General features: G+C 56.7%; 51 protein-coding genes and 2 pseudogenes (2 of these 53 only partly in view). 34 read left to right on the plus strand and 19 right to left on the minus strand.

The genetic code is table 11. The annotated features are described in order from the left end of the window. The 4 genes from AC07UI_RS05630 to AC07UI_RS05645 all read right to left on the minus strand — a co-directional run. On the minus strand, positions 1-489 hold the 5' portion of the coding sequence (locus tag AC07UI_RS05630) for a DedA family protein (protein WP_494991557.1). It extends 66 nt beyond the left edge of the window; 489 of the gene's 555 nt are visible here — the first part of the coding sequence; the start codon lies at positions 487-489; its stop codon lies off the left edge, out of view. 137 nt (positions 490-626) lie between these two features. Further along, positions 627-1226, minus strand: coding sequence for a phosphatase PAP2 family protein (locus tag AC07UI_RS05635; RefSeq protein WP_494991558.1), 600 nt, complete (start codon positions 1224-1226; stop codon positions 627-629). A gap of 247 nt (positions 1227-1473) precedes the next feature. Further along, positions 1474-2046, minus strand: a complete 573-nt coding sequence (locus AC07UI_RS05640; RefSeq protein WP_494991559.1) for a YceI family protein — start codon at positions 2044-2046, stop codon at positions 1474-1476. 48 nt (positions 2047-2094) lie between these two features. Beyond that, entirely contained in the window at positions 2095-2634 is a 540-nt protein-coding gene (locus AC07UI_RS05645; protein ID WP_494991560.1) for a cytochrome b, read from the minus strand. A gap of 318 nt (positions 2635-2952) precedes the next feature. Between AC07UI_RS05645 and AC07UI_RS05650 the strand changes: the two genes are divergently transcribed. The 4 genes from AC07UI_RS05650 (at position 2953) to AC07UI_RS05665 (ending at position 6807) form a co-directional block, all read left to right on the plus strand. Continuing rightward, positions 2953-4242, plus strand: a complete 1290-nt coding sequence (locus AC07UI_RS05650) for an NAD(P)/FAD-dependent oxidoreductase (protein ID WP_494991561.1) — start codon at positions 2953-2955, stop codon at positions 4240-4242. Between the two features lie 24 nt (positions 4243-4266). Further along, positions 4267-4824: a helix-turn-helix domain-containing protein gene (locus tag AC07UI_RS05655; RefSeq protein ID WP_494991562.1), complete on the plus strand. Its 558-nt coding sequence runs from the start codon at positions 4267-4269 to the stop codon at positions 4822-4824. A 23-nt stretch (positions 4825-4847) separates the two neighbouring features. Next, complete coding sequence (locus AC07UI_RS05660) at positions 4848-6194, plus strand: glutamine synthetase family protein (RefSeq protein WP_494991728.1); 1347 nt, start codon at positions 4848-4850, stop codon at positions 6192-6194. An 88-nt stretch (positions 6195-6282) separates the two neighbouring features. Beyond that, on the plus strand, positions 6283-6807 hold the full coding sequence (locus tag AC07UI_RS05665) for a cupin domain-containing protein (RefSeq protein ID WP_494991563.1): 525 nt from the start codon (positions 6283-6285) through the stop codon (positions 6805-6807). Between the two features lie 50 nt (positions 6808-6857). Here AC07UI_RS05665 and AC07UI_RS05670 read toward each other — a convergent pair whose 3' ends face one another. From AC07UI_RS05670 to AC07UI_RS05685, 4 genes are all read right to left on the minus strand, one after another. Further along, positions 6858-8621 (minus strand): L-lactate permease, encoded by a 1764-nt coding sequence (locus AC07UI_RS05670; protein ID WP_494991564.1) that lies wholly within the window; start codon positions 8619-8621, stop codon positions 6858-6860. Between the two features lie 347 nt (positions 8622-8968). After that, positions 8969-9769, minus strand: a complete 801-nt coding sequence (gene scpB / locus AC07UI_RS05675; RefSeq protein WP_494991565.1) for a methylmalonyl-CoA decarboxylase — start codon at positions 9767-9769, stop codon at positions 8969-8971. Then, a complete protein-coding gene (locus tag AC07UI_RS05680) occupies positions 9766-11022 on the minus strand; it encodes a CaiB/BaiF CoA transferase family protein (RefSeq protein ID WP_494991566.1) in 1257 nt (418 codons plus the stop codon). The genes scpB and AC07UI_RS05680 overlap by 4 nt, the downstream gene beginning before the upstream one ends. A 34-nt stretch (positions 11023-11056) precedes the next feature. Further along, positions 11057-12352, minus strand: coding sequence for an MFS transporter (locus AC07UI_RS05685; RefSeq protein WP_494991567.1), 1296 nt, complete (start codon positions 12350-12352; stop codon positions 11057-11059). 210 nt (positions 12353-12562) lie between these two features. On the opposite strand from AC07UI_RS05685, the gene AC07UI_RS05690 reads away from it, so the two are divergent. Further along, positions 12563-13480, plus strand: coding sequence for a LysR substrate-binding domain-containing protein (locus AC07UI_RS05690; protein ID WP_494991568.1), 918 nt, complete (start codon positions 12563-12565; stop codon positions 13478-13480). Positions 13481-13648: 168 nt separating this feature from the next. Here the strand turns inward: AC07UI_RS05690 and AC07UI_RS05695 are convergent, their stop codons facing one another. Beyond that, positions 13649-14413: a DUF899 domain-containing protein gene (locus tag AC07UI_RS05695; protein ID WP_494991729.1), complete on the minus strand. Its 765-nt coding sequence runs from the start codon at positions 14411-14413 to the stop codon at positions 13649-13651. A 119-nt stretch (positions 14414-14532) separates the two neighbouring features. Between AC07UI_RS05695 and AC07UI_RS05700 the strand changes: the two genes are divergently transcribed. Both AC07UI_RS05700 and AC07UI_RS05705 read left to right on the plus strand, forming a co-directional pair. Next, on the plus strand, positions 14533-15753 hold the full coding sequence (locus tag AC07UI_RS05700; RefSeq protein ID WP_494991569.1) for a helix-turn-helix domain-containing protein: 1221 nt from the start codon (positions 14533-14535) through the stop codon (positions 15751-15753). A gap of 35 nt (positions 15754-15788) precedes the next feature. Further along, positions 15789-16418, plus strand: coding sequence for a Vgb family protein (locus AC07UI_RS05705; protein ID WP_494991570.1), 630 nt, complete (start codon positions 15789-15791; stop codon positions 16416-16418). A 64-nt stretch (positions 16419-16482) separates the two neighbouring features. Here AC07UI_RS05705 and AC07UI_RS05710 read toward each other — a convergent pair whose 3' ends face one another. Together AC07UI_RS05710 and AC07UI_RS05715 are read right to left on the minus strand one after the other, a co-directional pair. After that, positions 16483-17115 carry a response regulator gene (locus tag AC07UI_RS05710; RefSeq protein WP_494991571.1) on the minus strand — a complete coding sequence of 211 codons (633 nt, stop codon included), beginning with the start codon at positions 17113-17115 and terminating at the stop codon, positions 16483-16485. Positions 17116-17148: 33 nt separating this feature from the next. Further along, on the minus strand, positions 17149-18516 hold the full coding sequence (locus AC07UI_RS05715) for a cache domain-containing protein (protein ID WP_494991572.1): 1368 nt from the start codon (positions 18514-18516) through the stop codon (positions 17149-17151). A gap of 300 nt (positions 18517-18816) precedes the next feature. On the opposite strand from AC07UI_RS05715, the gene AC07UI_RS05720 reads away from it, so the two are divergent. Together AC07UI_RS05720 and AC07UI_RS05725 are read left to right on the plus strand one after the other, a co-directional pair. After that, entirely contained in the window at positions 18817-20874 is a 2058-nt protein-coding gene (locus tag AC07UI_RS05720; protein ID WP_494991573.1) for a carbon starvation CstA family protein, read from the plus strand. Positions 20875-20888: 14 nt separating this feature from the next. After that, positions 20889-21089 carry a YbdD/YjiX family protein gene (locus tag AC07UI_RS05725; RefSeq protein WP_427632182.1) on the plus strand — a complete coding sequence of 67 codons (201 nt, stop codon included), beginning with the start codon at positions 20889-20891 and terminating at the stop codon, positions 21087-21089. 178 nt (positions 21090-21267) lie between these two features. On the opposite strand, the gene AC07UI_RS05730 is transcribed toward AC07UI_RS05725, so the two are convergent. Beyond that, positions 21268-21960: an RES family NAD+ phosphorylase gene (locus AC07UI_RS05730; protein WP_494991574.1), complete on the minus strand. Its 693-nt coding sequence runs from the start codon at positions 21958-21960 to the stop codon at positions 21268-21270. Further along, the gene (locus AC07UI_RS05735) at positions 21954-22358 is read right to left on the minus strand and encodes an antitoxin Xre-like helix-turn-helix domain-containing protein (RefSeq protein WP_494991575.1); all 405 of its coding nucleotides are present in this window, start codon (positions 22356-22358) and stop codon (positions 21954-21956) included. Before AC07UI_RS05735 ends, AC07UI_RS05730 begins: the two co-directional genes overlap by 7 nt. A gap of 479 nt (positions 22359-22837) precedes the next feature. Here AC07UI_RS05735 and AC07UI_RS05740 point away from each other — a divergent pair, with 479 nt between their 5' ends. From AC07UI_RS05740 to AC07UI_RS05765, 6 genes are all read left to right on the plus strand, one after another. Then, positions 22838-23260, plus strand: a complete 423-nt coding sequence (locus AC07UI_RS05740; protein ID WP_494991576.1) for a PA0061/PA0062 family lipoprotein — start codon at positions 22838-22840, stop codon at positions 23258-23260. Positions 23261-23484: 224 nt separating this feature from the next. Then, complete coding sequence (locus AC07UI_RS05745) at positions 23485-25008, plus strand: CoA-acylating methylmalonate-semialdehyde dehydrogenase (protein ID WP_494991577.1); 1524 nt, start codon at positions 23485-23487, stop codon at positions 25006-25008. Between the two features lie 78 nt (positions 25009-25086). After that, positions 25087-25722 (plus strand): acrylate utilization transcriptional regulator AcuR, encoded by a 636-nt coding sequence (acuR, locus tag AC07UI_RS05750; RefSeq protein WP_494991578.1) that lies wholly within the window; start codon positions 25087-25089, stop codon positions 25720-25722. 83 nt (positions 25723-25805) lie between these two features. Beyond that, positions 25806-27473, plus strand: a complete 1668-nt coding sequence (locus tag AC07UI_RS05755; protein ID WP_494991579.1) for a GMC family oxidoreductase — start codon at positions 25806-25808, stop codon at positions 27471-27473. 24 nt (positions 27474-27497) lie between these two features. Further along, positions 27498-28739 carry a CaiB/BaiF CoA transferase family protein gene (locus tag AC07UI_RS05760; protein ID WP_494991580.1) on the plus strand — a complete coding sequence of 414 codons (1242 nt, stop codon included), beginning with the start codon at positions 27498-27500 and terminating at the stop codon, positions 28737-28739. 49 nt (positions 28740-28788) lie between these two features. After that, the gene (locus AC07UI_RS05765) at positions 28789-29658 is read left to right on the plus strand and encodes an enoyl-CoA hydratase (protein WP_494991581.1); all 870 of its coding nucleotides are present in this window, start codon (positions 28789-28791) and stop codon (positions 29656-29658) included. Positions 29659-29724: 66 nt separating this feature from the next. Here the strand turns inward: AC07UI_RS05765 and AC07UI_RS05770 are convergent, their stop codons facing one another. Then, complete coding sequence (locus tag AC07UI_RS05770; RefSeq protein WP_494991582.1) at positions 29725-29832, minus strand: tautomerase family protein; 108 nt, start codon at positions 29830-29832, stop codon at positions 29725-29727. A gap of 127 nt (positions 29833-29959) precedes the next feature. Between AC07UI_RS05770 and AC07UI_RS05775 the strand changes: the two genes are divergently transcribed. The 7 genes from AC07UI_RS05775 (at position 29960) to AC07UI_RS05805 (ending at position 38596) form a co-directional block, all read left to right on the plus strand. Further along, the gene (locus AC07UI_RS05775; RefSeq protein ID WP_494991730.1) at positions 29960-30886 is read left to right on the plus strand and encodes a LysR family transcriptional regulator; all 927 of its coding nucleotides are present in this window, start codon (positions 29960-29962) and stop codon (positions 30884-30886) included. 415 nt (positions 30887-31301) lie between these two features. After that, entirely contained in the window at positions 31302-31655 is a 354-nt protein-coding gene (locus AC07UI_RS05780) for a helix-turn-helix domain-containing protein (protein WP_494991583.1), read from the plus strand. Positions 31656-31987: 332 nt separating this feature from the next. Beyond that, positions 31988-33103: a tyrosine-type recombinase/integrase gene (locus AC07UI_RS05785; RefSeq protein ID WP_494991584.1), complete on the plus strand. Its 1116-nt coding sequence runs from the start codon at positions 31988-31990 to the stop codon at positions 33101-33103. Positions 33104-33524: 421 nt separating this feature from the next. Continuing rightward, on the plus strand, positions 33525-34175 hold the full coding sequence (locus AC07UI_RS05790) for a hypothetical protein (protein ID WP_494991585.1): 651 nt from the start codon (positions 33525-33527) through the stop codon (positions 34173-34175). Further along, a complete protein-coding gene (locus AC07UI_RS05795; RefSeq protein ID WP_494991586.1) occupies positions 34165-36168 on the plus strand; it encodes a hypothetical protein in 2004 nt (667 codons plus the stop codon). Before AC07UI_RS05790 ends, AC07UI_RS05795 begins: the two co-directional genes overlap by 11 nt. A 9-nt stretch (positions 36169-36177) precedes the next feature. After that, a complete protein-coding gene (locus AC07UI_RS05800) occupies positions 36178-37128 on the plus strand; it encodes an AAA family ATPase (RefSeq protein WP_494991587.1) in 951 nt (316 codons plus the stop codon). Position 37129: 1 nt separating this feature from the next. Next, complete coding sequence (locus AC07UI_RS05805) at positions 37130-38596, plus strand: hypothetical protein (protein ID WP_494991588.1); 1467 nt, start codon at positions 37130-37132, stop codon at positions 38594-38596. 346 nt (positions 38597-38942) lie between these two features. On the opposite strand, the gene AC07UI_RS05810 is transcribed toward AC07UI_RS05805, so the two are convergent. Next, positions 38943-39377, minus strand: a complete 435-nt coding sequence (locus AC07UI_RS05810) for a hypothetical protein (protein WP_494991589.1) — start codon at positions 39375-39377, stop codon at positions 38943-38945. A 92-nt stretch (positions 39378-39469) separates the two neighbouring features. On the opposite strand from AC07UI_RS05810, the gene AC07UI_RS05815 reads away from it, so the two are divergent. Further along, positions 39470-39739, plus strand: a complete 270-nt coding sequence (locus AC07UI_RS05815; protein WP_494991731.1) for a helix-turn-helix domain-containing protein — start codon at positions 39470-39472, stop codon at positions 39737-39739. 127 nt (positions 39740-39866) lie between these two features. Here the strand turns inward: AC07UI_RS05815 and AC07UI_RS05820 are convergent, their stop codons facing one another. Continuing rightward, complete coding sequence (locus tag AC07UI_RS05820) at positions 39867-41009, minus strand: site-specific integrase (protein WP_494991590.1); 1143 nt, start codon at positions 41007-41009, stop codon at positions 39867-39869. 78 nt (positions 41010-41087) lie between these two features. On the opposite strand from AC07UI_RS05820, the gene AC07UI_RS05825 reads away from it, so the two are divergent. After that, positions 41088-41954: a DNA-binding protein gene (locus AC07UI_RS05825; RefSeq protein WP_008001955.1), complete on the plus strand. Its 867-nt coding sequence runs from the start codon at positions 41088-41090 to the stop codon at positions 41952-41954. A 760-nt stretch (positions 41955-42714) separates the two neighbouring features. Here the strand turns inward: AC07UI_RS05825 and AC07UI_RS05830 are convergent. Together AC07UI_RS05830 and AC07UI_RS05835 are read right to left on the minus strand one after the other, a co-directional pair. After that, positions 42715-42903: pseudogene (locus AC07UI_RS05830) on the minus strand (transposase); the annotation flags it as partial. A 337-nt stretch (positions 42904-43240) separates the two neighbouring features. Continuing rightward, on the minus strand, positions 43241-47464 hold the full coding sequence (locus AC07UI_RS05835; protein WP_494991591.1) for an NACHT domain-containing protein: 4224 nt from the start codon (positions 47462-47464) through the stop codon (positions 43241-43243). A 605-nt stretch (positions 47465-48069) separates the two neighbouring features. Between AC07UI_RS05835 and AC07UI_RS05840 the strand changes: the two genes are divergently transcribed. After that, a complete protein-coding gene (locus tag AC07UI_RS05840; protein ID WP_494991592.1) occupies positions 48070-49041 on the plus strand; it encodes a hypothetical protein in 972 nt (323 codons plus the stop codon). 227 nt (positions 49042-49268) lie between these two features. Here the strand turns inward: AC07UI_RS05840 and AC07UI_RS05845 are convergent. Continuing rightward, positions 49269-49595 (minus strand): annotated as a pseudogene (locus AC07UI_RS05845) (alanine racemase C-terminal domain-containing protein); the annotation flags it as partial. 208 nt (positions 49596-49803) lie between these two features. Between AC07UI_RS05845 and AC07UI_RS05850 the strand changes: the two are divergent. From AC07UI_RS05850 to AC07UI_RS05890, 9 genes are all read left to right on the plus strand, one after another. Beyond that, positions 49804-50721 carry an NAD(P)-dependent oxidoreductase gene (locus AC07UI_RS05850; protein ID WP_494991593.1) on the plus strand — a complete coding sequence of 306 codons (918 nt, stop codon included), beginning with the start codon at positions 49804-49806 and terminating at the stop codon, positions 50719-50721. Continuing rightward, complete coding sequence (locus tag AC07UI_RS05855; RefSeq protein ID WP_494991594.1) at positions 50715-51029, plus strand: NIPSNAP family protein; 315 nt, start codon at positions 50715-50717, stop codon at positions 51027-51029. The genes AC07UI_RS05850 and AC07UI_RS05855 overlap by 7 nt, the downstream gene beginning before the upstream one ends. A 15-nt stretch (positions 51030-51044) precedes the next feature. Then, positions 51045-51977, plus strand: coding sequence for a VOC family protein (locus AC07UI_RS05860; protein WP_494991595.1), 933 nt, complete (start codon positions 51045-51047; stop codon positions 51975-51977). Continuing rightward, entirely contained in the window at positions 51970-52347 is a 378-nt protein-coding gene (locus AC07UI_RS05865) for a YciI family protein (RefSeq protein WP_008001969.1), read from the plus strand. Before AC07UI_RS05860 ends, AC07UI_RS05865 begins: the two co-directional genes overlap by 8 nt. A 10-nt stretch (positions 52348-52357) precedes the next feature. Continuing rightward, complete coding sequence (locus tag AC07UI_RS05870) at positions 52358-53311, plus strand: fumarylacetoacetate hydrolase family protein (protein WP_007987871.1); 954 nt, start codon at positions 52358-52360, stop codon at positions 53309-53311. Positions 53312-53497: 186 nt separating this feature from the next. After that, entirely contained in the window at positions 53498-54445 is a 948-nt protein-coding gene (locus tag AC07UI_RS05875) for a SphA family protein (RefSeq protein WP_007987872.1), read from the plus strand. A gap of 87 nt (positions 54446-54532) precedes the next feature. Next, positions 54533-55768: an MFS transporter gene (locus AC07UI_RS05880; protein WP_494991596.1), complete on the plus strand. Its 1236-nt coding sequence runs from the start codon at positions 54533-54535 to the stop codon at positions 55766-55768. Between the two features lie 190 nt (positions 55769-55958). Beyond that, positions 55959-56822 (plus strand): VOC family protein, encoded by an 864-nt coding sequence (locus AC07UI_RS05885; protein WP_008018101.1) that lies wholly within the window; start codon positions 55959-55961, stop codon positions 56820-56822. Further along, positions 56819-57229 carry the 5' portion of a class II aldolase/adducin family protein gene (locus AC07UI_RS05890; RefSeq protein WP_494991597.1) on the plus strand. Its footprint extends 294 nt past the window's final position, so 411 of the gene's 705 nt are visible here — the first part of the coding sequence; it begins with the start codon at positions 56819-56821; its stop codon lies beyond the right edge, outside the window. The genes AC07UI_RS05885 and AC07UI_RS05890 overlap by 4 nt, the downstream gene beginning before the upstream one ends.

Raw genomic sequence — 57229 nt, forward strand, 5'->3', positions numbered from 1 at the left:
TGTGGCTTCCTCATAACGCTTGATATCGGCGAACAGCCATTCCAGAGACTGGCCAAACAGGTAGCCGGCTCCGGCAATCAGTGGTGCCCAAATCGCAGCCCCTATCCAGTTCAACAGCATGAAACGCCAGGCGGGTACTCCACTCATGCCAATGGCCAAGGGGCCTGCAATGCGCAATCCATACATGAAACGCACGCCGATGATCAGTCCGGTTTGATAGCGCAGCAGCAAGCGATAGACCCGCTGTGCGTTTGGATCAAATTGCGGGAAGCGTTGCAACAATAAGCCGCCATACCGGCGACCAACAAAAAACAGAGCCTGATCGGTCATTGCCCCACCGCACATGGCGATAACAGCCACCAAAAGGAAAGATAAATACCCTTGGTGTGCGGCGAAACCCGCCAGAATCAGAATGGTTTCACCTTCCATGACTGCACCGATAAATACCGCCAGGTAACCATATTCGGCGACTGCTTGTGTCAGCGTCATGCGGCATCTCCCGGCAGGATCATCAGGTGTTCGTCAACCAGCACTCACACAACGACAGGCTGGACACAGCTCCATTCCCTGGCCCACAGAGACTTCTGGCCCTATGAGGTCGAAAGCCCGGGAGGCACAGATGAATGTCACGCATGAACCCATCCCTTGGAGATCGGCAATGCGAACAGGCGCCGGTACAGATTTTCCAGCCCATCGAGCAGACGCGCGCGCAAGGTTTCGAAGCTCAGTGCCAGCGCTACGATCCAGTTGCTGAGGAATGCCACCGCGAGGGCTCCGACGATGTCGAACGGGAAATGCACACCCAGGTAAACACGAGCCCATCCAACCGCTATGCCGAACAGCACGAGCAGAGCCCCGGCCTTGCGCAAGGAGCCCCGCATGAAGGCCAGACCCAAGGCGAAGAACACTACGGCATGATCGCTGGGAAAGGAGGTTTCCGCTTGATGTGCCAGGAATGTGTGGCCCAACTCAATCATGAAGGGCCTTGGGTGTGTCCAGAAGACGCCGATCGACACGTTGCAACCCAGTGCGAACACGGTACTCAGTACGCCAGCCAATGCGACGGTTCTGCTCTCTCGCCCGCCCCAAAGCCAGAGCCCGGCCAGTAACAGGGGAACACCATAGATCAGCCATTGTGCCAGGACATTCGCCATGATCAGTGCGCCTGGCGAGGGGTGTGCACTGGCATTGATGATCAGAAACAGTGAACGATTCAGTTCTTCCATTAGGCGATTTCACTTATAGACAAAATATTGATGGCGGCGAAAGCCTTGTCACCTCGATCGCCCCCTGCCTTTGGCTCTGAGCGGGTAAGGTGCTTTGCACTCTGGTGGTTTTTCAAGGCGCATAAAGCTTGCCCGAGGGGCCGTGAAGAAACCGTTATTTTGGACGTGGCAAATCAATAAGTCGGTGTTAACGCTGGCTCGACGGTGCTTCAGTGGACTGACCCATCGAATGCTGGACCTTTTGCAGTTACTGCGCGGGAGCGACCACGCGGAATTTGATATGGATATCATTGGAAATGATTCCGAAATTGGCCCATTCGCCTTCACCGATATTGAAATCGGCGCGCTTGAGGATGAATTCGCCATCGAATACGCCGATGGCGTTCTGCGGCTTCAAAATGATCAGCGCGCTGACGTCGCGAGTGCGGCCCTTGATCGCGAGCTTGCCGGTGACCTCGTAGCGGTTGTTGTCGAGCGCCTTCACTGCGTTCGATTCAAACCTGGCCACGGGAAACGCGGCGGTGTTGAACCAGGCGGGTTTTTGCAGTTCGGTGTTGGCGTCGCGGGTGCCGGCGTCGATGCTGGCGAGCTGGATGGTGAGCTCGGCGTGGGCCGCTGCGGGGTTCGCCGAGTCAAAATCGATCTTGGCGTCGAACTTGCCGAAACTGCCGTACACCCTTGCGCCCATCTGGATGTAGGTGAAGGCAATCTGGCTGGCAGCCGCGTTCACCTGCTTGTATTGAACCGCGTGGGCGCAGGTCAAGGCGCTGAGCGAGATTGCGACGGTCAGCGCGGCAGAACGCAGGAATCGATAACTCATGGGACTCTCCGGCCGGGGCGTGAGCGTAATGGATTGAAGTGCCGTGGGTCAGCCTTTGTTCCTGAGCGGCAGTATGCGCGTGAGCACATCGTCGCGATCAATGAAGTGGTGCTTCAGCGCGGCGACCGTATGGGCAATCACCAGGCCAAGCAAAATGAAGTTCAGCGCCTCATGCACATCCTTCAGGCGGTCACCCAGCGCGGCATCCCTGGGCAGCAGATCGGGCAGTGGCAGAAGGCCAAACCACACGGTCTGGAAGCCTTTCGCCGAGTCCATCAACCAGCCGCTGAGCGGAATCGCGAGCATCAGTGCATACAGCAGCCAATGCATGGCATGGGAGGCAAGACGCGACACGGCCGGTATCGTCGTCGGTAGGGGCGGTGCCGGATGGGTCAGGCGCCAGGCGAGCCGTATCCATACCAGGAGGAACAGGGTTATACCAGCCCATTTGTGCCATGAGTACAGTTTCAGCTTGATCGGTGAAATCGGCAGTTCCGGCATGTAGAAACCGAGCGCGAAGGTGCCGATCAGCCCCAGAGCCATCAGCCAGTGGAGAGCAATCGCCGTGCGGGTGTAACGATGATTCATGAATGCTGCGCCTCGGCTGGCTGGCTGGCTGGCTGGAGTGGCAGGGCGGAGCAGACGTCTGAACGTCTGCAAAGGCCTTGACCGGGATTTGCCTTCCCACGGGTTTTTAAGTGTAGATGAGTTCAATAGTGGTTCTGCATCAAATGATCACCGGACTTTGCCACTGGCCACGGGGCTCGAGGTGAAAATCTTGCCCTGGATATTTGGTGTTTCGGGTGCAGAGTCAATGCTTGAACCGATGGGTGGTGTATTGCGCTGGTGAAATTTATGATGTAATTTTTCATGAAATTATAAAGACATAATTTCATTGGCGTCCCTATGTTTCAGCAATCCACACAGCACGTTGCCAGCTATTACGCCCACAGTTGCGCGGATCGCCTATTGACTCGAGCCGCTCTGGAAGGCGAACAAAACACCGAGGTGCTGATCATCGGTGCCGGCTTCAGTGGTCTGCATACAGCCTTGCGCCTGGCCTTGGCGGGCAAGCGTGTGACGTTGTTGGAAGCCAGCCGGGTTGCCTGGGCGGCTTCGGGGCGCAATGGAGGTCAAGCGATACTCGGGTGGTCGTGTGATATGCCGCCGTTGGAGGCTGCGCTTGGCTACGAACGAGCACGGCGGTTGTGGGACAGCATGCGCTGGGCTGCGCAGGAGTTGCGTGAGTTACCCGCGCGCCATGACTTCGATTGCGATTACCGGGCCGGCCATCTGTGGACGTCGGTCATGCCGCGGCGGGTAAGCATCCTGAGCGAGTGGCAGCGCGAGGCCAGCCACAAGTGGGGGCACGATGGCTTGCGATTCATTCCCCGTGCGCAGCTGTCGCAATGGGTGGCCAGCGAGCGTTATCAGGCAGGCCTGTTCGACCCTGAAGGCGGGCATCTGAATCCGCTCAAACTGGCTCTCGGTCTGGCCGCGGCCATAGAGCGTGCGGGCGGCTGCATCCACGAGCAGAGCAAAGCGTTGAGCTACCGCGAAGAAGGCAATCAGTATGTGGTGACCACCGAACGCGGACGCATTCGGGCGAGTGTGCTGGTGCTGGCGTGCAATGCCTATCTTGATCGACTTGATCCGAAGCTGGCCAGTTGCGTGTTGCCGGTAGGTACCTACCAGGTAGCCACCGCGCCGCTGAGCGCGGAGCAGGCCACGGCGCTGCTACCGAGTAATGTCTGCGTCACCGATAACCAGTTCGTCCTCGACTATTTCCGTCGCACGCCGGATAACCGCCTGCTGTTCGGTGGTGGCTGCACTTATCTGGGAGGGATGCCAAAGGACATCGCCGCAGCGACCCGGCCTTATCTGCAGCGGGTATTCCCGCAGCTTAAGGACGTCAAGCTGGAGTTTGCCTGGGGAGGGCACATCGACCTTACCCTCAAGCGCACCCCCCACATCGGCCGGCGTGGTGACCTCTACTGGCTACAGGGCTACTCCGGGCATGGTGTACTGCCGACGCTGGCCGGTGCTCGTGCGGTGTCCGAGGCGATTCTCGGTCAGCCGGATGACCTGGCCTTGTACCAAGGTCTGAGCAATGGCCGCTTTCCCGGCGGTAAATACCTGGCAGCACCATTGGAGGCCATCGGCAAGGCCTGGTATCGACTGCGCGACAGTATTTGATGAGCAATCTTTTGGAGCTCTGGCATGAACAAGCAAGAAGAAATCGCCGCCTTAGCGATCCTTATTCACGATCTACGCAAGCACAAGAAATACACCCTCAAGGAGCTGGCAGACAAAATCGGCCGCTCCGTCGGTTTTCTCTCGCAAGTCGAGCGTGGATTGTCACGGCCCACCGTGGCGGACTTGACAGCGATCAGCGAAACCCTTGGGGTACCGACCACCTATTTTTACAGTTTGCCAAAACCCAAGGAGTTGCCTTGGGTTACCCGGCCGGATGAGCGACGCACGCTGTATTACGCCAACGGGATTACCGATATTTTGGTCTCGCCGAAGATGAGGGCCTCCTTCTCCATGCTCGAAAGCCAACTGGAGGCCGGTGCCAGCAGTGGCGAGCGGCACTTGAGCGACAGCTCGGAGCAGGGTGGCTATGTCCTGGAGGGGGAGTTGACGCTGTGGCTGGACGATGACGACGCGCCGGTGACCTTGTATGCCGGAGACAGTTTTCAACTGGCCAGCCACACCCGGTGTCGCTACGGCAACCTCACAGACCAGCTCACGCGAGTGCTTTGGGTTTACACCTGATAAAAATAAAAGGAACAACAATGATGGATGCTACCTGCTCTGATCTGCTGGCTGAGGTTCGTGCTTTTCGCCATTGCTATCCCAAGGTGCGTTATGTCGACCTGATTTCCCTGGATATTCCCGGGCATTTTTACGGCAAGCGCTATCCGGTAGAGATGCTCGAGAAGGTTGCGGCTGGTAGCGCGCTGAAACTGCCGCAGAACTGTGTGTTACTGGGCGTTCAGGGCGGACTGTTCAAAATCGGCGACTACTGCTTTAACGATGGCGACCCGGACGCACTGCGTCGCCTGGTGCCCGGTACGCTCAAACCGGTGAGCTGGGAAACGCAGCCGCTGGGGCAGATGCTGATTACCTCGGATGGTACTCAAAAGCCGATCGTCTTCGAGCCACGCGAAGTCCTGGCGCGGGTGTTGGAGCGGTTAGGGAATAAAGGTATTCATCCGGTGGTGGCGTTCGAGCTGGAGTTCTATCTGTTCGATAAACAGCTGCGCGATGGCCAGCCACAGTTCCCCCGCGATCTGCTGACGGACGATGCCGATGACCAGCCGAATATGCACATCGAGCGGCTGTCGCGCTTTTCCCCGGTGCTCGATGAAATGGTCGAGGCGGCGCGGGCTCAAGGCATCGATACCACGGTGATCACTGCCGAACTCGGGCCGGGACAGTTCGAGATCAATTTTGCTCATCTCGATGACGGCCTGCGTGCCGCCGACTGGGCAGCGCTGTTTTGCCGCAGCACTCGTGGCGTCGCTCTCAAGCACGGTTACCGCGCCAGCTTCATGGCCAAGCCTTACTTGCAGCACCCGGGCAGCGGCATGCACGTCCATGTCAGCCTCTACGACGCGGCAGGTAAAAACCTGCTGGCGGCTAACCAACAGCAGGCGCTGCGTCATGCGGTCGCCGGTTGTCTGGAGCTGCTACCGCATTGCATGCCGATCTTCGCGCCGAACCAGAATGCCTTTCGCCGTCTGGGCGGCACGGTGAACGCGGCGACAACGGCGAGCTGGGGTTTTGAGGATCGCGATGCCTGTGTGCGGATTCCTGACTCGGATTCGAAAAACCTGCGGATCGAGCATCGCCTGGCCGGTGCTGATGCCAACCCTTATCTCGTTCTGGCGGCGATTCTGGTTGGTCTGGAGCAGGGCCTGGAAGCCGGTCGGGAGCCGATCACATCACTCAATGAAGACCGCAGCAGTGGTATCGTATTCCCCCTGGAAATGCTCGAAGCAGTGCGCGCCATGCAGCACCAGGCACAGCTGCGCGAGGGTTTGGGGGCAGAGTTTATTGATGTCTACTGCGAGAACAAGCGCCAGGACCATCTGGCCTTTATGCAGGAGATCAGTGCGCGCGAATACCGCTGGTATCTGTAAACGGGCATGCATTGTTCTTGTGCGTTGGCGCCGCACAGAATGCTGGATGCTATTGTGGACAGCACTCCAATGACTGATGGCCAGCAGCATGACTGATAGCGTACTTGATAGACACACTCCCAGCGCTGAAGAAGTGGTCGCGGCACTCGACCTGGAACCACACGTGGAAGGTGGTTACTACCGCAGAACCTTTCAGGCTGATCGGCACGCCATGATCGAGACCGATGGTGGCCGGCGTTACTTGATGACCTCCATCTACTACCTGCTGACCAAGGGCTCCCCCGTTGGTCATTTTCACCTGAACCAATCCGACATCGTGCACTACTACCATCTGGGAGACGCGATTCAGTACATCCTCATCTTCCCGGACGGCACATTGAAAACCGTGGTGATGGGCAGCGACGTGACAGCCGGGCAGTGCTTGCAACTGCACGTGCCTGGCGGCGTCTGGAAAGCTTCGCAGCTTATGGCCGGGGCGGCTGCCTACGGCCTGATCAGTGAAGCGGTTTTACCAGGGTTTGATTTTGCGGATATGGAGTTGGGCACTCAGCAAAAGCTCAGCGAGCTGTTCCCCGAACATTCGCTGTGGTTTGAAAAGCTGACGCGAGAGTAGGCTCCATTTGGCGGTCAAGGTGCCGCCAACGCAAACCCGGGCCGCGTCGATCAATGGCCGCCCACGACCATATGGCTGAAGGGCGCCACATACGCCTGCAAGGTGACCAGGCCGCCGACCAGCATGGCCAGAACGATGGAGTGGAAAAAGACGTAACGCAGGATTTCCCCTTCATGGCCGTACCAGCGGGTCGCGGTGGACGCCACCACGATCGACTGGGCGTCGACCATCTTGCCCATGACCCCACCGGAACTGTTGGCGGCGGCCATCAACACCGGGTTGAACCCCAATTGCTCGGAGGTCACCCGTTGCAAGCCGCCGAACAGCACATTGGATGCAGTGTCTGAGCCGGTCAAGGCAACGCCCAGCCAGCCCAGGAGGGTGCCGAACATGGGGTAGAAGGTGCCGGTTGCGGCAAAGGCCAGGCCCATGGTGGCATCCAGGCCTGAGTAGCGGGTGAGGAAACCCAGGGCGAGCATGGCCACTATCGTAGTGAGCGAATAGCGCACCACCCACAGGGTTCGCAGGTAATGGCGCATCAGTTGGGGGATGGAGTAACCCATCAGCAGCCCGCCGAGGACTGCCGCCAGCAAGATGCCGCTGCCGGTGCTGGTGAACCAGGTGAATTTGTAGATCGCTTCCTCGGTTTTAGGCTGGGGCACCACGGGCGGAACCTTCTCGATCTGCAGATGCAGGGTGGTGAAGGTCAGGGCTGGCGCGAAGATCGGGTTCGCCTCGCGCATCGGCTTGCCCTGGGGATCGAGCCTGGCCGCGTTGGTTTGCGGGTCTATGGCCGGACGGGTATCGAACATGTTTTTGAAGCCCTGGGTGCCCCAGGCGAAGACGAAGATCGTGAGGATGATCCAGGGCATCCACGCACGCATGACGGCGGGCCGGGCATCGCTGGCAAAGGTCGCGCTGGCCACGGGTTTTTCGTCCTCGGCGGCATCGATTCGGGAGTTGTCGGTTCGCCCCGACAGGGCCGCGGAGGTGTGCACATGGGCTGGCTTCCAGACCTTGAGGAAAGCCGTCAGGCAGGCCATGGAAATCAGTGCGGCGACCACGTCCACCAGCATGGGGCCGTGGTAGTTGGAAACGATGAACTGCGGCACAGCGAAGCTCACCCCGGCGACCAGGATCGCCGGCCAGATTTCCAGCATCTTGCGCCAGCCGGCGAAGGCCCAGATCAACCAGAACGGCACGATCACCGAGAAAAACGGCAATTGCCTGCCGACCATCATCGACAGCTCCATTTCATCCAGCCCGGTCACCTTGGCCAAGGTGATGATGGGCGTGCCCAGGGCGCCGAAAGCCACGGGCGCGGTATTGGCGATCAACGCCAGACCAGACGCGGCCAGGGGAGAGAAGCCCAGCCCGATCAGAATGGCCCCGGTTACCGCCACTGGCGTGCCGAAACCGGCAGCCCCTTCGAAAAAAGCACCGAAGCAGAAGGCAATCAGCAGCAATTGCAGGCGGCGATCGTCGGTGATGCGCGCCAGGGAGTCTTGCAGCACCTTGAACGAGCCGTTCTCGGTGGTAAGCCGATGCAGGAAGATGATGTTGAGCACGATCCAGCCAATCGGCAGCAGGCCGTTGGCGGCACCGAAGAGCGCGGCCGAGCCGGCCATGCCTGCTGGCATGCCGAAGGCGAAGATCGCGATCAGCAAGGCCGAGCCAAGGGCAAGCAATGCCGCAAGATGTGCCTTGATATGGAAAAACGCCAGGGATGTCAGCATCACCACCACCGGCACTGCCGCCATGATGGTCGACAGCGCCGGGTTACCGAAGGGATCGTAGATTTGCTGCCAGACCATTTTCCACCTCTGCTTGTTCTTGTCGGTAGTGCAGGCCCCAAGGGTCGGTCGCTTGTAGTGCTTCTAGTATAGGTGGCATTACGCCGCTGTCTGGGCAGGGCTCGTTTTTTAGCAAGATCACAACAGGTTGGGCAAAAGCGTGGCGGAGCACATCACGCGATTACGGCCTGTGATCTCGGTGACCGCGAGCTTTACAGGAGCCCGATCCATTGGAGTTGCCTATTAAAAATCCCGCTGAGCCGGTAATGGTCAGCGGGATTTTGTGGCTGTGGGTTTTGCGGTTTTTATCAGGAATCAACCGTGGGAGGTGCGCCTTTCACCAGACTGATCGTCTACTCCATCGCGTCCTACCTACCGCTAAATACTGCTGGTCGGCGCGCCGCAAATGCTGCCAGGCCCTCATCAAAGTCGCCGCTTTGGCACGCCTGTCGGCGCAGTTCGGCGATCTGCTCCATTGCCTGGACGGGCATCGGTTGCAGGTCTTCGAGGATGCGCAACTGCTCCTTGACCGCCGCAATCGCCAGCGGCGCTTTGCCAGCAATCGTGCGTGCCAGTTCAAGCGCAGTCGCCTCCAGCGCGTCGCTGTCGACCAGCCTGTTCACCACACCGAAGCGTTCGGCGCGCTCTGCATCGAGCTTCTGCGCGCAGAAAAACATTTCCTTCAACACGTGAATCGGCAGGTTGTTGAAGAAGCGCAGCAGCCCGCTGGTGGTGTAAGGCAAGCCGATGTTTGCCGGGGTCATCGCAAAGCTCGCGCTGCGATCGGCGACGACCAGGTCGCAACTCATCACCAGGTCGACCGCGCCTCCCCACACCGAGCCGGATACCATGGCAATCACCACGCCGGGGTAGGCGCGTATGCGGCGCAACAGGTGTTCGAGTGGCTTGCCGTAGGCAATCGGGTCGCGGTCATGTTCCAGTTCGCGAATGTCGTGGCCGGCGCTCCAGACTGCCTGCCCCACAGCGCTGCCCAGAACAACGACCGGTATGCGTTGTGAGGCCAGTGCGGCAAGACCTTCGGCGAAGGCCGCCAGTAGTTGCGCGCTGAGTGCGTTGCGGTGTGTGGGGTTACTGAAGACCAACCGCCCGATTTGTTCATCGACAATGTTGACAGTCACGGTGGCGGAAGAGGTTTGCGTCGGGGTCATTGTGCTGTTCCTGTTGATTGTCCGGAAGCCATTACTGGCGAATCGTTTGAGTCCTGGTACACAACCTTCGCGCTCAGAAGCGCATTGATCGACGCTGTATCGAAACCCGCCTCGCGCAACACCTCGACGGTGTGCTCGCCAAGGAGGGGCGGTGGGCGCTGGCTGACGCCAGGCGCAGGTTCTGCTGCGTCATTGGCGCTGAATACGGGTGTCACCACCTGACGCAATGCGCCAAGTTCTGGATGCATGAGTGTTTTGGTCAGTTGGCTATGCAGCACCTGCGGATCGTCGAACACTTCGTCGAGTGTGTTGATCGGGCCTGCGGGTAAGCCTGCCTCGATGAACAGTTCGGTCCACGCTCGTTTACTGCGGGTTTTTAAACGGCTTTCCAGGATCGCTTTCAACTCGTCACGCCGCGCTACCCGGGCTTCATTGGTCGCGAAGCGCGGGTCGTCCGGCAGCGTGGGTAAATCGAGCAGCACACATAAACGTCCCCACATGGCCGAGGTAATCGGCGCCAGATTGAGCGGTCCGTCCTGCGTCTGGAACACGCCGTAAGGCGCAATGACTGAATGGGCGTTGCCCGTGCGGCGGGGGACATCGCCCAGGCTGAGGTAGCGTTGACCGTGCACACTTAACAAGCCGACCAGGCTGGCCAGCAACGAGGTGCTGACGTGCTGGCCGTGCCCGGTGCGTTCGCGCTCCAGCAGGGCGGCCAATACCGCCGTCACCAGCCACATGCCCGAGGTCAGGTCACCGATGGCCGTGCCGGTGCGGGTCGGGTCGCCATCGACGAAACCGGTCAGGCTCATCAGCCCCGAGTAGCCCTGAGCGATCTGGTCGAAACCCGGCCAGCTGCTCATCGGCCCATCGGTGCCGAAGGCGTTGATGCTGCCCATGACCAGCCGCGGATTGCCTGCGCTGAGCACGTCATAGCTGAGCCCCATGCTCTCGAGGGTACCGGGTTTGAAGTTCTCGATCACCACGTCGGCATCATCGATCAGCCGCTGGATCGTGGCCAGCCCCCGGGGATTGCGGAAGTCGATGCACAGACCGCGCTTATTGCGATTGCACGATAGATAGTAGGTGCTCACGCCCCGGTCGAACGGGCCCCAGGTCCGGCTCATGTCGCCGGTCGGGCCGGGCTCGATCTTGATCACATCGGCACCCAGGTCCGCCAGCACCATGGTGCAGAACGGCCCCGACAGCGCACGGCTCAGGTCGATGATCTTCACGCCTTGCAAAGCTTGCATACGGTTCTCCAGTCAATGTTTGAGCGGCGCTGTTTTATTGCGGCAACGTCTGATCCCGGGTTTCAACGGCAAACGGCAGGATCAGCACACCCAGCACGAAGGCGGCGGCCGTCCAGGCGATCGGGGCGCCTATCGAGCCATACCAGTGGATTGCAGCGGCCAGCAGGAAATTGACGCCGGCGCCGATGAAGCGGCCGACCGATGCGTTGAAGGCGAATGCCGTAGCGCGTATCCGGGTCGGATACTGCTCGGGCAGCCAGAGCGAGAAAATCGCGAAGTTGCCGCCGAAGAAACCGAGGAACACCAACGACACCATGAACAGATGCAGGCCATCGTCCATGTAGAACACCCAGCCGAACGCGAAGACGATCGACGCAGCCATACCGGCAAAGTAAGTGCCCAGCGCAACCCGTCGCCCCAGTCGTTCGGCCAGCCATGGCGCCACCAGGCACCCCAGGATCGTGCTGAGCGACAGCACCGCCGCGCCAATCGACGCCAGATGCACCGCCCCGACGTGGTCGATACCGGCGCGCGTCGCCAGTGTCACGACGGCCGTCGCTTCGTAAACCGAGCCAGCCCACAAACCGACAATGGCGACCCCGACCAGGGCAGAGCTGGTCAGCGTGCGGCGCCGAAACGCCGGTGCGAAGATTTCCCACCAGGGCGCACGCGCCGAAGCAGTGGGCGAGTGGGGACGTGCGACGTTATGCGCAGCGTTGCGTATCTGGTCGGGTTCTTTGACCTTCAACGCGGTATAGATCGCAACGACCGCCGGGGCGAGGCCGCACAGGAACATTACGCGCCAGCCATAGGTTGCGCCAACGGTGTAGTTCAGCAACGCGGCAATGAAAAAGCCCAGGTAGTAGCCGGTTTGCAGATAGCCCGCACCCATCTTGCGCCGGTCTTCCGGCCAGCTCTCCGCCACATAGGTGCCGGCCAGTGCCCACTCGCCACCGACACCGATCCCGGCAATCAGCCGAAAAATGGCCAACTGCCAAATGTTGCCCGAGAAAGCCGCCGCTCCGGTAAAGAGCGAGTAGACCAGAATGCTTGCGGCCAGCGTCTTGACCCGGCCGAAGCGGTCGGCGAGGGGGCCCCAGATGAACGACAGGCCCCAACCGATCAGAAATAGCCCGAACATCACCGAGCCGTACATGGCGATGTTGGCGGGGGTTGGGGTAATGCCCGAGTTGGGCAGCAGCTCGGTCAGGGCGGGAATCAAAACCAGGGCGAAGATCACCGAATCGACGCCATCCAGAACCCATCCCAGGTAGACCGCCCAGAAACCGCGAATCTGCTCGCGGGTCAGAGGCGTTTTGATGGGCTTCACGCTAGTTGCCGATGCTGTTAATGCTCTAAACATTAAGATCTCCCATTGACCTTGATCAGGCCTATAGAAGCGTTGCGAGGCCGTTGCGACCGTCAGCGCTTCGTTTATTGTGAAGTCAGTCTAGGCAGCGCATATCATAAGCATCAAATATGAAATTTCTTTGGTCCCATCGGATTTTTATATAGAGTCAGATTCTTTGGACGCTCTCCCATGGACCTTCGCCAGTTGCGGTATTTCGTCAAGGTGGTTGAGTGCGGCAATATCACCCGCGCCAGTGAAGCGCTGCATATCGCGCAGCCCGCGATCAGCCAGCAGATGCGCAATCTGGAACGGGATATGGACATGCAATTGCTCGAGCGCAGCGTGCAGGGCGTGGTGCCCACTGCGGCTGGCCAGACGTTGTACCGGCACGCCATCGAGCTGCTGCGCCAGGCCGACGGCACCCGTGAACTGCTCCGTCAGGACGCCGAATTTCCGCAAGGAAAGGTGTCGGTCGGCATGCCGTCGAGTACGGCCCGGATGTTGGCGATTCCGCTGGCTCGCACGATCCGCAGTCGCTATCCGGGTATCAAGCTGGAATTGATCGATGCACCGAGCGCTGACCTGGGAGGCCTGATCACGGTTGGGCGGGTTGCTCTCGCGGTGATTGTCGATGCGGTCCAGACCCGTGGTGTGGCCTCGCGGCGGCTGCTGACCGAAACGCTGTATCTGGTTGCGTGGCCGGAGTTTTCGATACCGGACGAGCCTGTGACGATCGATGCCTTGGCGAAGATGCCGCTGGTTCTGCCCTGTGCACCGAACACGATTCGCAGTCGAGTCGAGTCGGCACTGCAGCAGGCTGGTCTGCACTGTGAGGTTGAGTTCGAAGCCAACTCCACGGACTTGTTGTTCGCAGCCGTTCTGGCAAAGCTGGGTGTCACGATCCTGCCTTGGGCGGCCGCCCATGTTGAACTTGATCAGCATAAGCTCAAGCTGGCCAGGATCGATCACAGGCTGTTCACTCGTGATCTATCTCTGTGCTGGCCTGACACGGCCGTGCAGAGCAATGCAGTGCAAAAGGTCAAGGCGACCATTTTTGAACTGTTCGAGGCGTTTGGACGGCATCCGGGGTGGGCTGACGGACAATGACACGGCCAGTGGCGTGGGTGAAATACAGATAATTTCGCGGGCAAGTCGGATCGCCGCACCGCTCGCTCCTACGGAATTTGAGGTGTTCATAAAGTGCTGATCCGACACAATTTTGTAGGAGCGAGGCTTGCCCGCGATGGCGGCAGTACAAACGCCGAAAACTTCAGATCAGCCATTGTCGTACTCATCATGCCTGAGCCACCAAGGCCCCGTCTCATTGCGCCCCTTGGGTGCACGGTCGAGCCACTGGTACATGCCCCACAGGCCATCCAGTCCACGCGCATAGGTTGAATAGGTGTGGTAAACCACGCCGTCCTCGAGCACAAACGCGCTCATGCCCGGTCTGTCGCGCGAGTAGGTGGAGGCATCGGTTCCGCAGGTGGCGGCGAACCGGGCGACGGGTTCCGGGACTTGTGTGGCGTCCATGGCGTGGCCGCCGCGCTGGTAGTTGTATTCGATAAGCCCTTCGCGCTGTTGCGCCTCGCTGAACGAGACGTTGAAGTCAAAGGTGAAGTCGCTGTCGGGCGCGGACGCCCAGGGAAAGGTCCAGCCCATCCGCCGCTTGTACGCCTGCAACTTTGCGAGCGGCGCCCGCGATACCGCCGCCAGTGTGACGTCGTGGTTCGCCAGGTGGACGACGAAGCCGTCGAACCCGTCCGCGATCGCCGAGCAGGACGGGCAGCCGGCCTTGTAGTCGGGCCCGAACATGAAGTGGTAGATGAGAAGCTGCGAGCGCCCTCTGAAGAGGTCGGCCAGCGAGGCACTGCCTTCATCGGTGTCGAATCGGTACGCCTTGTCGACCCGAACCCACGGCAGCGCTTGACGTTGCCGCGCCAGTTCGTCGCTGCGACGCGTCAGCGCCTTCTCCGCTTGGAGCAGCTCGAGTCGCGCTGCCAGCCATTGTTCACGTGTCCCGGTCATGTGTCTGGTCATCATTCTTCGCTCCCTTTGTCGTTCGTTCAATTCTCGATACGACGTGCTGGTGGGTGGTCGTGAGATAGACTAAACAGCGGGCATCGGACGGTGGGAGTGACAAGTGTGGCGCGATTGATATGGACTCGCTGATCACGGCCGCGGCGCGTGCGCTGGCGGCGGGTGATCCCCTTGGTGCACTGAACCGGGTCGCCTTGCGCGACGATGCGCCGGCGCTCGCGTTGCGAGGCATCGCGATGGCGCAGCTCGGCGATCTGGTTCGAGCCAAGGCGCTGGTGCGAAGTGCGGCGCGTGCCTTCGGCCCGAAAGAGGCGCTGGCGCGGGCGCGGTGTGTCGTCGCCGAGGCCGAGATCGCGCTGGCCTCGCGCGACCTGGGCTGGCCAGTGAAGGCGCTCGACGCCGCGCGGGCGACGCTTGAGGCCCACGGCGACCGGGTGAACGCCGCCCATGCACGCTATCTCGAGATCCGCCGCTTGCTGCTGATCGGGCGCCTCGACGAGGCCGAGGCTCGGCTCGCCGAGCTCGATCCCACGCCATTACCGCCCGCCTTGAGGGCCGCCCATGAGCTGGTCGTGGCGGGGATTGCGATGCGACGCCTGCGCACGCAGACGGCCCGCACTGCGCTTGATCGGGCCGGGCACGCCGCGCGCCACGCCGGCATCCCGGCGCTGACCGCCGAGGTCGAAAGCGCTGCGCTCATCCTCAATACCCCCGCAGCGCGCCTGATTGCCGGTGGCGAAGAACGGCTCCTGGTGCTCGACGAAGTTGAAGCGTTGCTGGCGTCAAAGGTGTTCGTCGTGGACGCGTGTCGGCATGTGGTGCGTGACGCCGGCACCTCGGTCTCGCTCGCCAAGCGTCCGGTGTTGTTCGCGCTCGCGCGGGCGCTCGGCGAAGCGTGGCCCGCAGACGTGCCGAGGGAAACGCTCATCGCGCGAGCCTTTCGATTGAAGCTCACCGATGAGTCCCATCGCGCGCGGTTGCGAGTCGAAGTCGGGCGGCTTCGCACGGCGCTTCGGGCATTGGCCGGCGTGACCGCGACCAGGCGCGGGTTTGCGCTGGTGCCCCGCGGCGCGGCAGAGGTTGTCGTGCTGGCGCGGCCCGTCGAAGAGAAGCAGGCGGCGGTGCTCGCCTTCCTCACTGACGGTGAGTCGTGGTCGAGCTCGGCCCTGGCGCTTGCCCTTGGCGCCAGCCAGCGCACCGTGCAGCGAGCACTCGACTCGCTGGCGGTAGCCGGCAAGGTGCAGTCGTTCGGTCGCGGGCGAGCACGTCGCTGGATGACCCCGCCGGTGCCGGGATTCGCGACGACCTTGTTACTCCCCGTTCCATTGCCCAGTGACTAGGATTCACTTCACCAGCCCGTGAAGAGGAAACAAACATGAAACACTCAGCCGCTGAAATCCTCCGTGAGTATGGCCCCTTTGCGGGTGTCGACGCCGTGCATGGCGTCACCTATGACGGCCAGCACGTCTGGTTTGCTACCGGAGACAAACTGAACGCCCTCGACCCGGCGAGCGGCAAGACGCTGCGCTCGATCGAGGTCGCCGCCCATGCAGGAACGGCCTTCGACGGCCAGCACCTGTTTCAGATCGCCGAGGATCGCATCCAGAAGATCGATCCGCAGACCGGCCGTGTACTCGCCACGATCCCGGCGCCCGGTGGCAGTGACTCGGGGCTCACGTGGGCCGAAGGGACGCTCTGGGTGGGCCAGTATCGGGACCGCAAGATCCATCAAATCGATCCCCAGACCGGGGCGATTCTTCGCACCATAGAGTCCAACCGCTTCGTCACCGGCGTCACCTGGGTCGACGGAGAACTCTGGCACGGTACGTGGGAAGGCGAGGAGAGTGAACTGCGGCGAGTCGATCCGGGAACGGGAGAGGTCCTGGAAAGCCTCAAGATGCCGGCTGGGGTAGGGGTGTCGGGGCTTGAGTCCGATGGGCGCGATCAGTTTTTCTGCGGCGGCGGTGGGAGCGCAAAGGTGAGGGTTGTTCGCCGGCCTGAATGAGGCTTCGCCGCTGGCTGCGCTTGCGACAGGCGATTTTGCGACGTTTGAGTCGTGATTGACTGGCCTAATGCGAAATTATCCCGTGTTCAATCGCGTACTTTACCAGGGCCGCGGGCTTGTCGATGTTCAGTTTGCGCCGGATGCTCAGACGATGGGTCTCTACAGTCCGGACACTGATATCCAGCTCGCGGGCCATTTCCTTGTTGTTCAGGCCCTGAGCCATCTTGTACAACACCTGGCTCTCGCGCGGTGTCAGCTCATTGTCGGTACTCTTATCGGCAATCAGCCTCTGCGCGATTTCGGCACTGTAGAACGTCCCGCCACTGGCAATGGCTTCGATCGCAGCAATGATCTCCCGTGAAGGCGCGTTCTTCAGCACGTAGCCGCTGGCACCCGAGCGAACGGATTCACTCACATATTCATAGTTGTCGTACATGCTGAGCACGAGCACCTTGAGCGACGGGTACTGGCCGCGTAACACTCGGGTCAGCTCAAGCCCGTTCATGTCCTTGAGGCTGATGTCGACCAGCAACAGGTCCGGCTGGCAGCGCCCGACCATCTCAAGCGCATCCGCACCATTTTCGGCTTCTCCCACCACTTCCAGGGGGGCCATTACCGCCAGCAGCGCTTTGATCCCATCGCGGACCAGGGAGTGATCGTCGACCAAGGCGACGCGGATCGGGTAGGGCAGGTTCATCGCGGGCATTCACTCTTGTTGTTATGGGGGGAGTCAGCATTTCGTACCGGGCATTTTCACCGGCAGCAGAACGTCCAGCTCACTCCTTCCAGGCGTCGATATCAGGGCGAATTGACCACCAAAATGCTCGACACGTTCACGGATATTGCGCAGGCCAATGCCGGCGTGACGACGTTCGACCTGGGCGACGTTGAAACCGATACCGTCATCGACCACGCTCAGACGTACAGCGTCCTCAGACCCGTGCAGGGTAATGGAGACGTTTTTAGCCTGTGCATGTCGTTCGATGTTGGTCAGGCCTTCTTGCACAATGCGAAACAACGAGACCGGTGCACCATCGGCCAAATGGCAGTCGCACTCGTTGTTGTTGTAGGTCACCACGAGCCCGCTGCGTTGCTCGAATTCTGTTGCCAATTGACCGATCGCCGCAGGCAGGCCCAGGGTGTCGAGCAGCGACGAGCGCAGGTCGTGGGAGAGGCTGCGAACTTCGCCAATTGCTTCCCCCAGGCGTTCCGTGGCTTCTCTTAAAATGCTCAAACCCTTGTCTTGTCCTTGTCCATTCTCCAGCACATGGCTGGCCAGTTCGAACTGAAACTTGATGGAGACGAGTACCTGGCTGATACCGTCGTGCAGCTCACGGGAAACCCGTGATCGCTCTTCCTCCTGCAAGCTGACGATACGCTGGGTCAGGCGTTGAAGTTTTTTGTCGGCCAGACGGTGTTCGCTGACGTTCAGCGTCATGCCGCTGGCGAAGACAAACAGCACCGCTACCAGGGCCACCACGGCAATCGCAAGCATCGTTTTGCGGATGCCCTGAGCTACCTCGTCACGCGCCTGCTGTGTGGCGCGTTCAACGTCCTCAAGGTAGATGCCGGTACCGAGCATCCACCCCCAACGATCCAGCATCACCACATAGGCGAGCTTGTCGGTCACTTGACCGGAAGAGGGTTTATTCCAGGCGTAGCGCTGAAAGCCTTCTCCTGATTCCGCACTTTTGAGCAACGCCTGGATCACCGGCAGGCCGTGAGGGTCTTTCATGTCCCACAGATCTTTGCCCACCAGTTCCGACTGCCGCGAGTGCATCAGACTACGGCCCTGGTGGTCGTAGACGAAGAAGTAGCCATTGATGCCGAAGCTGAGCTTGCGCAGTTCTTCCAGCACTTGTTGCTGTGCGTGCTCGTCACCCTGGCCGTTGTCGTACAGCGGCGCAATCAGGCTTTGCGCCATTTCGACGTAGTTTTTAAGTTCTGCGCGCTTGCTGGCCAGAATGCTGTCTTCGATCAGTTGCGCCTGTTGATCACCCAGTTGGCGGTTCAGAGAAATCACCAGCGCGCAGATGACGGCGATCGCCAACACCAGCGGCAGAATCCCGAGCGCGACGATTTTGTGTTTGAGCTGCATCTTTGCTCCTGTCCAGACCGAACGGATGACCAGGGGTCATAGACTCATGCCGACCGAGGTGCGGCGAAGGCTCGGCATCATATGCCAAAGATACGCTCGTTCAGTAGTCGGTTGGACGTAATGACCGGTGGATTTCAGGTATTGCACGAGCGAACTCAGTAGAACTACGTAGACGCTGCGTACGTAGTTCTGCGGATTTATTTGTAGACGGCATGCGCGGATATTGGGCCAGCTCCGCACAGCGGACACAATTATAAAAATTACCGCCGCAGTCCACTGACTGTCGGCAGGAGACTCGCAATGACCCGACTGGCTAAACACCTCGCCTGGTTTGCCGTGGCTGTCCTGGGAGCTTTTGCGCTGAGTGTCGTGGCCCTGCGCCGCGGCGAAGCCATCAACGCCCTCTGGATCGTAGTCGCAGCAGTCGCTATCTATCTCGTCGCTTACCGCTATTACAGCCTGTTCATCGCCAATAAGGTGATGCAACTGGACCCCGGTCGAGCCACCCCCGCGGTAGTCAATAACGATGGTCTGGACTACGTGCCGACCAACAAACACGTGCTCTTCGGTCACCACTTCGCGGCTATCGCTGGCGCGGGGCCGCTGGTCGGTCCGGTATTGGCGGCGCAGATGGGCTATCTGCCCGGTACGCTGTGGCTGATCGCCGGCGTGGTGCTGGCCGGTGCCGTTCAGGACTTCATGGTTCTGTTCATGTCCACCCGCCGCAACGGCCGCTCCCTGGGCGACATGGTCCGTGAAGAAATGGGCCGCATTCCCGGCATCATCGCGCTGTTTGGCTGCTTCCTGATCATGATCATCATCCTCGCGGTGCTGGCGCTGATCGTGGTCAAGGCCCTGGCCGAGAGCCCGTGGGGCATTTTCACGGTGATGGCGACCATCCCGATTGCGATGCTCATGGGCATCTACATGCGCTACATCCGCCCGGGTCGCATCGGTGAAATCTCCATCGTCGGCGTGTTGCTGTTGCTGGGTTCGATCTGGCTGGGCGGGCAGATTGCCGCCGATCCCGTGTGGGCCAAAGCGTTCAGCTTCACCGGCATCCAGATCACCTGGATGCTGATTGGCTACGGTTTCGTCGCGGCGGTACTGCCGGTCTGGCTGATTCTGGCGCCGCGCGACTACCTCTCAACCTTCCTCAAGATCGGCACCATCATGGCCCTGGCGATCGGTATCCTGATCACCATGCCCGAGCTGAAAATGCCGGCACTGACCCAGTTCACCGACGGTACCGGGCCGGTATGGAAGGGCGGGCTGTTCCCGTTCCTGTTTATCACCATTGCTTGCGGTGCGGTGTCTGGTTTCCACGCGCTGATCGCTTCCGGGACTACGCCCAAGCTGCTGGCCAGCGAAGGCCATGCCCGTTACATCGGTTACGGCGGCATGCTGATGGAGTCCTTCGTGGCCATCATGGCCATGGTGGCTGCTTCGGTGATTGAGCCGGGCGTCTACTTCGCCATGAACAGCCCGGCGGCGCTTGTCGGCGGTGACGTGATGCAAGTGGCGCAGACCGTCAGCAGCTGGGGTTTTGCGATTACCCCCGAAGCCCTGCAAACAGTGGCCAGGGACATCGGTGAAACCACGGTTCTGGCCCGTGCTGGCGGCGCTCCAACCCTGGCGGTCGGTATCGCACAGATCCTGCACCATGTACTGCCGGGTGAAAACACCATGGCGTTCTGGTATCACTTCGCGATCCTGTTCGAGGCACTGTTCATCCTGACCGCCGTCGACGCCGGTACCCGTGCCGGTCGTTTCATGCTGCAGGACTTGCTCGGCTCTTTCGTTCCGGCTCTTCGGCGCACTGAATCCTGGACCGCCAACCTGATCGCGACCGCCGGGTGCGTGGCGATGTGGGGTTACCTGCTGTACCAAGGCGTGATCGATCCACTGGGCGGCATCAACACCTTGTGGCCGCTGTTCGGCATCTCCAACCAGATGCTGGCCGGTATCGCGCTGATGCTGGCGACTGTCGTACTGATCAAGATGAAACGCCAGCGCTACATCTGGGTGACCTTGCTGCCGGCCGTCTGGCTGCTGATCTGCACCACCACCGCAGGCTTCATCAAGCTGTTCGACGCCAACCCGGCGATCGGTTTCCTGGCGCTGGCCAGGAAGTACAGCGATGCGCTGGCCAACGGTCAGATCCTCGCCCCGGCCAAGGACATCACCCAGATGCAGCATGTGATCTACAACGCCTACACCAATGCGACACTGACGGCGCTGTTCCTTCTCGTGGTATTCAGCATCCTGTTCTTTGCGCTCAAGGTCGGTGTCGCCGCCTGGGGCAGCAAAGAACGGACGGATAAAGAAGCGCCATTTCAGGCTTTGCCGGACGCTTGATCAAGGAGTGCACCATGTTCAATGACCTGAGTCGCCTCGGTAAGTACCTCGGTCAGGCCGCGCGCCTGATGGTCGGCATGCCCGACTACGACACCTACGTCGAGCATATGCAAACCAAACACCCGGACAAGCCGGTGATGAGCTACGAGGCGTTCTTCCGCGAACGCCAGGAAGCCCGTTACGGAGGCGGCAATGGACAGACTCGCTGCTGTTGATTGTCGACACCGGGTTCAATCCTGAAGTCGCTGCAACAATCAAATCGCGCTCATAAAAAACCCGGCTGATAAGGCCGGGTTTTTTCATTGAATACCGCTATGAGGAATCGACAAGTTTTTCTCGGCCTGAGCTGGCGCTAGCCCATCGTTGAATTGATATCGCCCCCAAAAAACGCGGTCAGGCTTCGCTGATTTTATTGACGCTGGTGATCTGACCGCTCCAGATCATCTCGTAATGGGCTGTTTGAATAATTGATGAGACTGGTCTCGGGGTCATCAGCGCCCAGCAGTAGTTGCCAGGCGTACGCACGGAGTTGTAACGAAGACCGGGACACCCTGCATCCTTGACAGCCTTGCCCAAGCGATGGGAATGCGTGTAATCGTCAGGAGCGTAGATAGGATCAGTCATCGGGATGGATGCGGCATCCTTCATCGCTATGTCCACGAAGGAGCAGGATAACCCCCGGAAAACAAACCGCTCATAGTTGAGGCTCTGGACTTTCGACCAATACAGACTCTGGTGATGCTGCACCTCTGCCAGCGCCGTTTCCATTGAGCCAGCCAGGTACAACACACCAAAGCCACCATCGCTGAATCGCGAACCAGCCGGGTTGACGTGGGTAAAAGGCGCTGTCGCGTAAGAGCATCCAGGAATACCGAACGGGATCTCCCCTCGCGGAATCAACTCAAGGTGTCCAACCTCATTTTGCAGCCTCGGATTAGTGAGAGCCTGTATTTGATACAGAACCTCAAACTCGTCCGCGTCCGCTACGTCATCAAACAATAAAATAGGCGGAAACTTTGAATTGACCAGACGGTAGGCCTGCAACGGCTCACCGGCCAGCTCTGCCAGCTGGCTCACCATCACCATTGCGCGCCTCGTAGCACGTCGATCCGCCGAAACGTCTCGTACAGAGAAATCATATCCCCCTGAGACATAATATCGAGCGGGGTACGCCCGTTGAAAAACTCGTTTTCGTTCGCCATCGTCGGGAAACCATAGACGTTTTCCGGGTTATCAAAGACGAGGCGCAGAGCGGCGTGGATATTGAGAACAAAACTGATGCGCTGCATCTGGTCTGAATCCAGGCCCACGGACCAGCCGGGATCGCGCTGCTTGGCGCGTGTGTACGTGCTGCGAGAAATGCGCAGGATACGGCAGGCCTGATCGCTGGACGCACCCCATTTTTCGAGTATGCCTACAGCTGCTCGCAGACCAGTAACACACTGGCTCTTGGTAAATCCTTGTGCTTGGGGGACTACTGTCATGTCCAATACCTCATCGCCAATCCATAGACTCAAATATAGACAAATAGCGTCTACAGATCAATGCTGCCTCGACCAGTGGAGATCGTGCAGATCGAACCTATCCAGGTTGACTAGCCAAAGTGAACAACTGGAGACGGTCGATTCTGTTGAAAAAGTCGCCTATGTTCCGGCGAGCGAAAAATGCCCCTCTGAGATTGAAATCCGGACGTGGAGCAGACGTTAACCGGATCAGATTTTGCGTAGCAACTTACTGGGCGTTTGGGGGTATTTGCTTCGCCTGCAGTATCTGCATCGGCGCTGCGCTGAGCAGTTGAGCAGTTGACTTCGTTACAGCATCGCCAAAGCGGGGAACATCGGTTTTCGGCCCTGGGCGAAACTCTACGATCAACAGCGAAAAGTCATTGGCCAAGGCACACTAGCTGGCTGCCAACGTACCTGGTCGGGGCTATGCTGAATGCATAATCCTTGGGACATTCATCATGCGCACGTTGATGCTGTTACTCGCCGCCAGTGTTGTTGCTGGTTGTCAGACCCCGATGCCGGCGGCGAATCCTCAGATGGCCTGGGTCGACTTCTCTACGCCATTCCCCAACGACAGACTGCTGATGGCCGAGCGCCTGGACAAGCAGCGCTTGGTCGACGGGCGTTTTTTTGAGGTCGCGCCCGGAAACCATGAGTTGATCGTCCGCTTCGACTTCGAAGTACCCGGTTCCGGGGGCTCGAGCATGATGGACGGCCCCTCCGAACGCGTATGCTACCTGACCATCAACTACGATCATTTCGAAGCTGGCCAACGCTATGTGCTCGAGGGCCGCTCGATAGCCTTCACCCCCGAGGCCCGGTTGTACAACGCCAAGCGCGAGATCGTCGCTGAAGACCGTGAGTCCTATTGCCTGATGTGAGGCGAATCAGCGGTCGTTTTTCTGGTAGATGATTTTCTTGGTGCCGGTTTCGCTCGATGGACAAATCTACCGGCGGATCATCGCACGCATACCAATCTCCGCCTTCATTTCATTGATTGTTCGCTACAGCGAACAATCAATTCAGGTTTATGCCGTAGTCAGGGCGATAACCGCTGCCTACTCTGGGGGTGAAATTTAAATTCATTCACCGCAGCGAGATTGTCATGTCCAATGTTAGCGACAACAAAGAAATTGCCCAATACATCCACGGCGCCCATGTCGCCGGCAGCGGTGTCCGCACTCAACCCATTTACAACCCGGCCACCGGCGCGGTCAGCCGCCATGTGCGCCTGGGCACCCCACAGGACGTAGATGCCGCAGTGGCCTCCGCCCAGGCTGCCTTTCCCGCCTGGTCGAACACTCCGCCAATCCGCCGCGCCCGGGTATTGTTCAAATTTCTGGAGTTGTTGAACCAGAACAAAGACGCACTGGCGCACCTGATCACCGCCGAACATGGCAAGGTCTTCACTGATGCTCAGGGCGAAGTGGCCCGCGGCATCGACATCGTTGAGTTCTCTTGTGGCATTCCGCAGTTGCTCAAGGGCGACTTCTCCGATCAGGTGTCCACCAACATGGACAACTGGACGCTGCGTCAACCATTGGGTGTCGTCGCCGGCATCACGCCATTCAACTTTCCGGTGATGGTACCGATGTGGATGTTCCCGGTGGCGATCGCGGCCGGCAACACCTTCATTCTCAAGCCAAGCCCAACCGATCCTGGCGCCAGCCTGTTCATGGCTGACTTGCTGAAAAAGGCTGGTCTGCCTGACGGCGTGTTCAACGTGGTGCAAGGCGACAAAGAAGCCGTTGATGCGTTGCTGGTACACCCGGATGTTAAAGCGGTGTCCTTCGTCGGCTCCACGCCAATCGCCAATTACATCTACGAGACCGGTGCTCGCCACGGCAAACGCGTGCAGGCCCTGGGCGGCGCAAAGAACCACATGGTGGTCATGCCTGACGCTGACATCGATCAGGTGGTCGACGCATTGATCGGCGCTGGCTATGGCTCGGCAGGCGAACGCTGCATGGCGATTTCGGTAGCAGTGCTGGTCGGCGACGTGGCTGACAAAGTCATGCCAAAACTGCTGGAGCGTACCAAGGCGTTGAAGGTACTCAACGGCAGCAACCTGGCTGCTGAAATGGGCCCGATCGTCACCCCGGCCGCCCATGCCCGTATCACTGGCTACATCGAGCAAGGCATCAACGAAGGCGCGCAATTGCTGGTTGATGGTCGCAATTTCAATGGCGCGGACGCCGGCGAAGGTTGCGAGGAAGGTTTCTGGATGGGCGGCACACTGTTCGACCACGTCACCCCGGACATGCGTATCTACAAAGAAGAAATCTTTGGCCCGGTGCTTGCCTGCATGCGCGTGCCTGACTTCGCCACCGCGGTGCAATTGGTCAACGACCACGAATTCGGCAATGGCGTGGCCTGCTTCACCCGCGATGGCAACGTGGCGCGCGAATTCAGCCGTCGCATCCAGGTCGGCATGGTAGGTATCAACGTGCCGATCCCGGTACCCATGGCCTGGCAAGGCTTTGGCGGCTGGAAAAAGAGCCTGTTTGGTGACACGCATGCTTACGGAGAGGAGGGCGTGCGGTTCTACACCAAGCAAAAATCCATCATGCAGCGCTGGCCGGAAAGCATCGGCAAAGGTGCCGAGTTTGCGATGCCGACCGCGAAATAAAACCGCGGTTTCAGGAAGGGGAATGCTGGCGTGAGAAATAAGTTGAATTAAAAAGACGATCAGTCTAATAATCGACCCATGACCAACATTATTGCTACCCCTCGCAAGCGTGGTCGCCCGGCGAAAGCCGTAGGCGACTACCGAGAGACACGTGAGACCCTGTGCCGTGCTGGCGTCGCCGCCTTGACGGAGAAGGGGTTTTCGGCAACCGGCATTGACGAAATACTGAAGTCGGTTGGCGTGCCTAAAGGCTCTTTCTATCATTTCTTCGCGAGCAAGGAAGCTTACGGCAGTGAGCTGATCACGCTTTACGCCCGTTATTTCGTGCGCAAGCTTGATCGGTTTCTGCTCGACGAAAGTCTGACCCCGCTCAAGCGCATCGAAGCCTTTTGCGAAGAAGCAGAGCGGGGCATGCAGCGATTCGATTTCCGCCGAGGTTGCCTCGTCGGTAATTTGGGACAGGAGATGGGAGCTCTGCCGGAATCCTTTCGCGCACAGCTTAGCGATGTACTACTGGATTGGCAGGCCCGGTTCGAACGCTGCCTGGACGAAGCGAAGGCAGCCGGCGAAATCTCCGGGGATGCGGATTGCGCGCGCTGGGCGGCGTTTTTCTGGATTGGCTGGGAAGGTGCTGTTCTGCGCGCCAAGCTTGAGCGCAACGGTGAGCCGTTACGGGTATTTGCAGACATGTTTTTGATGAACCTGGGGTCTTAGGCTCTTTTTTTTCACCATTAATATACGATCGGTCTAATTAATATGGAAGCTTGTGCATCGTTCGTAAGTAGTGAGGCGTCCCAATGAGTGAGCCAGCTTTCGACTACATCATTATCGGTGCCGGCACGGCCGGCTGCTTGCTGGCCAACCGGCTCAGCACCGACCCAAACCACCGCGTGTTGCTCCTCGAGGCGGGCGGCCCTGACAACTATCCGTGGATTCACATTCCCGTGGGCTATCTGTATTGCATCGATAACCCGCGTACGGACTGGCGTTTCCGAACCGCGCCTTCAGCCGGACTCAACGGCCGTGAATTGCTCTATCCACGCGGCAAAACACTGGGCGGAAGCTCAAGCATCAACGGCATGATCTACATGCGCGGCCAGGCTCAAGATTACGAGCACTGGGCAAAAGTCACCGGCGATGATGAGTGGAATTGGGAAACTTGCCTGAAGGACTTCCGTGCCCACGAGGACCACTATCGCCTCGATGCCGCGATAACCGAGGGCGAAAACAGCCAGGCCGCACGCTTCAGAACCTTGCACAGCAACGGCGGCGAGTGGCGCGTTGAAAAACAACGCCTGCGCTGGGACATACTTGATGCCTTTGCCAAGGCGGCAGAGCAGGCAGGCATTGCTCCGACCGATGACTTCAACGGCGGGGACAACCGCGGGGTCGGTTACTTTGACGTCAATCAGCGCAGCGGCTGGCGCTGGAATGCATCCAAAGCGTTTCTCAGGCCGATCCTCAAACAACGCCCGAATCTCACTGTCTGGACCGGCGCGCAAGTCTCTCGCCTGCGGTTTGAACAGCGTGAAGACGGGCAGCAAGTGTGTTGCGGCGTCGAGCTGATTCACGAAGGCCAACAGCGTAACGTCCGGGCCAACCGTGAAGTGGTTCTCAGTGCCGGCGCCATCGCAAGCCCGCAGTTGCTGCAGCTTTCAGGTATCGGCGATGCCGCCTTGTTGAATGAACAGCACATTCCCGTGGTGCGGCATTTGCCTGGCGTGGGTGCAAACCTGCAGGACCATTTGCAGATCCGTTCGGTCTACAAGGTGCAAGGTGCGTCTACCCTGAACACCAAGGCGACCACTATCCTGGGCAAGGCCGCTATCGCCCTTGAGTACGCGCTCAAACGCAGTGGCCCGATGAGCATGTCGCCTTCGCAGTTGGGCATCTTCACCAGCAGTGATGAGTCCTATATCCAACCCAATCTCCAGTACCACGTACAACCGTTGAGTCTGGAAGCGTTTGGACAACCGCTACACAAGTTCCCCGCCATTACCGCCAGCGTATGCAACATCCACCCGACCAGTCGTGGCACGGTGTCGATTCGCAGCGCAGATTTCCGCGCCGCGCCGATCATTGCACCCGACTACCTGAGCACCGACGAAGACCGTCGCGTGGCGGCTGATTCGCTGCGCATGACACGTCGCATCGCGTCACAACCGGCAATGGCGCACTTCAGCCCGGAGGAATACAAACCGGGCGTTGAGTACCAGACCGATGAGCAACTGGCGCGCCTGGCAGGCGACATTGGCTCGACGATTTTCCATCCCGTGGGCACGGCAAAAATGGGCAAGGCGTCCGATCCGATGGCCGTCGTGGACAGCCATCTGCGTGTACACGGCATCCTGGGGCTGCGGGTCGTCGATGCGAGCATCATGCCGACCATCACGGGCGGCAACACCAACAGCCCGACGCTGATGATCGCGGAGAAAGCCGCGCGCTGGATCATCGCCGGTCACTAATCCATCTAAAGAGGAAATAATCACATGGATAACTCGCAAGGCCTGCCTGCCAAGAAGGGGCCTTTGGACGGCATCACCGTCCTGGATTTCTCCCGCGTACTGTCTGGCCCGTATTGCACGATGGTGCTCGCCGACCTCGGCGCCCGCGTGATCAAGGTCGAACGACTCGCCACCGGCGACGACACGCGTGCCTTCGGCCCCTTTGTCGAGGATGACTCCGCGTATTTCACCTGTTTCAACCGAGGCAAGGAAAGCATTGCGCTGGACCTCAAAAGTCCGCGCGACCGCGAGCTGGTCGAGCGCATGCTCGCCGAGGCCGACGTCCTGGTCGAAAACTTCCGACCCGGCGTGATGGACCGCCTGGGCTACGGCGCTGAACGGCTTGCGCACACTCATCCGCATCTGGTTTATGCCTCCATTTCGGGCTTCGGCCATACCGGCCCCATGAGTGACCTGCCGGGCTACGACATGGTGGTCCAGGCCATGGGCGGCATCATGAGCCTGACCGGCTGGCCCGATGCACCACCAGCCCGCGTCGGCACCAGCTTTGGCGATCTCAGCGCCGGGCTGTTTGCAGTGATCGGCATCGTCTCGTCGCTGTACAAACGAACCCGGGACGCACAGGGTTCTCGCGTGGATATCGCGATGCTGGACTGCCAGGCGGCACTCATGGAAACCGCATTGGCGACTTACGACGTGGAAGGGAAGGTGCCAACACGCACGGGCGACGCCCATCCCTCGCTCTCGCCGTTTGAAGCTTATGACGCGCAAGACGGGCGCTTCATCATTGCCGCGGGTAACGACCAGCTATTCATGCTCATGGCCGACGCACTGGGCAACCCGCAAATGGCGCTGGAGCCACAGTTCCTCAGCAATGCCCAGCGTTGCCGCAATCGCCCGGCGTTGATCGAGGCGATACAGGCGATCACGCTGACTGCCCCCGTAGCACACTGGATTGACCGGCTCAATGAAGCAGGGGTGCCGTGCTCGCCGATCAACACCGTCGACAAGCTGTTCGAGCATCCGCAGTTGGCAGCACGCAATATGATCATCCAGGTGCAGGGCGAGGGCGGGCGTGCTTTCCGTACCGCCGGCAACCCTATCAAGCTCAATGCCTACGCCGACATCGATGTCACCACGCCGGTGCGCGCGCCCGGTCTTGATGAGCATCGTGAACGCATCCTCTCGCAGCTGATGTCACACACCGGAGACTACGCGCCAGCCACGGGCACCTTCGACGAATCGCTGTTGCAAGAAGCTATCTAAAACATCGTCTGACTTTTCAAACCTGCCAATTTACCCAGGAGAATTCTCCATGACAGCCGCAACAGCGCCAGCCATCCAAGACAAAAAATCGGCAACCACCAGCGTAAAACCCAGCAACGAGACAGAGACCCGAAGCGCCTCGGCGCCTCGCTACGAATCGATCCTGGTCGAACGGCGCGAACGCGTCGGGCTGATCACTCTGCACAGACCCAAGAGCCTCAATGCACTGAGCGTGGCCATGTCCCGCGAAGTAGTCGCAGCGCTGCACAACTTCGATACCGATGACAACATCGGCGCCATCGTCATCGCCGGCAGCCCACGGGCTTTTGCCGCGGGCGCGGACATCGAAGAAATGGCTGACAAGACCTTCGTCGAACTGCAGCAACACGACGTCTTTGCCGCCTGGTCACAATTGCTCACCGTCAGCAAACCGATCATCGCGGCCGTTAGCGGCTATGCGCTGGGTGGCGGTTGCGAACTGGCGATGATGTGCGACTTCATCATCGCTTCAGAAGACGCGCAGTTCGGCCAACCGGAAATCAAGCTGGGCATCCTGCCCGGGATCGGCGGCTCGCAACGCCTCACCCGATCGGTTGGCAAGGCACTGGCGATGGACATGATCCTCACCGGTCGCACCATCAACGCCACCGAAGCCAAAGCTGCCGGGCTGGTTGCCCGAGTCGTGCCTTCAGCTGACCTGCTGCAAACTGCGCTGGAGGCAGCACACACCATCGCCGGCTACAACGCCCCTGCGGTGCGAATGGCCAAAGAAGCGGTCAATCGCGCGCAGGAAGTGAGCCTGGCCGAAGGCATGCTGCATGAGCGGAGACTGTTCCAGGCCGCATTCGCGACCGATGGCCAGAAGGAAGGCATGCAAGCGTTTCTCGCCAAGCGGGCGCCGGTTTTTCGGCATCGTTGAAGGGGGCTTGTGATAGAGGGTTTTGTGGAGTGGGGGGAGCAGGCTTGGCAGTCCTCTATTCTCTGATCAAATCAGAAAATCAGTGGCTGCCATCGCACGATGCGCAGCATCCAGTAATGCTTTGAGCTGTGCGTCATCACGACCTTCAACAACATCGAAATTCATCAGAGGCATGTGGGTAATCTCGAGTAGTGACGGGATGCCTGCATCGCAGGTCTTGAGGCCCACACTAAGCTTTTGCTTTGTTCATGACGAGATGCAAAAATCGAATTCATTGTTTCCATACGAGAACAATCAAATCATGCCTAAAGTGGAAGTCGAAAGACTCTGGACCCATGTGCACTGGCTGGCGATCCTGGCAGAGCAGGGCACGTATACCGCGGCAGCGATCAGGCTAGGGGTGAGTAAGTCAGCGGTGAGCCAGCGAATTGCTGAACTGGAAAAGGCCACGGGATTGAGTCTGGTGTTACGCACGACTCGCAGTGTGCGATTGACCGATGCAGGCAACGCTCTGGTACGTGACGTGCGCAGTGCTTATGAGCAAATTGCCCGAAGTTTTTCCGATGTTCGAGACTCTGCAGGTGTTGCACGGGGACTTCTACGGCTGACTGCTCCGGTGGCATTTGCCCGCCAGCAACTGGTTCCGGTACTGGCCGGTTTCTTCAACGAATATCCCGAAGTCAGAGTGCAGCTCGACGTTTCCGATCAGATTTCCGCCATCGCTTCGGAGGGTTTTGATCTGGCTATTCGGCACAGCAATCAGATACCGGATACCCATGTCGCCTGGAAATTGTGCGCAACACATTCGGTGCTTGTTGCGACCCGCAGCTATCTGGAGAAATTCGGCGAACCTCAACGTCCAGAGGATCTCGTGGAACACAACTGTCTCTATTACCCGCGAGGCAACGACATGCCTGCCTGGGCATTTGAATCGCAAGTGGCGGAGAAACGACTGACTGTTCCTATCAAAGGCACTTTCGCAACCAACAATAGCGAAGCGTTGCGTGATGCAGCTTTGACGGATCTGGGTATCGCGCTTTTGCCCGATTTCAGCGCTCAGGCCGGGCTGAAGAGCGGAACATTGGTGCAGGTGCTGCCAACGTGGAAAATAGTAGGCGCCTTCCCTGAGGACATTTATCTGGTGCGTCCTTATTCCACACATGTGCCGAGGGCCGTAACCGTTTTTGTCGAATACCTGCGAGGGCGATTCGCGGCCGGTTTTAACTGACAGTAAAGGAGGGTATGCGTAACAGCTGATCTTCCTGATCGTGGAGCGCTTTGAACTAGCTCAACTAAACAGTCATTTAGTTGAGTTATAACTTTACATGCTATGACATTAGGGCAGGGTGCAAAATTCTCAGCTTTCATCGCTAATTTTTCGTAGGGCAATCAGCGACTCATGCGGCAAAGGCTCTCCGTGAATAGCAGCCATTATCTAATCCAAAAACTCTACATCAGCATCTATATCGCAACATACCAGATACAGGTCTATCAATACGTTGATCAAGGTTTCGGCATCGTGCTTCTTTTGTTCACTCACGGTTTTCTCCTCTGGGATCATGTAGACCGTTGTCTTTGAATGGCTTAATGAATCCTAAGAACGAACTGGCGTCAGGGTTATCGTGCCGTCAGGTTGTTTTTCCATGTCCAGCTTGTCACTGCTGGTCAACCCGATGGCCGCCAGAAGATCGTCAGGCAAAGGTATGATCAGGTCGCCAGTTCCATCATCAGCGTCTTGGCAGGTGACAATCCAGCGTCTATTTTCAGAGCTTGATGTTGGGTTCATATTTTCCCCTGGTGATCAAATGACAGAGCCGATTCATGATTATGATCCTGCGGACTCGCTGATTGATTCAGAGACCGTAGCTGTCTTTTTGGCTGATGCTTACGACACCGGTGACGCTGCTTATATTGTCCAAGCGATGGCCGTTGTTGCACGCGCCAAAATCCGTATCGATGCAGCGGCAGAAGCACAGCGGCCATCGTCATGTTCGTAACGGCGTTTTTCTCGCATGCGAGAAATTCGAGTGCTCAGAAGTAAATGAGTAAAAATAATAAAATAAAAATTCGCATGCAAAACAGAAGCATGGACTTCCATTCTATATTGTGCATGAGGTTTGTTCAAGCAATCACCCTCTAAAACATTGAAGCAAATCATTGAATGAAAAGCTGATGGAAGTAAATACGTTAATGGTCGTCAGAAGGTTTTTTAAGGGAATTCGCAGACCTTAGATGCTAATTCTATAGCACGGCCCTTGCCAAATTATTAGGTCATGGCATGGAATAACGCTTAAAATAATCATGACTAAGGCTATCTGGAGATTGGAACATGATTAGTCATGCCTACAGTGAAGGGTTCCTGCTTGCTGCGGGAATATCTCCAGATAGTATGAACTCGATCGGCACTGAGTGCTGGGCAGGGGACTTCAAACTACTAGATGAATGGATTAGCCAAGGTACGAAACACAGTCTAACTCGCAGAGTAATGAAAAAAGAGGTAGAACGACTTTTGCTCTGGGCAATTTCAGTCAAGCGGAAAGGGCTTCTAGAGCTGAACTCGACAGATATTTCCAACTACGCAAAATTTCTGGAGCGACCAACGCCTATTTCAATCTGGGTATCAAAAACAAAATATCCAAAATGCAACGATGCATGGCGTCCTTTTGCCGGCCCATTAAATGAGTCGTCGCGGAGATATGCGTTAGTACAAGTTGGTAGTTTTTTTAAATGGGCTGTGCGAAGCGGTTTGATTGAGTTTGATCCGACGGAAGCCCAGGGAATACCCAGGATCAATAAACCCATATGCAGGCCGCCTGCCCTGGCTCAAGAAGCAATTGATGCATTATTTGAAGTAATCGATAATCAGAAAAAAATCAAAAAAAGACTTAGAGACACTGTGTTGTTTTCAATACTGTTGCAGGTCGGGCTATTAGTTTCCGAGATTGTAGCTGCAAATATTGATGATGTTGATCAGGGCGAAAGTGGCGCCTGCTGGATAACTGTGAGAAGTGATAGCGGTAAATTGCGTAAGCTTGCAATCACAAGCGAGCTATATTTATTGATAGGTTTTTACAAAACTGCCTTTGGTATCCAGGTAGCGTGGATGGACGATACTGCCACACCATTGGTGCTGCCAGTAACCGGAAAATTGCGACGTCTACACACGTCGACGATACTAGCAATTATTAAAGACATTACACAGGGAGCAATATGTCTATTGCGAGAAAGAGGGCAGCATGAAGTGGCGGCGACACTGAAAGGCGCTAACGGATATATGTTAAGGCATTCGTGCTTCGCCAGTATTGCGACCACGAACATTGTTATGATCTTGAAGAAATTTGCGGGGTATCTGGAGCTAGAAACAGCGGGCCAATATTTTTATTTAAGCGAGGATGATTTTTACAGAAGAATAGTAGAGTCGCTTCCAGCCATTCCAAGACGGTAAAATGCAAACAAGCGCGGTAACGAATTTTTCCTGGTTAGTGTGTCGACGCTTATGGTTTAAGTTATTGTTGAGAGGTTTTTTATAAAAAATTATCTTTTCTGCGCCAGTCAAGAAAATCTTCCTGTATCACAATTGTCACTCCTAGTATCTTTAAGCTCTTGTTAATGGGAAAGCACTTGCATTGAAAATGCTGAGATGAATATTTTTGTGTACGCTATCCGCTTGAAAACCAAACGAAAACTATAATGGTGCGGTGACTGCATGCGACAGCATCGATGCATTGACCGCCGTCGTTAGTTTTATAACTTCGTGTTATATTTTTTACAGTCATAGCGTCTATCACTAAATCGTATATTGCATTCACGCAATTTGCGCTAGCTTATTTTGAAGTCGTTGCTAGCGAGCTTTGTGGAAGTGCAGCATGGTGCAAACAGTTAAGAACACCGCCAAGACCAATCTTTACAGAAAATATGGGGGGAAAGGGGGCGTAAATAATGTATGGTTGGTTTACAGTGAAAAAATGCATCGCGATTTTGCACTAAATTCGGATGTGCGGCTCTTTCATTGGGTTTGCTGGCTTGAAACCAATACGCAAGTTCGTAGCTATGAGTATTTTGACAAAGAAACGCAAGTTGAGCCGGATGGTGAATTAATTTCGAAAAATGGTTGTGTTAAACGCTTTTGGATTACAAAAAAAACCGCTACCAAGCTCTCTGTCGATAATGCTGAGCAAAATGAAATGGAGTGTAACCGTATATTGGTTACGCCAGATGAGGTTTTATCCAAAGCACCTGAGGCTATGCGACTTCTCAGTGCGCTGTCTTTTTGTGCTGGTGTGCGTGGGCAGGAATTAGCTCCGATCGAAAATAAACTTATATTAGTCGAGCGGCAGTTGATAAACGGAACGATAAGACAGTTGCTGGAGGCTCTTAGAGGTGTTGAGGAGTCACTGGTTGCAGGCGTTATTGTTCGGCACATGATTCGCGGCTTAATTGATGTCGATTTGTCAAGAGATTCCTTTGGTCGACATGCTCGATGGCATTTAACAGGAGCCCTTTCGGATGAGTGTTAAGCTGAGCAGAGGTGGGGCAATCCAGAACAAAGTCTGCGACGAATTTAAATTCTGGCAGGAGCCCAGTCTCTCGCATTTAAATAGTCATGACAAAGAGGTCTACGTCTTCAGATACCAAGCTCTTGAGATGTACTCTGCAGGAGGTAGGCTACGTGATATTGAGGAGTTGACGGGAATCACTCCTCCGCAGGTTGTATCTTTAGCAAAAAGATGTCTCGAGATTTCACCCGACGGTAATCCGTGGGGGTGTCGTGCCTTGTTGCCGAGAATTAGACTGGCGCCGTATACCCGAAGCGCTCCCCCATCAAACTGCACCACTGGAGGTAGAGGGGGGTACGCAGGTTCGTTTGGTTGGATTCTTGACCAATATGAAGACTTGCCAGAGTTGTTACGTAAGAAAATCTTTAAAATTGAAGGTCACGGGACGGTATATGAACATAAGATTAGTGCTAAAACTCTCCATTGTGTCTTTCTTCAAACCTTGCAAGATTTGGGGGCGCCGATAGATCAGTGGCCATTCACTACCGAGTTAAAGGGCGCGAGAACCATTAGCAAGTTTTTAAATGCAATAATGGATGGAAATTTTGATCAGGCGGTACAGGTTAATGAAGAATCCCCGGCCTGCGCCCACCTTAAGGTTGGAAAAGGTGTGCGCACAAGTCTTCGCTCTAACCAACCCTATGATGTAGTCGAGGTTGATGCCTACAAGACCGATTGTCACACATCCGTTGAGTTTATGACTCCTGAGGGGCTGCTCACTGCTGTCCGCATTACGCGAATGTGGTTGATAGCGATGATTGATGTTGCTTCGGGTGCTGTCATAATTTATATCCTTGTGTTCAAGCCAGAGGTTAATGCCGAGGATGTAGTCAATCTGTTCCGGCTTGCCTTGCTGCCACAGCGTGAGCGGCCCTTGCCACTAGTCGACGGACTGATTTATCCAGAAGGCTCAGGCTTGCCCAGTGAAGTCATTGACGAATGCAAAGGGGCACTATGGTCGGTGATCAAGTTTGACGGTGCGCTGGCTCACCTTGCTGAAAAAATTACTGATCTTTCACGTAAAGAACTTGGCTACTCCTGGAATGTTGGGCCTTCGCAACACTTTGAAAGACGGGCCTCTATTGAACGATTATTTGCTGACTTCTCAAATGGCATATTTTCGCGTATGCCGTCTACAACGGGGCATGGCCCAGGCAAAGGTCGAGCGGACAAAGCTGAGCAAATTGCGGTTACCACGCGAATCATCGCAGATGAAATTAGGCATGTGCTTGATGTGGAAATCGCTATGCATAATGCTCGTCCTACCGAGGGCCTCTACATGTCGCCTTTAGAATATATCCGGCAAAAAATCACAGCCAACAATAATCATCTGATTTTGCGCAAACTTCCGAATGCGGATGTGCAGAACTCTTCTGAAATATTGGTTAGAAAGCAACGTGTATACGTCAGAGGGGGGCGTAAAACTGGACGTGCGCCGCACATTCAATTTGCAAGGGTTAAATATACCAGCGATCAGTTGAGGCAAGCAGCTAATTTGGTCGGAAAACAAATATTGATTGAGATTTTTGAGGAGGACATTCGATATCTAAACGCATTCACTTTGCAGGGTGAATCCTTGGGGAAGTTGGTTGCTATGGGGCATTGGGCGGATATGAAACATAGCCTAACCACTCGGCAGGCAATCAATAAACTGGTATCCCAACGGGTGGTCATCATCGCCCAGGGGCAGAATCCCGTTCAGGTGTACATGGAGCATTTGACCACAAAAAACAAAGCAGCAAGGAAAAAGTCTAAATCCCCTCTCAGCTCTCGCCAGGCGACCGAGGCGAAACGGCTCTCCGATGAAACAGGTCTGAACTTAAATATCCATGACCCGGTAGTAGGCGCAGAATATCCATCGATTTTATCAATTGATCCTGAATCAAAAAACCACTCCAGTTTTGCACCGATGCCAGACCTCAATAAATTACTCGGCAAAAACAAACTGAGGTGAAGTATGTTAGTGCTCGATGACAAATCTCGCGCGGAGCTATTTCGAACCCACCCGGTCAAACGAAATCAATACACCATTCTGACCCCCATGATCAAAGCGTCTTATGCCCTGTTCCGGGAGAAAGTGTTTTTCAGGCACTCCGGCGCCTTTATGTTTGCCTCCCCTCGAATGGGGAAAACCCGATGTGCTTATGCTATTAGGGACTTACTTTCCAGTGAGTTTCCCGATTCATATGTGTTGTATCATACAATGGATAGCGAGCGAACTACTTATTTGGTCGGCGACTTGCTAAAATCAGCAAAGTTGGCCGTGGGCAACCGGGAGAGTCGCGCGATACAATTGGAACGCTATATTGAGCATATTGCTGCCGAGTGCGAGCTCAAAGACGGAAATCAGTTTGTTCTGATTATTGATGAGATTCAGCTGATGTTGTTGCAGTCGTTTAACGATCTTTTGGTGATTGATAATCGGCTCGATGCAAAAGGGATTAGCATGACGACTTTAAGCTTCGGTCAACCGCAAATTCTCGAAACTCGAAATCTTTTTATTACTTTGGAGGCCGACAATCTGGTTGCCCGGTTCTTAAGCGAGCCCGTGCGCTTTGAAGGGTGCCTGTCGGCCAATGTGTTTCAGGCAGTTCTTTATGACTTTGACGAGGTCACAGAGTTTCCGCCGAATTCAGGGTGTTCCTATACCGAATTTTTTCTTCCGGTCGCGTTCTCGAACAACTATCGTCTTGCGGCTCAGCATGGCGACATTTGGAATGCTTTGATCCAGCTGGTCGGTGAGAGCGTGCTACCACGAATACCATTTTCGTATATTATTCGCTTAATCAATCATCTCTTGATTGCCAATAGGGCGAAAGACTCTCCAGAGTTTAGATTGTCGGCGGAGATGATCGACGTATCCGTAAGAGCAACAGTTTTGACGGACTTTTTTGAGTCCCTGAAAAAAAGCTAACATGTATAGAAAAGATCTGAAGGTCACGCTTGGTTGTAATAGTCCCTTGGCGTTTACTTCATCCTGGCTGCTATTTATCAAGGCGGCGGCAATCAATTATTTGCCGCCTAATATTCTGGCTAACTTGATGAGGCAGTCCAGCGCGAATTCAAGGGTCAATCCGTATTACTGGACCTCGACATTTGTCGATGTTCCATTTTTCGCCCAGTGCACAGGGCTAACGGAGAGCGTGCTGTATACGCTGTTCGTGGACCGCTATTCAGTATGCGCTCCAGGTGTTGAGCAGATAATAATCCGTCACTGCCCCGTGTGCATTGGGCAGGGCTATCACTCTGTGTTTTTCCAGTTCGCGTTGTTCGATACATGTCCATGGCATGGCCGTAGACTGATTCCTTGTCATTCGTGCACCCATGCCATTTCGCAAACTCAAGGCTTGCGTTTTACCTTGCATGAAGATTACTACGAAGCAAGCTTGAAATGCGGTCATTTTTATTTCAATTCGAAAGCGTCTACTCGATTTGATTTGAACACCGATCAGCAGAATCAGGACTATTTAGAGAGAGCGCAGTTATGTGCCGAGTGGCTGGAACGCTGCACTGATTCCACGGCGCCGTTTGCACATATACTTGGCCGGCTTTCGGATGAAAAGCATCTCGACGAGAGGCTTATGAAGATCATGTACCCGGGCTACTGCTGGGCATTAGGCACAGGGTTGGAGTGCCCTTGGCCATCTGTGCTCGACGCGCTTAGTCATCCTTGCACGGACTTCGAGATAATGCGCTTGGACTCTGACATCAGAGGAAATACTCAAGGGGTCGAGCTCAAACTAGTGCTGAAAAGCATCCGGCGTTACCTGTTCAAACGCTTTGTTCGACCGCACAAGAAATGCTATTCATTTCTCGCCTCCCTTTCGCAGAGGGATTGGCATTGTCTGGATGCGACTTCGGCATGCAGCGCTTCTTCGGCCTTCATTGTCTGGGAGCGCTCGATTTCATATCTGGATGGGGGGGACTGGATCGATGCGCCAAACCGGGTGTCCACGGGTTGGGCGGCGGCGCCAGAGCAAATCCATCAAGTTGCCTCTTTATGGCTACTGCATTTCTATACCATCTGGGGTGGCATTGAACGAAATTGTCAGTGCTGCCAATCTCACCATGACCGGTTCTCTGTCGAGCTCGCTTCTTCCGCGCCGCCGTTACGCCTAGGCGAGGATAGCGTTGTGATTTACAGCTCTCAGGGTAAGCATACTGACGTGTTACTGGCATTGCACTGCTCTGAAGCGTGGTTGAGGACTGCTGCTTCGGTGCGATGTGCGACACGGAGACAATACAACGATATGGTCAATCACCGATCGAGAGAAACAGTGCAGTTCTGGGCTTACGTGGTGAGACCGGAAGTGTGGATGCGCTATTGGGTCGGAGACCAGCCAAGGACCAGCGCTTGGCGTCGACCCGTTAGCGCTGGCTAATTGGCTGTCAGGCCATTTCTGAAGGACCATAGGTGTGCGGTGGGAGACTTCGGCGGGGCGCGGGCAATTCAGGCTGTCCGTGTTCCGTGGTCAGGCGACATTGTTTTTTCGCGGAGCATTCATTGCAGACGGTGTCGATTGCTAAGACATGCTCCATACGCCACAGCTGTAAGCTGTTTAGCCTAGAAAGAGCTTTACCATCACAGGCGTGATTGCCTCAACCGCGGGCAGGTCACCAGGCATTCGGCAAGGTGAAAGGACATTGCTTAGGGTTATGGGTTTGCGAGTCGGTTGAGATTTCTCATCTGGCGCTTGTCCTCCCGGGAATAATGGAGGACATAGGGCGCTACAGTGCCTCCTCATAAATGCACCTTGGGTTGAGTGCTGCTTCACGCGCCAGATTCACGCTGTGCAGGGTGTGCGTTGGGCCGCCATCGATTTCGATCTGAAAGGTGATGTCGGCGGAAGCCTCAACCAGTTTGGTGTGCAAGCGCACCACACGCTCCATGCGCCAATGCTGAGAATGATTCATCCAGGGCGGGGTGACCATCATCAGCGAGCGAACGGACGCATCCTTCGGTAGCTGCCCGAGCAGTGCATCCAGTTGACCTATATCCGCCACCAGCAATGTGTGCCCAAAATCAAATCCGTCTTCGTGCAACTGGAGACATACATGGAACCACGGGGTTTCCAGGTCGCGCTCGACCACGCCCCAGCACTTGATCGTTCGGTCAAGCGGCATCGACGAACGACGTTCCGCCGCGGGCTGAGTAAAAAACATCGGGAGCTCCTCGCAAAACGAACCCTATAGATTGTAGCCCTAAAGTGTTCGAAAAGGCTTCATCGTTCCTTTTGTGAGTCACACAAATGGACATGAGACAAGCCTTCGGTCGGGCGCTTAAGGGCCGGCGCCAAGCACGTCAGCTGACCCAAGAGGATTTTTCCGACGTGAGCAGCCGAACCTACCTCAGTACCTTGGAGCGTGGTATGAAATGCCCCACGCTGGACAAAGTGGTCGAGCTCGCCTCGGTGCTCGGTGTTCATCCCTTGACCCTGATCGCAGAGAGCTTTCTGGTGCTCGAGCCAGGCCAGACACTTGAAACATTGATGGCTGTTGTCCAGCGTGAAGCTCAACAGGTGTGAGCTGTTCGGCGTAAAGATCAGCACTTCGCCTTGCCATTGGCAGCGTCATCGCCCGCTGGGCACGGCCGTTCCGGCAACGAGCGCACGATGAAACTCGATCCAGCCATGTCACCGAATGCAGGCAGCCTCATGGCTCGCCCGGATCGGTTTCGCTGGCGTGCGGCGAGCTGCCTTGAGTGAATGACTCGCCATCCCTCAGCAGCGAGGTGGCGCGACTGCTGAGCAACGCCCCGGCCTGAAAGTAGCCCATCACCGTGCTCACGCTGCGGTGCTCGGTCATGGCCATCACTTCACCGAGGGGCACGCCCTGACGCCCGGCCTCGGTGACAAAGCCCGAGCGCAAACTGTGCGCAGCCCAATCCCCATCCAGTCCGGCCAATTTTGCTCGGCGTTGAACAATGCGCGCTACTTGATCCGCGGATAAGCCCGCTGCCCCGACCTTGCCGCCCTTGTACATCCGGCGAAACAGCGGGCCACTGTCGGCCGGAGCTACGGCCAGCCAAGCGGCGAGGGCTTGCGCTGCCGGGCCGCGCAGTGGCTTCTCCCGGCGCACACCACCGGTGTCGGTCTTGGTCGCGCCCAAGGTGTACAACCAGGTGTCGACATCCAGCTGGCGCACATCATTGACTTGCAGGCCGACCACTTCCGAGCGCCGGCGACCGCCACCGCTCCAAGCCAACAGCATCAGGGCGCGATCGCGCACGCCGCGCAACCCATCGTCGCAGGTGGCGAGCAGTGCCTGCAACGGCTCGAGCACGATCGCGTTTTTCTTGCGCACGTTCACGCCCTGACGCGACTGGGCTTTGCGTGCTTCGCGAAGCAGGGTCTTCAGCGCCGACGCTTCGGTCGGGCTGTCCCACTCCTGGAGCCGGTGCCATTTGCCGAGCACCGAAAGACGGTGACTGACCGTGTTGAACGCCAGTGGCCCCAATCTGGATTTGATTCGGGCGGCCACCAGTGCGGCGTCGATCGACGGTGGCAGCAGGTGGACCCAGCTGCCGTCGGCCAATGGTCGGGCCAGGTGATCGAGGGCAAACTGCACCGCCACCGTGGTCGGTAGCGGCGCATCACCGAGTACCTGCCCATACCGCAATTGCAGCCACGCCGACCAGTAGGCGAGGGCGCTGCGGTAGCTGCGCACGGTATTGGTTGCGGTGCCGGCCGCGATAAACGCCGCAGCGGCTTCCTGAGCGTTAAGCGCCAGAAAATGCGGGTCCAGCGGGCTTACGTCGACCAAGAGCAGTTGGTCTGTAATATTTAATACGTTCAACGTATGATAATTCCATTAACCAAAAAATAACGTCGGATAATCTTTCATTATCAGACCTAATATAGCCGGAGATGAGCCATGGCAGTAGGGGTGCCGGAAACCGAGGTGTTTGCCGCCGCAGACGCGGTGTTGGCCCGCGGCGAACGGCCGACCGTGGAGCGCGTGCGTCTGGAGTTGGGGCGCGGCAGTCCGGCGCGGGTTGGCGGCCTGCTCGATCAATGGTGGGCGCGGTTGGCCGAACGGCTCAGCGGCGAGACCCGTCTACCCGCGCTGCCCGGCGAGGTCTCGCAGGCCTTCGTCGCGGTGTGGCAGCAGGCCATCCACCTGGCCCAGGGCGTCGCCGAACAGGCGTTGTCCGATCAACGTCAGGTCTTGGCTGCCGAGCGCGAGCGAGTTGCTGCTGTCGAGGATCAGGCGCGTCAGGACGCGGCACAGTTTCGCCAACAGGCGACGGACGCAGTAGCGGGGCGCCAGGCAGTCGAGTTGCGCCTGGCGGATCTGGAGCTACTGCTGACCCAGCGCCAGACGCAGATCGAGGATTTGCAGCAGCAGCGTGAAGGTTTGTTGCACGAGCGCCGTGAAGCGCAGCAGCACAACCACACGTTACAGCATGATCTGCAGGCGTTACGGCTCAAGGCCGAGCAGGAGCGTGTGACGCAGGAGGGCTACGTACGTGGCGTTGAAGATCGTGCGCACCGTGAGGTTGACCGCGCGCGGGAGGAGGGCAAGGCCATGGCGGCCCAATTCAAGGAGGTTGGGCGGCACGTCGAGCAGCTGCAACGGCGGCTGGAGTCGACTCAAAACGAGCTGAGTCAAACCCAGCAACATGCCGCGGCACAGCAGGCCCGTGCTGATACGCTGGAGCAACAACTGACGCAGTTACGCCAGGTTCCCGCCGTCAAGCGTAAACCAAAATCCGGCAAATCCGTTGCTTCGACCGGTTGAATCCACAGCCATCAGCGGCCATTCCACACTCCGGCTTGCAGCCTGCGATCCCGATGCAGCAATCAGCTGAACTGAACCTGAGGTTCAGCTTCAGTCCATGAGCGACTGAATTGCCTTAATGGCCTCATGCCTTATTGGATAGGCATACGGATTATGCCCGTTGAGCCGCGCCGACTGGATCAAGCTCATGATCGCCGCAGCCCGTTTTCCGCTTCGTAGCGATCCGGCGAAGAGCCAGTTCTGCGGTTAAGAGCCCTCTGAACCGGGGGTTGAGGGATGATCGGGGGTGAATCTAGGTGATCCAGGAGGTGACAGCAGGATTGACATAGCGATTATGGATTGACTATTGTTCATCTGCGCCTAGGCGTGAACCACAGGGTGGTTACAGGGATCTTCGGATCGCACCCCTCTTCTGATGAAAGTCAGATGGCCCAGTGCCAGGTAACAGCGTCCTGCCCCGTCGAACGCATGCAATCGACGGCTGAGAATCCCGCCTAGAGCGGGATTCGTCGTTTCTGGCCCTTCAACTACCCGGAAGTAAATATCGAAATTTCTGGCATGTAAATGTCCAAAACCGTGTAACCCCTTCCGGTTTTGGATATTTACTTCCAACACGTCGCTGTGTGAAAACTGCATAAGCGTCCGGCAGACACACCGACCCTTCCTAGAGGCTTGGAGGCCTGACAGTTTTGTAATTAAGTCACTGGCCATGCCATGGCACACCGACTTTCCTGAGCAAGTCCATGCTTGTACTCCTCGCTCAATATCCCCGCCAGCCTCTAATCACCGTCTCTTCTGTTGCGCGCTTTATTGCCGTTTTTACGGGAACGAAAGCCGGCAAGGTTGCAGGTGATTGATCCCGGTAGGTCGGTAGCCACTTGCGGATAACGTTGGCGTTGATACCGTGATGGATGGCTACGCTGGAAATCGTCGCTCCGGGTTGCAGGCATTCTTGGACGACCTAGGCTTTGAACGGATTAGGGTAAGAGCTTCGTTGGCGCAAAATCCTAGCGATAAGGGCAATTGCGTCCGCAAAAAATACGCGGACACCATCGCCCTTAATGCTGGAGTTCGGTAGGTGACTTGGCCGGACGCTTACGACCTTTCCAGTAATTCACGACCTTGAGGGCCATGCCAATTCTCCGGGGTGAGCTGCCGCTCGCTGGCGAAATCATCGAAGGATGGCGTGTCGATGAACCCTTCATGGGCGAAGGAAGACTGCACGCATAGGAGATCAGCCGACCATAGGAGTGGCGGCCACGATACCGGGCCGGCCCTCTGGATCCTCAGACGTCCCGAAAGCTTCTCGGCGGTGTCGAGTCGATCCCGATCACTCGAATAAATCGCCTGCGATCCTGCCCTTCTAATTCAAGAGCCCGGGCCTGAAGCAATTTAATGAGCTCACTGAATGTCATTCGATCGGAAGCTGTAGGGTAATGCCATTTTCGATCTTGCTCCTGCAGCACAATGACTAGGAAGCCTGTCGTTGCATTGCGGTTGCGCATGTACTGCCCCACCAACTGGTGCTCGAGTGCTTCCAAATACTGGGGCACGGTCCAGCGCATGGACATCTTGAGTTCGATGGAGGCGTAGTCTGAACCTTTCCGACAAAGCACATCCCGTCGCGTGGCCTCTGCTGTCTCGGACTCCCGCGTAACGGTATAACGAGACCCCGCGAGGTGATTCATTTCACTCCCAAGCAAGGCCTGAAAATCGGCTTCCAACGCGAGGCCTTCCTTGTCGGTACTGATACGAGAAAAGTTCACGGCGCTGAAGACCCGACGAAGACTGAACTCACCTTTTTCAATGCTGTACTTCACGGCCAGAAGGTCTTCCTGGACCGCCAGCGCCAGCGAAAGTGTGCCGGCGACTGGCTGCCTGAAGTCGTCATCGAACTTGTCAAAATCCCGTTGCAATACTGGCGAACGACTGAAGCGTGCTTCCTGCATGTCGAATAAAACACTGCTCAGGTACTGTGCTTGCTCGTCGCCCGCAACCTTGCGAATTGCCTCGAGGGCTTCATAGGCTCTTGTCGACCCTGCTGCAGCAATGGCGGGTATGAGCGCATCACGCAGTTGCTCGGCAGCATCCCGATTACCTGGCGTATACACACTTCCTTCAGGATGCTCGATGTCGTTCTCAGGTCGGACGATACCGAAGGTCCATCTATAAAGGGCGGCCAGTGTGTCAACCCCGTCGTCACTCTGTTTGGCGAGCCCGATCACTTTCGACCCATAGTCCTTTCCGAGGTAGGCCGCCAGTTCGAAAACAAAACTCTGTGCTTGGGGACTGGCGTCAACCAGCCACCGCTCAAGATGGGATTTGAAGGAATCTGGGTGGGTAGTAAGCCAGAAAGCCCCCCACATGACACTTTGCGCCACTGTTTCCAGTAGAGCGGGCTGAATGACGCTCTCGCCTGATTCAGTAAGCATGGCCGTGCTGAATGTCGCCTGAAGTCGACTCGACGCCTGCGCCTCAAACACGTCTTGAGTTGTTGTGCCTGGAACATTGCTTACCAGATTGAGGAGCGACTCGGTCGTGTGATTTCTGCACCGTGGCTGTTTAAGAAGAAAGGACCAGGCCGCCGGCGCCAACGCTTTCTGAATGCTCTCCGGCGCGTTGTTTAATTCAACAAGCAATTCTTCTGCGTGTTCGAAGGAGGTTGGTCCCCGATCCGCGCGCGCGATCAGCTGCTGTAACTCGACAATCGCCACAGTCTGGTGTGCGTCGACCAATGGCCAGAACCATTTAGGAAATCCGTTGATTTCAAAGCAAGCGTATTGAATGGCCTGTCCTACCTGGCTCGCCGACAAGGTCGGCAAATCGGTGCCGTCGCGAAGCTCTTGGCTTAGGCCCAGCAAGCCAGCCACGGTGATGTGGTACGTGGACCTTGGTTCATCCTCCTTAAACATTGGCAGTTGATCGCGCCAAAGCGTGGACAGCCCGGTCTTGAATGCGGCTGCCAGGTCAGCGCCAGCGACCGCCGCCACTGGCTCGATGCTGACGTCGCCATAGCGGGACGACGTGTTTGCCTGCAAAAGCCAGCCAACCAACCAAGCAATTGCCTGACGCCCAGAGCCGTTACTTATCAGGTCAATTTCCTCGTGCAGAGTTGCCAGTGATGCTGCGTCCATGGTCATGCGATTCTGACGATTTTCCTTGGCCGTTGCCCGGGGCTTCCTGCCAGTGGCAATGGGCGCCTGAAATGCCAGAATCGCGGATCGCAGCGGGTCCGACATGAGCGTCGTGGCGTCCTCCAAGGCGGGCTCACAGATAAAGCCAAAGCCAAAAATGGCGTCCCTGAGCACTTCAGTATCTGGGGCGGTCAGCTGTAGGATTTTCCGAAGGAGTTCCAGGCGTACCGCCGGGTTCTGGCCAAGCGCTGTGCGCAGAGCTGAAAAATCACTCGAACCATAAAAGCATTCGCGGAAAAACCGGCGAATGATGAGACAAAGGAGAACCACGCGCGATTCATTGCGGTTCCCTGATCGAGTGATTAGTGAGGCCAGCACATCGATCACAAAACTGATCCGCCGATCGGAGAAGTCCGAATAGACTTTCCTTCGTGCGTCGGGCAGATGACGGTCCCGGACCAAGCGAATTACCAGCGATCGCGCCAGCTGATAGGCCTGTTGCTCATCCGCAGCGTCGAGAACCGGACCAACGATGGTGGAGGTCAGGCGGAAAGCCCCTTGACCCCGGTCAAACTGCCGTTCGACCAAGGTAACGATTTGGGCCGCCGTCAGGTGCGACCAGGCCAGGCGGGTAATCGATGCGGAGATCAGGCTTTCATGGAGAGCAGCTTCCTCCATCAGCGCGGTTGCAATGCCTTGAAGGTCCTCGTTGACGCCAAGGTCCAGCAGGTAATACAGGTCGAGGCTCTGTCGTTGTTTCATGAGCAGTGCCAGGTCACCCTGACACGCCTTCAGCACCTGCTGGCGCAGAATGTCTGAGCGGCTGTGGGTTGCAATATTGATCAGCGCACTTCGGGCGCGATGATTTGAACCATATTGCTCGAACAGCTCGCTGATCAATGGCAGGTTGTAGTCCGCGCCAACCTGCCAGTAGTTTTCGGGTGTGAGATCGTAATGTTTGCGCCCAAGGCGATCCCCTTGTGTCGCCACAAGTTGAATACTTCGCTTGATTGCCTCGTGGGCGTCAGCCTTAGGGATATCCCGGTTACGTAAGTCACCAAAAAAGGCGACCACTTGCGGGTCTCGCGGCAAAAGTTCTTCCCGGCAGTAGGCGCTCAAGGTCGCCAGCCAACCCAAAATCGTCAGCAGCCGACGCTGTACACCACGCTCGCCCGTAGGGGCGTCCCAGGAAAACGCATCGACCAGGCGTTTGGCATCTTCGGGTGATTGAACCCGCGAGGCGAAATGTTGCGCGGCAAGAAACGGAACAAGTTCCTCAGGGTAGAGCTTGACCTGGTGGTGGCCAGCATCAATGAATAGTTGCGATGTCAGCAATTGCTGCAAGGCCGACTCCGGGAGCTGGGTACCCGCAATCAGTCGCACGGAAAGCACAGCGTCATCCACGCCGAACTGTTCCGAAGGCATCTCGATGTTCATCAGCTGACAAACCATTGAGGCTGCCGCAATTCTGCTGACAACCGCCACCTGTGCAGAGGGAGTGCCAGCAGTTGAAAGGCGATCGTCACGCCCTTGTTGGAGTTCGACAGCCTGGACCACCCCCTTGTAAACATCGGTTAGACACTCCGGTTGGCGGTTTACCAGATCGAGGTGGGCAAGGATCGCAAGTCCGCCGGGGCTCTTCGTGAACCCAGGCAGGCCCTTGTTGTGGGCTACCTCGAGGAGTGTGGCCGCATCATCAACCCCTTGTGCACGCTGCAGATAGGTTTTGGCCTGGCTTGAGGTTAGCGAAGCCAGCGAGAAAATGGACAACGCGGTGTGGCTGCTGCTTAACCGGGTGGTTGTGGCCTTGTCCGTCTCATCACCAAGCAGCCCCCCGAAATCGGTCTCCTCCGTGGAAGTGACCTCAAGGGGAACATCCAGAATCTCCGAGAGCTGGCTCAAAACATCCTGAGAGAGTACGGCCGGGCGCGTCGAGATGATCCACTGGGTGTTACTGTTTGGCCATTGGACCGCCTTGAGGACCTGCTTCAGGGCATGATGCAGATCAGCCCGCTGCTTGGGTGAAGCCTCATCCAAGGAATCGATGAACAGGGTGACTGCCGCATCAGGAGCTTGCTGCCAAGCCTGGAAGGCATCAACCTCAGACGGGATCAGTGAGTCCTCAAAGGCACCCCGATCAAGCACTTTGCGCAGCTCGATAAACACCGCGTATTTCCCCGCCATGCGTTCACGCTTTGCCTGTTCCTTGAGTTCAGTGGTTTTCCCGAAGTTAGCCGGCGCGACGATAATCGCGTAGCGGCTTTTCAGTACCTCACCCCATGACAATTTACGACCGTTTAGGTCTGACCGCAGTAATTCCTCCTGATCGTATTTCCTCCGTTGCACGAAGCGTCGGTCTAGGTTGAGGTACGGCATAGGGAGGCGCTCCATGAAAACGGTGCGATACGTTAGCCTCCCGGGCCCGGAGTTGAAAGCTCCCGATCAAAGGCTTGCCTGATATGAAATTACATCTGCAAGCCTGCGGGTGCACTCCATGACATATGTGTGATGCTCACGTTTGCGCCGGAACGGGCCGGCACGGTGATGTAAGCTGCATGGGGTCCAATTCTCGGGCTCGGCAAGAAAGGTCGATTACCCACGTCCTAGTCGCGGCTCACACTGATGTTGTAGCTGACATCGCCCAGTCATTGCTGTAACCGCCGGAAAAATTTTGAGAGCCGCCGCGGTCTCACTATCGTTGATCCGCTACGTTCAGGTAGAAGCTACCCAGTTCGCGGTTGCGCCCCGTACTCTGGTTTATGGTCGGGTCGATATTGAGCTTCGAGTTGCCGGTTCCCTTGAACGCGCTTTCGCTAATGTCCTCCATATCGTCGCTATCGACTTAAGCGAAGTCGGCACATCGGAGCAGGGTGCGAGTATCGAAGGTGGTGGCATTTTGATCTCGACTGCTATTCGATGCAGACTAGGCATTCCCACGACGCGGGGTTGTGGTGCCTACCTGCTGACCAAATTGAGGGTGCATGAAATATATCTGTTTGTTTCTGACTGCTGCCGTGCTGGGGGGCTGCGGAAAATACAACGCAGTCGACACACTGTCTGACGCTAAGTCGGACAGCCGAGACATTAGTCTGTGCGGGGCTGGAGTTGATATCGACAATCGGGTGGGACTGATCATTCGTTCTGAAGCCAACAAGTCAGGGGGTGAGCTTTCGGCTTCTCAGCGCTCCAAAATTCAGGCGGCTGCGGTCGATGCAGGGATTTTGTCAGCAAATGACAATTACGAAACCTATGTGAAGTGCATCCTCGAGCTAAATAAGCGACGTGGTGCCACACAGACGCTGAGTTTGCTACAGCGCCTGCAACAGCCTGCGCTGAAGGTCTGGCGCCAAGGGTACCAAGGTGAGACCAGTTACATTCGACGTTTGGTAATCGAAAACACAGGTGAGGAGCTGACTGAACTGCAGGTGACCAAAGCGCCTTTTCTTGTTGTGAGCGAAAGGTGCCCTGTTGGTCAGGCAAAGAAAGGCGACGGAAAAAAGTGTGCTGATTTACCCATTGCATATATTCCCCTTGCCAATTATTACTCCTCTGTCACTTGGGTTGGGGCCTATAAGGGCGAGCTCTACTCGGTCGATGAAGCACCACATGGCATGGATGACGTGGTGACGCGGTTCGCGCATGACAATGCTATCCCCGGAACCCAAGCGTTGAATAACAGTCTGGCGCTTCTGGTGAGGGTTCGTTACAAGGACAAGTTCCAGGACATGCACGAACGCTTCTTCGATGTAACCTTCGAGCAAAAAGAGATTGATGAGGATCTGGGGCAAGCGCTCTTCGCTAACCGTGAAAAGCTACTTGAGGCAGGCTTGGTGGTTGATGTGCGAGAGATTACGGTGTCACGATTGGCAGAGGTCTGGTCAAGTCTTCGCCACCCCGACACTGAGCTGCAGTCGATCTGGCAACGCTTGGAAAGGCTTCGCTGGGAGGCCTGAGTTCAGCTTGGCGAGCGACGCCCGCGAGAATAATTGCACAGGGGATCTCACTCAGTTGCTCATGCACTTGAGCAAGCCGCGTTCAGAAGCGACTTTTCCGCTTCCTAGTCATAGGAGACCTGCTGTTCCTCCGCAGGGCTGTCGCTCCTTTTCGAGCTGGCGCCCTGCGGGGGCGATTCGCGATCTCGACAGCTAACTATCGCCATTGATGACGTTTGTTGAACCGGTTACTTGGACTTCAAGACTTTGGGATTGGAGTTGCCCCAGATCGTGTACAAGTCAGCCAATAGCGCGCCATTGATGGACTCAAGCTCCGCTTGGGTAATTTCTTCATCACCTTGCCTGCCGTATAGAACGACCTCATCGCCTGCCTGCACGCCCTTGATGTCACTGACGTCAACCATCAGGGTGTTCATGGTGACCTTGCCGATCACCGGCGCGCGTTGGCCGTGGATCAGCACTGAGGCTTTGTTGGAGAACGCCAGTCGATAACCGTCGGAGTAGCCGGCCGGTATGTTGGCGATCAAGGAGTCCTTGCTCAGGGTAATCGACCGCCTCAGGTCGATTGCTGTCTCCTCGTACTCATCATCGATTTCCAGTCTGCTGGCTGAGGCTTCGAGTCCACTCCAGTTCCTTCGTATAACGCTTGCTTCTAGTTATTCATAATCCGAGCTATTTGCTCCAGAACCCGGCTGCGCCTAGGTTAGCGCCTAGCCGAGCTTCAAGCTTTGCGTAAAAGAACAACAACAAGAGAGGCGAATAATGCCTGTGATAACCATCGGTATGGTGGGAATCGGCCAGCTTGGCCTTCCTATCGCAACCAACCTGCTTGCGGCCGGATTTCGCGTTGTCGGTTACCGACGTCGAGATCGCGAGGCCTTCATCCGTCAGGGTGGCATCGCGCTCGAAAGCCCAGCCGCCGTAGCGGCGCAATCAAACTTCATCCTCACTTGCCTGCCCAGCGAAGTGGCCCACATGGAAATCATGGAGGGGCCTGATGGTCTGCTTCAGTCCATAGGGCCGCAGCACACGCTCATCGAAATCGGTACCTACCACAAAGCCTTCAAGCAACGCATGGCTCAGCGCATCGAACAACGTGGTGCGCGGGTACTGGAAGCGGAGGTCAGTGGTACTCCATCCATGGTTTCCCAGCGCAAGGCTTCTTTGTTTCTGGGCGGTGGCCCTGAGTTGGTGGAGCACTGCAAACCAGTGCTTGATGCAATCGCCGACATCCAGTTCCACATCGGTGAGTTCGGGTGCGCAGTCGCGATGAAATTGATCGCCAACTATCTCGTGACCATTCACACCCTAGCCGCAGCCGAGGCGCTAAATCTTGGCGTCAAAGCGGGGTTCAGCGCACAGCAGGTGGTTGAGGTGATTCGCCAAAGCGCGGGTGGCTCAACGATGTTCAGCGCAAGAGCACCGATGATGGCTGATCGTTCTTTCCTGCCGGCGCCAGGACCTTTTGCCACACTGGAAAAGTACATCGACATGGCCAGTGAACTGTCCGAGGAATTCGGTAGCGCCGCGCCTTTGTTCAATGCCGCCAAGCCCTACTTTCTAAGGGCTATCGAAGAAGGCATCGGTGAAGAAGATATCTCGGCAGTGATCAAGTTGATCGAAGCCGACTCCAAGGCCGAGTCCCAGGCACCTTCCAAAAAAGAGAAAACAACATGCTGATTGAACAACGTACCTATCAACTCAAGCCTGGCGCCCTGCACGAATTCCTGCGTGCTTACGAGGAGGAGGGGCTACCACTTCAGGGCGAGGCACTGGGCAACTTGATCGGTTATTTCAAGCCGGAAACGGGGGACATCAACCGAGTCATTCAGTTGTGGGGATATTCCAGCTTCGAGGACCGTGCCCAACGTCGCGCGGCGCTGTCCAGCGATCCAAGATGGCGTACGTTCCTTGGTAAGAACGGTCATCTGGTGGTTGCCCAGCAGGTTGAACTGTTGAGCGCCGCGCCCTTTTCCCCTATTCGTTAAGAAGGAGCATCCAAGATGATTCGTTCTCTACAACACGTAGGCGTGACAGTCCCAGATCTGGAAGTGGGTCGTTCTTTCTACGAAGCTGTCGGGCTCGAAGCCCGCATGGCAGGTGAGCATTTGGTGTTGCGCTGCAAAGGCCGCGCCCAGGATCAAGTGCGACTGATGCCCGGCACCACAAAGCGCCTTAGCTATGTCTCGTTTGGTACCGATATTGAGGGCCTGCAGACTATTCGAGAAAGCCTCAGCTACCACGGTGTGGTCATCCATCCGGCACCGTTTGATATCGGGCAAGACGGATTGTGGTTTCGTGATCCATCCGGCGATTGGGTTCATGTCACCGACGCAGATTCCATGCCGGTAGCTCCTTTGTCCACGCCAGAGTTGAACACCCCGGGCCGTTACCGCCGCATCGGTCAGCGCGGGTGCACACCAGCCTCGAAGTTGCGTCGAGTGACGCCGTTACGCTTGGGCCACTTGATCAAATTCACCCCCGATGTGGACCGTTCCATTGATTTCTATACCCGGGTGCTAGGGATGAAAGTCTCTGATCGCGCAGGGGACAAGATCGCCTTTCTGCGTTGTGGCTGTGGCGGCGATCACCACGTAATGGGCCTGGCTAAGAGCAGCCATAGCGGTCTGCATCATCTCAGTTTTGAGGTGATGGGTATTGATGAGATCGAATTGGGCGCTCAACACCTGATGAGCCTGGGCTACGAAAGCGCTTTTGGCCTTGGACGACATGTGGCCGGTTCCAATTACTTTCATTACATCCGCGACCCTTGGGACAGCATGGTCGAATACTTCTGGGACATCGATGTCATTCCCGAAGATGACAGCGAATGGCTGGCTATCGACGGGGCACCACCAGACCTGATCGCCGTGTGGGCAACCAATCCACCTCCTGAAGCCTTCATTCAGAATTTCGAGGCGGCGCGTGATGAGTGATAGCTCTACGACCAAGGAACTGCTGGCAGGGATGTTGAACAAGCCACTGTTCGTGGTCATGCGTACGCCACGGGACCTGACCCGCGTACCAGAGCTGCTGGACGCCCACTTGAAGTGGGCGATTCTGGCGCAGCAACGCGGCGAGTTGTTCGCTTCCGGGCCCTTTGTCTCGGATCAAACCCTTCCCGGTGAGCTGGGGGGTATGAGCATTTTGCGTGCGGCGGATCATGCCGAAGCTCTGCGCATTGTCCAGTCAGATCCCTTTATCGCCCACGGCGTTTATGACGTAGATGTACGCAAGTGGCTGCTCATGGAAGGCGGCCTCACGCTCCACGTCAGCTTTTCCAACCAACGCTTTTCGCTCCTGTGATGGTGACCCCATGAAGTATCAGCTTTTCACCTATCGGACGGATGTCCAGTCAAACGCTACCGGCCTGCTGGTTGGCGAATACGCCTATGATCTTGGTCAGCTTGTGGCCAGGACCGGCCTTGAGTTACCGGCAGCTTCCGTCGATGCATTGCTCGAGTGCTGGGAAGCGTCCAATCCGCAGCTGCAAAAGCTTGCAATGGCAGTGTTTGAAGCGCCAGCGCAGTATGAGTCGCAGCGGCTTGATCTTGCCACGTTGCACTTTGCTCCGTTTCTGGAACGTCCAGGCACGATCTATTGCGCGGGCGCAAACTATCGAGACCATGTCGAAGCCATGGCTCGTGCGTTCAACATGAAACTGTCGCTGGATCCGCGCAGCGAGGGCATTGCTCCCTGGCATTTCATCAAGCCCGGCCGCGGCAGTCTGGTCGCACACAAGCAAGCGGTAGACTTTCCGACAGGGGTCCGCATGCTCGATTGGGAAGCCGAGTTGGCGGTGGTGATCGGTAAACGAGCGTCGCGTGTCTCCATTGAAGAGGCGCTCGATTATGTGGCGGGTTACACCTGCGCCAATGACCTGTCCGCGCGTGATCGACTGCGTCGCGAGCAAGTCGACCCCAGCTCGCCGTTTCGCTTCGACTGGATTGGCCACAAATGCTTCACGGGTTCTTGCCCGCTGGGCCCGTACCTGACGCCGGCACAATTTGTCAAAGATCCCGAGAACCTGGATATCAAGCTGTCGAGGAATGGTGTGTGGGTACAGGATTCCAATACCCGCAACCATATGTACGGCATTGCAGAGCAGATTTCCTATCTGAGCCAGACCATCGATCTGTTTCCCGGTGATGTTCTGTTGACGGGAACACCGGCGGGCGTGGGCATGGAAAGCCACACATTCCTGGACCGCGGCGATGTATTGAAAGTCTGCATCGAAGGGCTCGGCGAGCTGGAAACCACTATTCGGTAACACCTTGCTGAAGGCCGGGCAATCAATGCCCGGCCGTTGAATAACTCAACTGTTTGCAGCGTCCTGACAAATGACGGTGCGTATCGCTGCGCCTGAAATTTGCCTGTCGTTTTTAAGTAACGCTAGGGCTGAAAGTTTCAAAAAAAAATTCTCCTCCGCAATACAAAAATAAAAATGGAACATGAGATGAACACACTAAAATCAAAAAACCATCGCGCGCCAAACGCTTGGATCAGTACTCTCTGTATAGGTCTTTTTTTCGTTCCGCTTGCCCAGGCAACAGAAGGCGGCGGCACCTCATACCCACTGGGTGTGAATACGGTCCTCGCGGGAAAGATGCCACCACCAGGCTTTACCGAGTTTTTCTACTTGTCCGACTACAGCGCGAATAAAACTCTGGATGGTGATGGCAATCAAAAGCAAGGTATTCACAACTTTGACCTTGATGTTCAAGCACTGTCGATGCGAGTGGATTACGTCTACCAAGATTACTCGATTTTGGGTGCCAAGCTGGCCAGTCGCATTGCCTTGCCCTTGGTCAAGGGCGACGTCAAGTTCGATGTCGATACACCTGCTGGTCGAGTTCATCGCAGCGATCACCAAGAAGGCGTCGGCGATTTGACGGTAACTCCATTTGTATTGGGGTGGAGCTCTCCACGGTACAGCCAATTATTCGCGCTGGATATATTTGCGCCCATCGGGTCCTATGACAAGGACCGCCTTTTCAATCCAGGTCGAAACTACTGGGCTTACGGGCCATGGTACTCGTTTACCGCCTATCCATTGGAGAAACTGGAGGTCAGCGCCAAGCTCATTTATATGTTCAATGGTGAGAACTCCGCTACCCACTATCGCTCCGGCCGTGAGTTCAACGCCGACTACAACATTGGCTACAACATCACTCCCGAATGGCAAGTGGGCGTGAACGGCTATGCGTATAAGCAGCTCAGCGATGATGAGAAGAATGGTCAGACGTACCTGGATGGTAACCGTGGTCGGGTCGTTGCAATCGGCCCCTCGATCAAATACCAAACCCCGGCAATCGGGTTTGTCATGAAAGTGCAGCACGAAATGCTGGTCGAGAACCGTGCCGAAGGTAATAAATTCTGGCTGCAGGCCGTTTACCGATTCTGAACTTTGCCTCTTTCCAGGGCCGCCATAAACAACATGGCGGCCCGCGGAACGAACATCACTGTCCAATAATTAAAAGCAGGTGAAATCGTGACTGGAATATCCAAGTGGCATGTACTGATCGGCGGATTCATCGCCTACCTTTTTGATGCGATGGAGATCATTCTGCTAACGCTCGCTCTGCCGGTTATCCGCCAGGACCTGGGTTTCAGCCTCCATGAGGTGGGTGCGCTGGCTAGCGCTACATTGCTGGGTATTGGTGTGAGCGGCGTTGCCACAGGTTGGTACTCCGACAACTTCGGTCGGCGCAAGGCATTGATTGCATCGCTGGCGATCTTCGGCGCACTGACCTGTTTCTTTGCATTCGCTCATGATCTCTACGTAATGGCGGGCCTGAGGTTTGTCTCTGGTCTTGGCCTTGGCGGGGTATGGACGATCCTCTCAGCTTATATCGTAGAAACGTGGCCGCCCAAGCAACGCGCTAGAGCCATATCCTTCGTGATCAGTGCCTTCCCAGTTGGCGCCATCGTGGCTGCGCTGGCTGCAAAGTTCATGCTGCCGGAATGGCGTTTGATGTTTTTCGTGTCCGGTGCCTCGGTGATACTGCCGATCATTTATGTATTTTTTCTGATTCCGGAATCGCCGGCCTGGGAGGCTCAGCGCAATACACAGGGCACTACTGCGCAGCGGATATCGGTCAGGGAGATTTTTTCGCCTGAACTACTTCGTTACACCCTGCTGGGGTCTCTTGCAGCCAGCTTTGCGTTGCTTGGTTCCTGGGGCGTCAGCACGTGGCTGCCCACCTACCTGATACAGGACCGTGGCTTGAATCTGGCGTCGATGACCAGCTTTATGGCGGTACTCCATCTCGGGAATTTCTTTGGCCTGAACGTATTCGGCTTCATCGCCGATCGCATTGGCAAGCGGCTTACGATTGTTATATCGCTGTTGCTGACATCCATGATGGCGCTGGTCTATGTCTATACCACCCAGACCCAATCGCTGATCTGGATAGGGGCGGGGTACGCATTTTTCATGGTGTTCGCTGGGTTGTTCGGTTCTTACTTCAGCGAGATGTACCCCATCCGGGTGCGAACGCTTGGAGCGGGCTTCTGTTTCAATGCGGGTCGCGGACTGGCGGCTTTCGCACCCGTGCTGCTCAGTGGCATTGCCAGCTTCTATAGCCTGGCAGCGGGATTGATCGTCTGCGCCGGCTTCTACGTCATTTCCGCATTGTTTGTGTTCTCCATGCCAAGGAGTAAAACAGTGAATGAGGTCAGTACGCAGGCAGGCGCTTCAGACATTGCCAAGGAGGCAATCGGGTGACCTGATTTGTTGGTGAAAATGCCTCGTATCTGTAGATACGGGGCATTTTTTTTACCCCGAAAAACTGGATGTAGAGGGTGATACACGTATAAATAAATCAGATACCGCAAATAACTAATATTTGCTTCTTTTATTTATTGGCCAGCGGGAAGATGGTTCCCAGACAACAATAAATAAGAGGACATGCCTCATGATTAACCTGCATGACATTCGGTACATACGGCTTGGCACCGCGAATCTGGACGAGGCACGTCGCTACGCCACACAGGTTCTCGGCTTGCAGATCGCGAGAGAAGCCAATGGAGCGGTGTACTTCCGATCGGACAGCCGAGACCATACGCTTTGCTATTACGAGGGCGATCCGCAAGAAACCACAACAGCGTTCGAAGTCAGAACAGCGCAGGACCTGGAAGACGCAGCGGTCTTGCTGGAGCGTAATGAATTCAACGTACAGCATGGCTCACGTGCAGACGCTGAAGTGCGCTATGTCGACGACTTCATTCGCTTCAAAGATCCCAGCGGCAACAACATCGAGCTGGTCTTGCGTCCCCAGGCAAGCGGGCGACGCTATTTCCCGAGTCGCGATGCAGGCATCACCGGTTTCAGCCATATTGGCTTGCGCACCATGAATGCCCGGCGTGACGAACTGTTCTGGACTCAGCTGGCAAACGCCAGGGTCAGTGACCGAATTGGCGAGGCGCCGCTGCTGCGTATCGACGAGATCCATCACAAGATCGCCTTGTTCCCTTCCTCCCATCCCGGCGTGCAACACATCAACCACCAGGTGGAAACCGTCGATGACTTGATGCGCGCCTACTACTTCCTGGTTGAACGGGGCATTCGGATTCTCTTTGGTCCGGGACGCCACCCTACCTCGGGCGCGATGTTCCTCTATTTCGAGGGACCTGACGGCATGACCTACGAATACTCGACAGGGGTCAGCCTGATCTCTCCAGAGAATGATGCAACCCACCAGCCTCGGCAGTTTCCGGCGGAGGGTGCGGGATTCTGCGCCTGGGGTGCGAAGCCTGACATTCCGGAATTCAAATCGTGAGTCGCTTGCCAATACCCGGCCGCGAGGAGCAGTCGCAGGTGCGCGTGGCGGCGCGCGCTTTGGCCCGTGCGGGTCTGGTGCATGCCTACGGGCACTGCAGCCTGCGTCTGGATGACGAGCACTTTCTGGTCTGCGCCGCGCAACCGATGGGTTTGATCCAGCCGGGCGAGCCAGGAATCGTGGTACCGGTCAAAGGTGAGTTGCCCGACGGCGTGCTGGGTGAGGTTCGTATCCACCAGCAAATATATCGTCGGCGCCCAGACGTCCACGCAGTGATCCGAAGCATGCCTGCCCAGGTCATGACCCTGTCATGCGCAAGGCTCACACCTCAACCGCGCCATGGCATGGGCAGCTACTTTCAGCAGCCAATCCCGCTGTGGGACGACCCGCAACTGCTGCGCAGCGAC

It is taken from the genome of Pseudomonas sp. GW821-FHT04C07, assembly GCF_059420325.1.

What these genes read in the sequence shown, in the direction of transcription:
- AC07UI_RS05635 (WP_494991558.1), bottom strand. Translation starts at nt 1,226, where the DNA reads ATGGAAGAACTGAATCGTTCACTGTTTCTGATCATCAATGCCAGTGCA.
- AC07UI_RS05640 (WP_494991559.1), bottom strand. Translation starts at nt 2,046, where the DNA reads ATGAGTTATCGATTCCTGCGTTCTGCCGCGCTGACCGTCGCAATCTCG.
- AC07UI_RS05645 (WP_494991560.1), bottom strand. Translation starts at nt 2,634, where the DNA reads ATGAATCATCGTTACACCCGCACGGCGATTGCTCTCCACTGGCTGATG.
- AC07UI_RS05650 (WP_494991561.1), top strand. Translation starts at nt 2,953, where the DNA reads ATGTTTCAGCAATCCACACAGCACGTTGCCAGCTATTACGCCCACAGT.
- AC07UI_RS05655 (WP_494991562.1), top strand. Translation starts at nt 4,267, where the DNA reads ATGAACAAGCAAGAAGAAATCGCCGCCTTAGCGATCCTTATTCACGAT.
- AC07UI_RS05660 (WP_494991728.1), top strand. Translation starts at nt 4,848, where the DNA reads ATGGATGCTACCTGCTCTGATCTGCTGGCTGAGGTTCGTGCTTTTCGC.
- AC07UI_RS05665 (WP_494991563.1), top strand. Translation starts at nt 6,283, where the DNA reads ATGACTGATAGCGTACTTGATAGACACACTCCCAGCGCTGAAGAAGTG.
- AC07UI_RS05670 (WP_494991564.1), bottom strand. Translation starts at nt 8,621, where the DNA reads ATGGTCTGGCAGCAAATCTACGATCCCTTCGGTAACCCGGCGCTGTCG.
- scpB (WP_494991565.1), bottom strand. Translation starts at nt 9,769, where the DNA reads ATGACCCCGACGCAAACCTCTTCCGCCACCGTGACTGTCAACATTGTC.
- AC07UI_RS05680 (WP_494991566.1), bottom strand. Translation starts at nt 11,022, where the DNA reads ATGCAAGCTTTGCAAGGCGTGAAGATCATCGACCTGAGCCGTGCGCTG.
- AC07UI_RS05690 (WP_494991568.1), top strand. Translation starts at nt 12,563, where the DNA reads ATGGACCTTCGCCAGTTGCGGTATTTCGTCAAGGTGGTTGAGTGCGGC.
- AC07UI_RS05695 (WP_494991729.1), bottom strand. Translation starts at nt 14,413, where the DNA reads ATGACCAGACACATGACCGGGACACGTGAACAATGGCTGGCAGCGCGA.
- AC07UI_RS05700 (WP_494991569.1), top strand. Translation starts at nt 14,533, where the DNA reads ATGGACTCGCTGATCACGGCCGCGGCGCGTGCGCTGGCGGCGGGTGAT.
- AC07UI_RS05705 (WP_494991570.1), top strand. Translation starts at nt 15,789, where the DNA reads ATGAAACACTCAGCCGCTGAAATCCTCCGTGAGTATGGCCCCTTTGCG.
- AC07UI_RS05710 (WP_494991571.1), bottom strand. Translation starts at nt 17,115, where the DNA reads ATGAACCTGCCCTACCCGATCCGCGTCGCCTTGGTCGACGATCACTCC.
- AC07UI_RS05715 (WP_494991572.1), bottom strand. Translation starts at nt 18,516, where the DNA reads ATGCAGCTCAAACACAAAATCGTCGCGCTCGGGATTCTGCCGCTGGTG.
- AC07UI_RS05720 (WP_494991573.1), top strand. Translation starts at nt 18,817, where the DNA reads ATGACCCGACTGGCTAAACACCTCGCCTGGTTTGCCGTGGCTGTCCTG.
- AC07UI_RS05725 (WP_427632182.1), top strand. Translation starts at nt 20,889, where the DNA reads ATGTTCAATGACCTGAGTCGCCTCGGTAAGTACCTCGGTCAGGCCGCG.
- AC07UI_RS05730 (WP_494991574.1), bottom strand. Translation starts at nt 21,960, where the DNA reads ATGGTGATGGTGAGCCAGCTGGCAGAGCTGGCCGGTGAGCCGTTGCAG.
- AC07UI_RS05735 (WP_494991575.1), bottom strand. Translation starts at nt 22,358, where the DNA reads ATGACAGTAGTCCCCCAAGCACAAGGATTTACCAAGAGCCAGTGTGTT.
- AC07UI_RS05740 (WP_494991576.1), top strand. Translation starts at nt 22,838, where the DNA reads ATGCGCACGTTGATGCTGTTACTCGCCGCCAGTGTTGTTGCTGGTTGT.
- AC07UI_RS05745 (WP_494991577.1), top strand. Translation starts at nt 23,485, where the DNA reads ATGTCCAATGTTAGCGACAACAAAGAAATTGCCCAATACATCCACGGC.
- acuR (WP_494991578.1), top strand. Translation starts at nt 25,087, where the DNA reads ATGACCAACATTATTGCTACCCCTCGCAAGCGTGGTCGCCCGGCGAAA.
- AC07UI_RS05755 (WP_494991579.1), top strand. Translation starts at nt 25,806, where the DNA reads ATGAGTGAGCCAGCTTTCGACTACATCATTATCGGTGCCGGCACGGCC.
- AC07UI_RS05760 (WP_494991580.1), top strand. Translation starts at nt 27,498, where the DNA reads ATGGATAACTCGCAAGGCCTGCCTGCCAAGAAGGGGCCTTTGGACGGC.
- AC07UI_RS05765 (WP_494991581.1), top strand. Translation starts at nt 28,789, where the DNA reads ATGACAGCCGCAACAGCGCCAGCCATCCAAGACAAAAAATCGGCAACC.
- AC07UI_RS05770 (WP_494991582.1), bottom strand. Translation starts at nt 29,832, where the DNA reads ATGCCTCTGATGAATTTCGATGTTGTTGAAGGTCGTGATGACGCACAG.
- AC07UI_RS05775 (WP_494991730.1), top strand. Translation starts at nt 29,960, where the DNA reads ATGCCTAAAGTGGAAGTCGAAAGACTCTGGACCCATGTGCACTGGCTG.
- AC07UI_RS05780 (WP_494991583.1), top strand. Translation starts at nt 31,302, where the DNA reads ATGTCCAGCTTGTCACTGCTGGTCAACCCGATGGCCGCCAGAAGATCG.
- AC07UI_RS05785 (WP_494991584.1), top strand. Translation starts at nt 31,988, where the DNA reads ATGATTAGTCATGCCTACAGTGAAGGGTTCCTGCTTGCTGCGGGAATA.
- AC07UI_RS05790 (WP_494991585.1), top strand. Translation starts at nt 33,525, where the DNA reads ATGGTGCAAACAGTTAAGAACACCGCCAAGACCAATCTTTACAGAAAA.
- AC07UI_RS05795 (WP_494991586.1), top strand. Translation starts at nt 34,165, where the DNA reads ATGAGTGTTAAGCTGAGCAGAGGTGGGGCAATCCAGAACAAAGTCTGC.
- AC07UI_RS05805 (WP_494991588.1), top strand. Translation starts at nt 37,130, where the DNA reads ATGTATAGAAAAGATCTGAAGGTCACGCTTGGTTGTAATAGTCCCTTG.
- AC07UI_RS05810 (WP_494991589.1), bottom strand. Translation starts at nt 39,377, where the DNA reads ATGTTTTTTACTCAGCCCGCGGCGGAACGTCGTTCGTCGATGCCGCTT.
- AC07UI_RS05815 (WP_494991731.1), top strand. Translation starts at nt 39,470, where the DNA reads ATGAGACAAGCCTTCGGTCGGGCGCTTAAGGGCCGGCGCCAAGCACGT.
- AC07UI_RS05825 (WP_008001955.1), top strand. Translation starts at nt 41,088, where the DNA reads ATGGCAGTAGGGGTGCCGGAAACCGAGGTGTTTGCCGCCGCAGACGCG.
- AC07UI_RS05835 (WP_494991591.1), bottom strand. Translation starts at nt 47,464, where the DNA reads ATGCCGTACCTCAACCTAGACCGACGCTTCGTGCAACGGAGGAAATAC.
- AC07UI_RS05840 (WP_494991592.1), top strand. Translation starts at nt 48,070, where the DNA reads ATGAAATATATCTGTTTGTTTCTGACTGCTGCCGTGCTGGGGGGCTGC.
- AC07UI_RS05850 (WP_494991593.1), top strand. Translation starts at nt 49,804, where the DNA reads ATGCCTGTGATAACCATCGGTATGGTGGGAATCGGCCAGCTTGGCCTT.
- AC07UI_RS05855 (WP_494991594.1), top strand. Translation starts at nt 50,715, where the DNA reads ATGCTGATTGAACAACGTACCTATCAACTCAAGCCTGGCGCCCTGCAC.
- AC07UI_RS05860 (WP_494991595.1), top strand. Translation starts at nt 51,045, where the DNA reads ATGATTCGTTCTCTACAACACGTAGGCGTGACAGTCCCAGATCTGGAA.
- AC07UI_RS05865 (WP_008001969.1), top strand. Translation starts at nt 51,970, where the DNA reads ATGAGTGATAGCTCTACGACCAAGGAACTGCTGGCAGGGATGTTGAAC.
- AC07UI_RS05870 (WP_007987871.1), top strand. Translation starts at nt 52,358, where the DNA reads ATGAAGTATCAGCTTTTCACCTATCGGACGGATGTCCAGTCAAACGCT.
- AC07UI_RS05875 (WP_007987872.1), top strand. Translation starts at nt 53,498, where the DNA reads ATGAACACACTAAAATCAAAAAACCATCGCGCGCCAAACGCTTGGATC.
- AC07UI_RS05885 (WP_008018101.1), top strand. Translation starts at nt 55,959, where the DNA reads ATGATTAACCTGCATGACATTCGGTACATACGGCTTGGCACCGCGAAT.